The sequence below is a fragment of the Thioalkalivibrio sp. ALE23 genome, assembly GCF_000378545.1.
In the GTDB taxonomy this organism is placed as follows: Bacteria; Pseudomonadota; Gammaproteobacteria; order Ectothiorhodospirales; family Ectothiorhodospiraceae; genus Thioalkalivibrio.
This window is the reverse complement of the sequence record NZ_KB900033.1, coordinates 114592-170879: the sequence shown is the minus strand read 5'-3', so window position 1 is coordinate 170879 and position 56288 is coordinate 114592. Positions and strand designations below refer to the sequence as shown.

The following is a 56288-nucleotide window of genomic DNA, read 5'->3' as shown; positions in this document are numbered from 1 at the left end:
GACGATGGGACGCTGGAAGTCGTCGTCTCCGAACCCGACGGCGCGCAGCATGGCGCGATTGGGTGTGCGGCGTGGCCCTTCGGTGACCACGCGCGAGCGGCGGTTGTCCTGGCTCATGGTGTCCTCAGTGTGTCCGGGTCTGGTTTTCGCGACTGTAACGCCCGTTCATGAAACGGTCGAAGAACTTGCCCAGGTCCGGGTGATCGATCTGTTCGCCCGAGGTGTCGCTTTCCAGATGACGCTCGGCCACATAGGTGCTGTGGGTGTAGCCATCCACCAGCACGTGGTACCACGGCTGGTCCTTGGGCGGCCGGCTCTTCGCGACCGTCTCGTACCATTCGTCCGAGCCGTTGTAGACCGGGTCGACATCCACGATGACGCCGCGGTAATCATACTTGAGGTGATGGACGATCTCGCCCACCGAAAAACGGGTGCCGCTGGCCATGGTGCAATCTCTCTGCTCGCAGGGGTGAAAACGAAAGAATAGACCGGGCGAGCCCGGGGCGCGTCACGCCGTCTCAGGGTTCGTCCGGTTCCTGTCCGGATCCGCTCGGGGTCGCCTCCCGCCGCGGGCCGTACTGCTTGAAGGCCTCCCGCACGCGCTGCATTTCCGCGGCATCCAGCAGGGCGGGGCCACCGATGGACAGGCTCAGCACGTACTGTTGCGCCAGCAGTTCGACCTCCTCGGTGAGCCACAGCGCGCGTGCGAGGTCCGGGCCGGTGGCGATCATCCCGTGATTCGCCAGCAGACAGGCGTAGCGGTCCTCCAGTGCGGCAAGCGCATGTCGCGAGAGTTCCGGTGTCCCGAAGGTGGCATACGGGGCACAGCGGATGGAATCGCCGCCGGCGGCCGCGATCATGTAATGCAGCGGCGGGATGTCGCGCTGCTGGATCGCGACCACGCTGGCGTAGACCGAATGCACGTGCACCACTGCATGGATGTCTTCGCGTTGCTGCAGGATCGCGCGGTGGAAGTGCCATTCGCTGGAAGGCTTCTGGTGCGCCGGCCAGTGTCCGTCGGCATCCATGTACACCAGATCCTCCGGCGCCAGGTCCTCGTAGGCCACGCCGGAAGGGGTGATCAGCAGGCCGTCGCCACAGCGGACGCTGACATTGCCCGAGGTCCCCTGATTGAGTCCGCGCCGGTTGGTCTCCAGCGCCGTGTCGATCACCGCCTCGCGCAACTGTTGCTCGTTCATGCGCCTGCCTTCGTCCGGAATCGTCCCGCGCATTCTGCCTGACGGCCGCGCTCGGGGCATCCGGCCGCAAGGGTTCCGGGGAGTTCGTCCCGGACAAGCACCCGTCCGTTCGCGGCCATGGCCGCTCCCACACCTGCTCCCGCATCTGCAGGAGCCTGCTTGCAGGCGAACAGCGCCGGAGTCGCCGAAAAGGCCAGCGCGAGCGCCAGCAGCAGGATCATGGTGGTGGCCACGCGCCCGATGACCGGCCAGCGATGGAGCTGGCGTTCCGTCAGGGTCCACCAGTGGGCCAGCCGGGCCATGCCGGGCAGGGTGCGCGGGGCGCTTCGGTCGGGTTCGGGGGGCCGCGCCGCGACCCGGCCGATCCCGGGCCATCGGGATCGCTGCCACCATGCCCCGCCTGCCAGGATCCCGGCGAGCAACAGCGGCCAGACGCCGTCCCCGATGGCCGATGCAGTGAGGGCGTATTCGCGCAGGGAGGTATCCGCTAACCACCAGGGCAACAGCAGCCCCGCAACGAGGGTCAGCAACCAGGGTGTCATGCCCCTGATGCCAACGGCGGCGCCGGTCGTCGGCTTCAAGTCGGACTCCGGGGTGTCGCTGGCCGTGTGCCGCAGGAAATGCAGCATCAGCAGGGCGGTGGCGGTGCCGGTCAGCCCCGCCAGCCAGCCGGGCATTCCGTTTGTAAGGGCGGCCTTGGCCAGGGCGCCGCCGGAGAGCGGGGCGGCCGCGAGCGCGGCCCCGGCCAGCGCCAGACCGAGCAGTATCGTCCTCCGGGTGAAGCGATCCGCCGCCGTCGCCAGCAGCCCGGTCCCGAGGAACAGCGCCCCCTTGGCCAGGCCGTGATGAGCGAGCATCACCGCCAGGCCCGCCCAGACCGCCGCCGGTGGCGCTCCCGGCGACGTCCCGGCCGCGCCCATGCCGAGCAGGGCGACCACCAGGCCCATCTGACTGACGCTGGACCAGGCGAGGATGGTCTTGGGTTCGGACTGGCGCAGACCCGCGGCCACGGCATAAAAGGTGCCCGTGAGGCCCAGCGCGGTCAGGATCAGGTCGCCGTGCCCGGGGATCTCAAGACCGCCTTCCAGCAGTCGCCATGCCCCCAGGGCGCCGACCTTGATCATTACCCCGCTCAGCACCGCGCTGGCCGGCACCGGGGCCACCGCGTGGGCCCGGGGCAGCCAGGCATGCAGCCCCGGCGCGCCGAGCTTCAGGCCGAAGCCGATCGCGAACAGCAGGGCGGCGGCCGGTTCCATCTCCGCACCCAGCCCGGCGAGATCCGGCGAATGGCCAGGACCGGCGAGCATGGTGGTCCAGGCCACCGCCGTGAACAGCGCGACCTCGCCGATCAGCATCAGTCCGAGGTAGAGCCGCCCGGCCCTCAGGGCGGTCGCGGACCCGGCGTGGGTGACCAGACCGTAGGCCGCGAAGGTCATCAGCGCGAAGCCGGCATAAAAGGTGAGCAGATCCGCCGCCAGCACCAGCAGCAGGTAGCCGGCCAGGGTCAGCAGCCAGAACACGGCAAACCGCAGCGGGTGTGTCAGCGGGTGTCGATGGGCGTACGCCCCGGCGAGCAGCCACAACAGGGCGCCGGGCAACAGAAAGGCGCGGGCCGTGCCATCCAGCGCCAGACGGGCCTGATCCAGCAGCCCGGGCAGCACGATCCCGGCATCGGGGTCGGGGCCTGCCAGGGCCAGCAAGAGCGCCGGCAGGGCCGCCAGCGGCAGCAGGATGGTGGCCCGGCGACGCAGGGCGGGGAGCGCGAGCGCGGTCAGGGCCAGCCATGGCGCCAGCACGGCCAGCAGCAGTGCGAGCTGCGTGGCGTTCATCCGGCCAGCCCCCCGGCCGCAAAGGCCGAGCGCAGCGCCGTGGCGAACAGGCCGCTTGCGATCGCCGCCAGGGCCAGCAGCAGTGCGGCCCGGGGCATGGCGAGCGGAATGGGCAGCGGTGGCCCCTGCGCGGGCGCCGCGGCCGCGTCATCGCTTCCCAACCGCAACGGATCCCGCAGGATGCGCCACAGGTATCCGGCGGTGATGAACGTCCCGAGCACGATCACCGCCGCCCAGGGCCAGGCGCGCGCGGCCAGCGCCGACTCCAGCAGCCACCACTTGGCGACGAAGCCTCCGCTTGGCGGCAGACCCACCAGACTCGCCGCCGCCAGCGCGATCGCGATCCAGGCCAGCAGGCTGCCACCGGCCATCGGCGGGCCGATGCGGCGCAGATGGTCGCTGCCCCATTGCCACGCCAGGCAGCCCGCCGCCAGGAACAGGCTGCCCTTGGCCAGGCCGTGGGCCAGCAACAGCATCAGCATGCCCGCATGGGCCTGGCCGGGCAGGGCCCCGGCGGCCGCCAGCGGGAACACCAGCAGGCCGAAGCCCAGCTGCGAGACGGTCGAATACGCGATCACCATCTTCAGGTGGCGCTGGAGCATGGCCAGCACACCGCCCCAGATGACCGCCGCCGCCCCCAGCAGGCCCAGCAGCTGTGCCGGCAGCCCCGGAAGCATCCCGCCAAACGGGCCGAACCACAGACGCACCAGCAGATAGAACGCCGCGGTCACCACCACAGCGGAAAGCACCGCACTGACCGCCGCATGGGCCCGGCCATGGGCCGGGGGCAGCCAGAAGTGCAGCGGGAAGATCGCCCCCTTCAGCAACAGACCCAGAGTGATCATCACCGCGGCCGCCAGGGTGACGGGTTCCTCCGCGGCCCGGCCGGTCAGCAGGGCGATGTCCAGTGCGCCGTACTGGCCGTAGAGCAGAGCGACACCCAGAAGATACAGCGTGGAACCCAGCAGCGTTGCGAGGAAGTAGCGCCATGCCGCGGCCAGCGCCGGCCCGCCGGCGGCGGCGATCAGCGCCACCGCGGCGAGGGCCACCATCTCCAGGATCACGTAGAGATTGAACAGATCGGCAGACAGGAACAAGGCATTGAGCCCGCCCCACAGGAACAGCCACAACGGCCAGAAATAACGTCTCTGGCGACTGTCCGGCACCAGACGGCGCTCGGCAAGGCGATAGATCGCCGCGGCCAGCGCGACCATAGTGGTCAGAACAAGCAGGGTCAGGGCGAGGGCATCGATCTGCCAGCCGATTCCCAATGGCGCGGCCCAGCCCCCCAGATCCTGGCGCCAGGGGCCGGTGCGCAGGTTTTCGAGGACCAGAACGGCCAGTACCGGCAACAGCAGCAGCCCGGTCCCCAGCGTCGCCATGCGGCCCCGGCGCGGATGTGCGAACGCGACGGCCGCGGCCATCAGCGGCAGCCCCACCACCACGGCCGTGGCCAGCGTGGTGTTCACGGGTTGCGCGAGTCCCGGTCGTGGCCACTCACCGGCCCGCCACGGCGCTCCAGCAGGCGGACCATCAGCCCCAGTGCCACCGCCGTGGTCGACACCGTCACCACGATGCCCGTCAGCACCATGGCGTGGGGCACGGGGTCCAGCACCTCGGCGGCATGCGCCAGCGCCACCAGGAGCAGGAAGACCGCGGTGGTCAGGACATTCAGCGCGAGGATCTTGCGCATCAGCTGCGCACAGACGAACAGCCCGTGCAGGCCGATGATCAGCAGCGCGACGGCCAGCAGCAGATACAGGATCATGCCGGCCTCCGGGTGTCCCAGTCGGCCGGGGGTTCACCGCCCAGATACAGCGCAAACAGCAGCAGCGCGATCGACAGCCCCGCGGCCAGCTCCAGCAGCAGGATCAGCGGCCCGGCCAGCTCGACCGGGTACTCGAAGAACCCGTGACCCCCGACCATCACCGCGAAGGCCACCCCCAGCATCGCGGTCATCCCCAGCGCGAGCGCCCAGCGCCACGGGCCGTAGACATCACCCGACAGCCAGGGGCGGGCGCCGGCCAGCAGCATCAGCACGCCACCGGCGCCCATCACCGCACCTGCCGGGAAGGCACCCCCGGGCGCATGACTGCCGCGCCACAGCAGATAGGCCGAAACCAGCACGAAGGCCGGGAACAGCACGCGGCCCAGAGCGGGCAGGGCGGGCGACACCAGTTCGGGCGAAGAAGGCCAGGGAGTAGGACCCAGCGACCACAGCACGACCACGCCCAGCAGCAGAATGGCAATCTCCAGCAGGGTGTCGAAGGCGCGAAAATTGAGCAGGACCGCGGTGACCGAGTTTTCCACCCCGGAGCGCCCGAGTTCCGCGGCCACCGGTTCGCCCAGTCCCGGGGCCGGGAGCAGCCACGCCGCCCCGCCCAGACCGGCCAGCAACAACAGGCCTATCGGCAGCCAGAACGCCCGGTCGCGCCCGCGCAGACACACATCCGACGCGCGCCCCGACTCCCAGTCCAGCCGCCCCAGCGCGGACAGCAGTAGCGCACCGGTAATGCCAGCGCCGATCGCCGCCTCGGCCAGAGCGATGTCCGGCGCCTCCAGACGCACCCACGCCAGCGCCATCAGCAGCCCGAACACCATGAAACTGACCACCGCGCGGAACAGTCCAGCCGCGTGGATCGCCTGCCAGGCGGTCCACAGCAGGGCCGTGGCCAGAACCCCGTCGAATGCCAGACCCAGGGCGCCCATTCACAGCCCCCACGGGCGGATTCCACGGCGCAGGGCGGCGCGCGCGATCAGGCCCGCCCCCACCGCCGTGGCGACCAGCATCAGCAGCCACACCAGCAGCAGTTTCAGGGTCACTGCAAGACTCCCCGAATATACCCCCAGCCCCAGGCAGATCATGCCCAGGCCGATGTTGTCGGCCTTGGGCTGGGCATGCAGGCGGGTATACACATCCGGGAAACGCAGCAGCCCCAGCGTGCCCAGCAGCAGGAACAGCACACCGCCCACCGTCAGGATTCCCCCGATCACGCCCGTCAGGCTCACGGCCGGTCCCCCCCGTCGCTGGAACGGGCGCGGCCGGACCAGGCTCGGTTCACGAACGTGACCACCGCCAGCGCCGACAGCAGCGCGAACACCAGCGCCAGATCCACCAGGGCCTCGCGCTGCGTCAGCACCGCCATCAGCAGCGCGATGGCAATGGCCGAGGTCGCGAACATCTCCGCGGCCAGCATGCGGTCGGCGGCCGTTGGCCCGCGCAGCACCCGCATCAGCCCCACCACGATGTTGAGCATCAGCAGGATCACCAGGAACGGGAACAGATCAGTCATTGGGCGATTCCGGCTGAAACATGTTCATCACATGCCCCTCCAGACGCTCCAGGGTGTCCTGAGTACGGCCGGGACGGGCCAGCACGTGCAGCGTAATCGCCTGTTCCGAGATGCGCACGCACAGGGTCCCGGGCATCAGATTGACCAGATTGGCGAACATCAGGCGCGGGGTCCCCGCCGGCAGCGCCCAGGGATAATCCAGCAGGGCCGGTTCCAGCGGGCAACGCGGATGCACCGCGCGCCAGGCCACATCCAGCGCGCTGCGCAGCGAAAAGAACAGAAACACCGGCACGAAGGTGATAATCCCGCGGATACGCCAGCCACCCGTCCATCCCGGCGCGAAGGGATTGAACCACGCTGCCGCCAGGATCGCCGGCAGGCCCCACCACCAGGCGCCCGGGTCGCCTTCGGTCAGGATCCACCAGATCCCGGCGTAGGCCGCCACGCGCAGCATGCGACCCGACCAGCGCGTCCGGGCCACACCCGCGCGGTTTCCCCGCAGTTCGCCGCCGGATCCGTCCATGCTTCATCCCCGCACCACAGTCGCCAGTGCCCGACAGTTTCCCCCACCCGGGCCGCATCGTGCCAGCGGGCGGAGACCATCATGCCCTGGTGGCCCGGTCGTGGCGGGGTGGAATCGGGGTCGATATCGTGGTGCTCGGGCGGATGCAGGGCGTGGGGTTCGCGCTGCGGGACAAGACCAGCGAGTCAACCTGGAATTGACCCATTGGAACCACACCAACGCCGATACCCTTCGTCCCCGCTACGGCGGTTTTTTTGGGCTCGGAACATCGTCCGTGTCCGCGATGGCGTTGGTAACCCGCAGAGCGACCGTTGGTACACGCTCCTGTACACGACTCGCGAAGTGGTACAAATCCGGGTACACAAACGAAAAAGGCCAACCCGAAGGCTGGCCTGAGTCGTTATTTTATCTGGCTCCCCGGGACGGGCTCGAACCGCCGACCTAGTGATTAACAGTCACCCGCTCTACCGACTGAGCTACCGGGGAATTAGCCGCGTATCGTATAGCCCGATCCGGGGTCCGTCAAGCGTTTCGGGAGGCGAACTCGCGCAGGCGTTCCAGTGCCTTGTCCAGCATCTCCAGGCTGGTGGCGAAGGACACGCGCAGATGCCCCGGGGCGCCGAACGCGCTGCCCGGAACCAGGGCCACGCCGGCCTCGTCCAGCAGCCGCTCGCCCAGAGCTACGTCGCTGTCGACCCCGGCACGTTCCATCAGGCCGGTGACCCGCGGGAAGCAGTAGAAGGTACCGTCGGGCATGCGGCATTCGATGCCGTCGATGGCGTTGAGGCCGCCCACCACGTGCCGCGCGCGCTGGGCGAACGCCGAGCACATCTGGCGTACGCAGGTCTGGTCGCCGTTGAGGGCGGCTTCGGCGGCCGCCTGGGCGATGGAGGTCGGGTTGGAGGTGCTCTGCGACTGGATCTTCTTCATCGCGCCGATCAGGTCGGCCGGCCCCCCGGCGTAGCCGATGCGCCAGCCGGTCATGGCGTAGGCCTTGGACACTCCGTTGAGCACTACGCTGCGTTCGACGAGATCCGGCGCGGCATTGACGATGTTGACGAACTCGGTCTCGCCGAAGCGGATGTGTTCGTACATGTCGTCGGTGGCGATGACGATCTGCGGATGGCGCCGCAGGACCTCGGCCAGAGCCTCCAGTTCACCGCGTGAGTAGGCCGCGCCGGTGGGGTTGGAGGGGCTGTTGAGGAAGATCAGCCGGGTGCGTTCGCTGATGGCCTCTTCGAGGGCCTCGGGGCGGAGCTTGAAGCCCTGTTCCTGCGAGGCGCTCACGATGACGGGCCGTGCGCCGGCCAGCATCGCGATGTCGGGGTAGGAGACCCAGTAGGGGGCCGGCACGATCACTTCGTCACCCGGATTGAGCAGGGCCTGGCACAGGTTGAAGATGCTCTGCTTGCCGCCGGAGGAGACCAGGATTTGCCCGGGAGTGAACGTGAGCTCGTTATCACGTTCAAACTTGCGGATGATGGCGTCCTTCAGACCGGCCGTGCCGTCGACCGCGGTGTACTTGGTCTCACCGCGGGCAAGCGCATCAATCGCCGCCTGCTTGATATGCTCCGGCGTATCGAAGTCCGGCTCGCCGGCCCCCAGCCCCACGATGTCGCGGCCTTCGGCACGCAGCCGGGCGGCCAGGGCCGTCACGGCCAGGGTGGGGGAGGGCTGGATGCTCTGCACGCGGTCGGATAGCTGGATTTCCAAGGGACTGCCTCGATGTGGATGGGGTCGAGCAGGCGGAGTGGCCGGCCGGCTCGCGGCCCGAAATGATACTGAAATCAGACGCGGAGGATAAGCGGTTGGCGGAACATGAAGACGGAACGTTCCGGGTGGTGTCGAAATACCAGCCGGCGGGGGACCAGCCCCAGGCCATTCGCGAACTGACCCGGGGCATCGAGGACGGCCTGGCGCACCAGGTCCTGCTGGGTGTGACGGGTTCGGGCAAGACCTTCACCATCGCCAACGTGGTGGAGAACCTGCAGCGCCCGACGATCGTGCTGGCGCCCAACAAAACACTGGCCGCGCAGCTCTACGGCGAGTTCAAGGAGTTCTTCCCCAATAACGCGGTGGAGTATTTCGTTTCGTATTACGACTACTACCAGCCGGAGGCCTATGTCCCGTCCTCGGATACGTATATCGAGAAGGACGCGTCGATCAACGACCATATCGAGCAGATGCGCCTTTCGGCCACGCGTGCACTGCTGGAGCGGCGCGATGCGATCATCGTCGCTTCGGTCTCGGCGATCTACGGTCTGGGCGATCCGCGCAAGTATCTGTCGATGGTGCTGCACCTCAAGCGGGGCGAGCGCATCGACCAGCGCGATCTGCTGCGCCGCCTGGCGGAGCTGCAGTACACCCGCAACGATACCGAGCTGCGCCGCGCGACCTACCGGGTGCGCGGCGAGGTGATCGACATCCATCCGGCGGAATCCGAGCGGGAGGCCGTGCGCGTCGAGCTGTTCGACGACGAGATCGAGCGGCTGTCGTATTTCGACCCGCTGACCGGCGAGGTGCTGAACACGGTGCCGCGCCTGACGATCTATCCCAAGACCCACTACGTGACCCCGCGCGAGACCCTGCTGGAGGCGGTGGACCAGATCCGCGACGAGCTGAAGGAACGGCTGGACCTCCTGCGCCAGGAGAACCGCCTGGTGGAGGCGCAGCGGCTGGAGCAGCGCACCCAGTTCGATCTGGAGATGATCCTGGAGATCGGCTACTGCAACGGGATTGAAAACTACTCGCGCTATCTTTCCGGACGTGCGCCGGGCGAACCACCGCCGACGTTTTTCGACTACCTGCCGGAGGATGCGTTGCTGGTGATCGACGAATCCCACGTGTCCGTGCCGCAGGTGGGTGGGATGTTCAAGGGCGACCGTTCGCGCAAGGAGACCCTGGTGGAGTACGGCTTCCGTCTGCCGTCGGCGCTGGACAACCGCCCGCTGCGCTTCGAGGAATTCGAGAAGCTGATGCCGCAGACCATCCACGTCTCGGCCACGCCGGGGCCGTACGAGCGCGAACATGCCGGCGCCATCATCGACCAGGTGGTGCGGCCCACCGGGCTGCTGGACCCGGAACTGGAGGTGCGTCCGGTGGCTTCCCAGGTGGACGACTGCCTGTCCGAGATCCGCGACCGGGTGGAGCGCGACGAACGGACCCTGATCACCACGCTGACCAAGCGCATGGCCGAGGACCTGACCGACTACCTGTCGGAGCACGGCGTGCGGGTGCGCTACCTGCACTCGGACATCGACACGGTCGAGCGCATGGAGATCATCCGCGACCTGCGTCTGGGCGAATTCGACGTGCTGGTGGGGATCAACCTGCTGCGCGAGGGCCTGGACATGCCCGAGGTCTCGCTGGTGGCGATCTTCGACGCCGACAAGGAGGGCTTCCTGCGTTCCGACCGCTCGCTGATCCAGACGATCGGCCGCGCGGCGCGCAACGTGCGCGGCAAGGCCATCCTGTACGCGGACACCATCACCGGCTCGATGCGCCGCGCGATCGACGAGACCGAACGTCGCCGCGCCCGCCAGATCGAGCACAACGAGGCCCACGGGATCACCCCCGAGGGCATCCACAAAAGCGTGGCGGACATCCTCGAGGCCGGGCAGGCCGCGCCCGGCACCCGGCGCAAGTCCGGTGAGCGCAAGGGCGCGGACAAGAAGGTGGCCGAGGAGGCCGCCGACTACGTCGACGCGCCACAGAATGCGGCGCGCGAGATCGAGCGCCTGGAACAGGAGATGTTCCAGAAGGCGCGCGACCTGGAATTCGAGGAGGCGGCGCGTCTGCGCGACCGTATCGAGAAGCTCAAGGCGCTCGCCTTTCTGCCCGAGGCTTCGCTATCCTGACGCGCCTCTGACACCCGTCTGACAAGGGACTGCCCCCTTCATGCGCTACCAGCCCGATCCCCGTCCGCCCGGTCCGGTCATGCTCGACGTGTCCGGCCCCGAACTGAAGGCGGAAGACCGCGAACGCCTGCAGCACCCCGCGACCGGCGGGGTGATCCTGTTCGACCGCAACGTACACGGCCCGGAACAGGTCGAAGCCCTGACCGCAGACATGCGCCGCCTGCGCCCGGAACTGCTGATCGCGGTGGACCAGGAAGGAGGGCGGGTGCAGCGTCTGCGCGAGGGCTTCACCCGCTTCCCGCCGATGCGCAGTCTCGGCCACCTGCACGATCAGGTGCCGGCGCGGGCACGCGAGCTGGCGCGCGGGGCGGGCGAGCTGCTGGCGCTGGAGCTGCAGGCGGTGGGGATCGACTTCAGTTTCGCGCCGGTCCTCGACCGCGATCTCGAGATCAGCGAGGTGATTGGCGATCGGGCGTTCCATCATGATCCCGCGGTGATCGCCGATCTGGGGCTTGCGTTCGTGCGCGGCCTGACGGTGGCCGGCATGGCCTCGGTGGGCAAGCACTTTCCCGGACACGGGGCAGTGGCGGCCGACTCGCATGTCGCGGTGCCGGAGGACCCGCGCCCGCTGGCCGAGATCGAGGCCAGCGACATCGAGGCGTTCCGGCCGCTGGCCGGCCACCTTGAGGGCATGATGCCGGCCCACGTGGTGTACCTCGAGGTCGACGCCCGCCCGGCCGGATTCTCGCGCATCTGGCTGCAGGACATCCTGCGCGGCCGGATCGGTTTTCAGGGCGCGATCTTTTCCGACGACCTGGCCATGGCCGGTGCCGAACAGATGGGTTCGCCCGCGGAGCGGGCCGACGCGGCACTGGAGGCCGGCTGCGACATGATCCTGATCTGCAATCGGCCGGAGCAGGCGGACGTCATCCTCGATCACCTCGCCGACCACCGCCAGGACGCCGATACCCGGGCTCGCCTCCGGCGCATGCACGCACGCGCGGTGGCGGACGATGTGCAACATCGCACGGCATTGCAGGCCCAGTTGCACGCCTGGCTGAAGGCGGGCAGTGGCGGGGCATGCCCCCCTTCGCGACCTTGTGCCGCAAGCACCGTTGGCGCCGCGCTTCCGACCCGCCTATAATGCGCCACCGGTTCGACACTGAGCTGCTAATAATATAGTTAACCAATCCCACAATGATGGAGAATCGTCATGGCCGATAAGCTCATGATCGTCATGGTCAACACCGACCCGAACAATCCGTCCGAACTCGGCGCCCCGTTTTTCCAGGCGACCGTGGCCGCCGCCATGGAATACGACGTCGAAGTCGTGATGACCGGCCGGGCCGGTGAACTGGCCAAGAAGGGCGTGGCGGAAAACCTGTTCGTGCAGGAAGGCAGCAGCAAGAGCGTCTACGACTTCATCAAGGATGCCCACGAAGCCGGCGTCGTGATGAAGGTCTGCACCCCGACGCTGGACCTGTGGGGCAACGACCTGATCGACGAAGTGGACGAGACCGTGGGCGGTGCCTACGTGATCTCCGAGGCGATGGACGACGACACCGTCACCTTCACCTACTGAGGCGAAGCGACGGAATCCGTCGAACGACCGGCCGGCCCCTGTGCCGGCCGGTTCTGTTTCGGGGCGGGGCATTCGCCGCGCCGCCAGGCCGGGCTCACAGCCCCGGCCCCAGATGAACCCCGGGGGCCCGCATGAATCCCGAACAGGCACGAGCCACGCTGCGCGACGCCGACTGCCTCTACAGCCGCGACGCGGTGGAAACCGCCATTGACCGCCTGGCCGAACGCACCGCAAGAGAACTGGCGGACGAGAATCCGCTGGTGCTGGGCGTGATGAACGGCGGGGTCGTGCTGCTGGGCGGCCTGCTCACACGCTGGTCCTTCCCGATGCAGGTGGACTACCTGCACGCCACCCGCTATCGCGGGGCCACCCGCGGCGAAGAACAACTGCACTGGCTGTCCCTCCCGCACCAGTCCATGCAGGGACGCACCGTCGTCATCGTCGACGACATCCTCGACGGCGGCATCACCCTGGCCGGTATCCAGAGCTTCTGCCAGGAGCAGGGCGCCCGTCGCGTGGTGACCATCGTGCTGGTGGACAAGGCCAACCCCGAGCGCGACCCCTCGATCACCGTCGACCATGCCGCACTGGAAGCACCGAACCGGTATCTGTTCGGTTACGGCATGGATTATCAGGATTACCTGCGCAACGCGCCCGGCATCTTTGCCGTGGCCGATCACTGAAGGACGCGTGCCATGACCGCACCCCGACTGGCCATCATTGGCGGCACCGGACTGACCCGACTGAAGGACCTGGAGATCACCCACCGCCGGGTCATGCATACGCCGTACGGCGAACCCTCCGGACCCCTGGTGTTCGGGCGGCTGAACGGCATCGAAACGGTCTTTCTCCCGCGCCACGGGGCGCGACACACCATCCCGCCGCACCAGGTGAACTATCGCGCCAACATCTGGGCGCTGCATAACACGGGCGTGGAGACGGCGATCGCGGTGGCCGCGGTCGGCGGCATCAGCGAGTGCATGCAGCCCGGGCGACTCGCGATTCCGGACCAGATCATCGATTACACCTGGTCGCGTGCGAACACTTATTTCGAAGGTGGCCATCTCGATGAAGTGACCCACGTGGACATGACCTGGCCGTACTGTCCCGAAGTGCGCCGGAGGCTCCTGGAGGCGGCCCGTGAACTGGACCTGCAAATCTGCGAGCAGGGGACCTATGGCGCCACCCAGGGTCCGCGCCTGGAAACCGCCGCGGAGATCGATCGCATGGAGCGCGACGGCTGCGACCTGGTGGGCATGACCGGCATGCCGGAAACGGCCCTGGCGCGGGAGCTGGGCCTGAGCTATGCAGCGTGTGCGGTGATTGCCAACCGTGCCGCAGGGCGCAGCGGCGGCGAGATCACGATGGACGAAATCGGCCGTAATCTGGAAACCGGCATGGAGCAGGTCAAGCAGCTCCTGGCCCGGGTCATTGCAACCCTGAAGTGAGTGGAAGTGAGTGAAGGAGAGGCCTGCAATCCAGGGCCTTTCCAGGTCCATTACCTAATTTAACATAATATCCATTATGCGACGTCATGGATCATCTCCCATCGTCAGCGTATCCGGATATTCATCGTGCTGTTGGGTCCCTGGCTGCGTGAGCGTGTCACGTTGCCGTTCTTCTTCAGCATGATCTCGAGCACCCCGTTGCCGTGGGTCTGGACCACTCGGCAGTCGACGGAATCGCCCTTGAATTCAATGGTCAGCGGGACTTCGCCTTCGAACTCCATCTGATGCAGCTCGCCGTCTTCCATGACCGCGCACTCGATGGAATATCCGGTGCTTTCCGGACCCTGCGCACTCAGCGCGATCCGGGTATCGGTTGTTGTGCCCATGGCACTGACGCCCCCAGTTATCAGCAACGTTGCGGCCGCCAATCCGGCCTTCCACCCGCCAGCGCCTCCATTCCGCGGGACCCGTAACACCCGGCATCGATTCATGAACCACCACCCCTTGCGGGAAGGAAAAATCCGACCCCGAGAAACCGGGGCCGGACAAGTCCGTTCTTCGATCAGTTCTGGAAGACGTTGGCCATGTTACCGCCACCCGCCTGGTTGACCGTCGACACGTTGCTATGACCGACCTGCTGAACGGTCGCGTGGTTGCTGGCAATGCTGCCCCAGCCGCCCAGCGTCTGGGTCACGTAGGAGCGATGGCCCAAGCCGGTCTGCTTCACGTTGGCCCGGTCGTTGTAGCCGGTCTGTTCGATATCGGAGAAATTCTTGGTTCCGTTCTGCGACACCTTGGCCCGGTTACCCAAGCCGCTCTGGTAGGTGTCCGCACGGTTCCATTCTCCGTGCTGGGAGATGTCCGACTGATTGAAGCGCCCGGACTGCTCGACGTTGGCCTTGTTGAGGTTGCCACGCTGAGTCACTTCCGAATGGTTCTTCTGGCCGGACTGCGAGACATCGGCGCGGTTATAGTTGCCACGCTGATCCACTTCGGAAGACAGACGGTAACCGTCCTGTTCGACGTCCGCACGGTTCTTGACACCCTCCTGACGGACATCGCTGGAGTTGCGGATACCGGTCTGCTCCTGGGTGGCACGGTTGCCCCAGCCTTTCTGGAAGGCGCTGGCACTGTTCTTCATGCCTTCCTGGTCAATGTCGGACATGTTGGAATATCCGATCTGAGAAACGTCGGCATTGTTGAACATGCCCGCCTGGTCAATCGTGGAATCGTTGTTGGCCGCCATGGCGGAACCGGAAAACAGAGCGCCCATCGCGATCGCAATCATGGAATATTTGAATTTCATAACGACTACCCCCTGAGGGTTGAGTTTGGAACACGCAGTTGAGTCATCGGGTCTCCCCTCGCCGGAAGGAATCCCCTGAAGGTGGAACCGTTTCTTTCCGCCTTCACCCTGGATTCTGCACGCCCCTATAACCCCCGGGAATCAGCCGGATGGATGATTGTCGAGGTGAACTTTTTAGTACTTTCTTCATGCACCTGAATCAAAAAAGCGGACCCCCCGTAAGAGGCCCGCCCTGCTCTCGATCCAACCTTCTTTTACCCGACCCTTCTTTTACATTATGGGAACCTGGTGCGAGCGGTAAGCCTGAAACACGGGGTGCTCCATGTCCGTCGGATCATCAACATTCCACAGGCCCTTGTCCACGCCCTGAGTAATCAGATGGAGGACCGCGGACTCGATGGCCGACATCACAGCCAGCTGTACCGGCTCGTTGCGGGTATACCCGATTTCGGCGTCCAGCAATCGGCGAAAATCAATGAACCGGAAAACCCCGGCACGGATCTCCTGAGAGTAGATTGTCTTGCTGGCATTGACATTCAGGAGGACATCACCGGTGGCTACGTCCACGGCCCGCAGGTTGACCGTGACCTGATCCGACTTGAACTCACCGGACGCCCCCACACCGTAATATTCAAGACCGGCACCCCCGGTGCGCAGGTTGGAATCGTAGGCAATGATCCCGCCCTCGAACACGATTCGCGCGGCACGCAGGTTATCGAGGCTGTCTTCCTGGCCGATCCGTTCCAGATTGGCGCGAATGATGCGCCGTTCGGTCAGCAGGTTCTGCAGACCTTCGCGCTCCAGAGGCCGAAACCAGCCCGATTCGGCCAGGGCCGCACTGAGCATGGCACTACCACCCTGAGTCACCGCCGTGGAAAACGTGCTCGCCGGTGCCGGCCGGTACTGGCCGGTCTGGTCGCGGAAGTCATAGACAGCCGCGTCCACGGGAGCCGCTGGTCGGGGCAATTCCAGGAGATCGAAGTAGGTTCCGGCCCGGGGCATCAGGGTCGCCTCGGTCCCCTCCAGGTTGCCTGGCTGCGCAGCAAACGAGGCACACCCCGAGAGGATCAGGGCTGCGCCCAGCATGACGCCGATACGCGAAAGCTGTTTCATGACCATCTCCTTGTCGCTTCGTGGTCAGAACTGGCCATTGACCTGACCCAGATTCACGGTCGTCGTCTCGCCGGTGCGGCGGTCGAGGATGGTCATCACGAACCCGCCCTGGCCGGTACTGTCAATGCGGATCCTCAGGGTGGAACTTTCAATCAGGCTGGAACGCCCCTCCTCACCCTCGACGGCATCGGAAATGGCATCGTTGACCAGCGAATTACGCAGGTCCTGGAGAAAGAAATCCGTCTCGGAGAACGACCCGAAATCGGGTGCATTCGGATCGGTGTAAGTGTCCTGAGCCTGCGCCTTGTTCAGCAGGAAGCTGCCGTTCAGCGGATCGCCGCCGAAACTCGGGCTGCGGGGCTCGTAGATCAGTTGTTGAGCCTGTACGGCTCCGGCGCAGGCGAGCAGCAGACCGCCGGCGAAAATCGTCGTGACACGCATGATGGTCCTCCTCCCGGGTCAGTGCTGGATGACCTGGACTCGCGCATGCCCGCGGGCATGCTGGTGAACCTGCACCGGAGACGCGCTGCCGTTTCCGCGCTGGTCGACATGCAGATGTCCGCCGACACCGGTCTGGCGGAGAAAGGCCTGCTTGCCATAGCCGGCCTGATCCAGACCGGCCTGATGGCCGACGCCGTACTGCACAATGGTGCCCTCGTGGCTGCCCCCCAGCTGGCGTACTCGGGCGTCGTTGCCGGCCCCGGACTGCACGACGGTGGCGTGGTTGTTGCGGCCGCGCTGATCGATCATGGCCAGGGATCCCTGGCTGCCGCTCTGTGTCAGACTGCTGGCAGGGGCAAGTTCGTCCACGGCGTGGAGATCGGCCGCCATCGCCGGTGACGCGAATAACGCCGCCGCCAGGGCCAGGGGAATCAGGATACGTTCGGGCTTCATGGCACACTCCTTCTCGAAGTGAATGGACTCGGTATCGAGTGTGGTGCCATGCGGGGCGCGGGCCCATCCGCCGAAGGCATGGAGCGGCGGATGGACTTTCTCCCACTTGTTCAGCCCGCGGAAGTAGCAGGTCTTTCATACCCCCCGCCGGGGGTCAGAATTCCTCGTCGGCCAGGTCGCTGCCGTCGCGGAACAGCCGTTCGAGCTCCCGCTGCACCAGCGCAGTTTCCACCTGCTCGGCGGCGGAGTCGGCAATGTCCATGATCTCCGACGGGCGTGGCGGGAGCGTCGCCGCGAACAGCACCTCGCTGCCCCGGGTCGTCACCCAGATCTGACTACCGAAGCGTGCCGACGGTCGTTCCACGATGGTGAGATCGGTACTCTGCAAAACGCCGCTTTCCAGCCGCAGCTGAGCGAAACGACGAAAGAACGTCTTGCCCATCATGGTAATGGTGCGGTCCACCACCACCGCCCCCAGCCCGGGCTCGCCGGCCGGGCGCGGAGGGCGGGATGGAAGAATGGCTCCCTCGTTGGCCTCCGCCTCCGGCTCGCCTTCCAGGTCCGTGGGGGCATCGACCTCCACCGGGGAGGATTCCCCGGCCCCGACCGAAGCCCAGGGGACCAGGCACACAATCCCGGCCACCACCAAGCCCGCAAGAACGCCCGGCGAAGAACGGACCGGGGGAATCATGCGTGCATCGCCTGACAGGTTTCGGTCAGGTTGACCGGCGGCACACCCAGATTCTCCCTCGCCCAGGCAATCGCCTGGGTGCGGTTCCTGACTTCGATTTTTCGAAACACGTTATAAAGGTGTGATTTTACGGTATGTTCCGAGATAAAGAGCTGCTTTGAAATCTCCAGGTTGGTGGCTCCCGACCCCAGCATCAGGAGGATCTGGACCTCCCTTTGTGTCAGGCCACAAGAGGGACGGAAGACGTTGATCCGGCGACGGCGGTACGTCCGGATCAGCCGCGTCATCAGGTGCCGGGACATCCACCAGTCGGCATGCAACAGGGACTGAATGCCCTTGCAGATCAACTCCGCCCGGTCGGTTCGGTAAAAGACACCCTGCAGGTAGAGCCGATCCAGCAAATCGACGGCCTCGTTCTCGTCCCGGACGTTGAAGGCCGCCATGGTCAGATCGTCATTGTGCACCAGGGCCTGCTCCACAAAGGCGATGTCATCCATCGTCAATGCGGTTGCGTCAAACAGGATCAGGGCCGAATCCAGCAGCTGTTCGGTCCAGCGCGGAGCCCGGGGCTCCACCCCCGTAACCGGCATCCCGGTCTGCTCGGATACGTAATCGAAAAACAGTTGTGCCTGTGGCGTGATCGGGGTGATAAAAACGATGGAACGCTCGGCATCGACGTCACTCATCGCGGTCAGCTCCTTGGCCGCAGAACGGCCGCTTTTCCGGAAAACTCCTGCCCGCCACCCTGCGCCGCTCGCCCGCGGGTAGTAGAAATCTGGTAAGTCGGCGCGCGAACGGGTTACGAAGGTCATTCGAAAATTATCGAAAATGAATGAATGACTACGAAAACGTCCGCATGGTGCGGGTACAGGTCCTTTATGCGCCGCTCTTCCGGCGTGGTCAAGCCCCTGGAGTGAAAGCGTGATGCCGGTCCGCTTCAGTCGCGGGTGGCGATGTCGATGCCCTCGCCCATGACCTCCACGAGGAAGTCGATCTGCTCCTCGGTGATCACGTAGGGGGGCATGAGATAGGAGACGTTGCCCAGCGGGCGCAGCAGCGCCCCGCGGGTCAGACCGTGGCGATAGATACCGAGGCCCCGCCGCTCCTGCCACGGATACGGGGTCCGGCTGGCCTTGTCCTGCACCAGCTCGACCGCGGCGATCATGCCGTGCTGGCGCACGTCGGCCACGTGCGGGTGATCATTCAGCGGCTCCAGGCGCCGCGCAATGTGCGCGGCCAGCTCGCGATTGCGCTCCAGCACCGGTTCGGACTCGAAGATGTCCAGCGTCGCCAGCGCGGCCCGGCAGGCCAGCGGGTTCCCGGTGTAGGAATGCGAGTGCAGGAACATGTTGAGCTTTTCGTAATCGTCGTAGAACGCCTGATAGACCGTATCCGTGGTCAGCAGCGCGGCCATCGGCAGATAACCGCCGGTCAGGCCCTTCGACAGGCACAGGAAGTCGGGCGTGATCGGCCCCTGCTCGCAGGCGAACAGGGTCCCGGTACGGCCGAATCCCACCGCGATCTCGTCGGCGATCAGGTGCACGCCATGACGGTCACAGGCCTCGCACAGCAGGCGCAGGTATTCCGGGTCGAACATGCGCATGTGACCGGCGCACTGCACCAGCGGCTCGATGATGACCGCGGCGACCTCGTGGGCGTGGCGTTCCAGGGCCTGTTCCATGTGCGCGAACTGACGGCGGGCCACGTCGGCACAGTCCTCGCCCGGCTCGCGGTGGAAGCAGTCGGGCCCCGGGACATTGATCACGTCCAGCATCAGCGGCTCGTAGGTATGCCGGTACAGCGGCACGTCACTGACCGACAGTGCGCCGATGGTCTCTCCGTGATAGGCGTTGGAGACCCCGATGAAGCGGGTCTTCTGCGGCTGGCCGACATTGCGCCAGTAGTGGAAGCTCATCTTGAGCGCGGCTTCCACGCCGGCCGAGCCGTTGTCGGCCAGGAACACCCGGTCGAGCCCTGCCGGCGTGATGTCGATCAGGCGTTCACTCAGCTCCACCACCGGCTCATGGGTGCAGCCGGCCAGGATCACGTGCTCCAGCCGGTCGACCTGATCCTTGAGCGCGTCGTTGATGCGCGGATTGGCGTGGCCGAACAGGTTCACCCACCAGGAGCTGATCGCGTCGAGGTAACGGTTGCCGTCGAAGTCGTACAGCCATACGCCCTCGCCCCGCTCGATCGGCAGCAGGGGCAGCGTGCCCTCCTCCCCGTAATCCTTCATCTGGGTACAGGGATGCCACAGGGCCCGCAGGTCGCGCCGGCGTACGTCTTCGTTGCTCATAGGTCAGATCCCGTGGCCGGCCTTCATCGCCTCGAATTCGTCCTCGAAGAAGAACTTCTCCTCGCCGAAAGCCGGTTTCAGCTGATTCAGCCAGGTGGCGTTCTCGTCGTAACGGGCAAAGAACGGACGCTGCACCCAGTCCGGGTTGCGGCCCTGGATGAAGCGCAGCACGAAGACCTTCTCCCCGCGGATCTCGGTCACGCCCTGGATCTCCACCTTGCCCGGATCGGCGCTCATGGATGGCCCGCGCGCGGTGCGAGCCAGCCCCGAGACCTGCTGCATGGCCTCGCGATAGACCTCCCAGGCGCGCGCCAGGGGCACCTCGAAGTAGCGCCGCGCGCCGGTGTCGCGTTCCACGAACATGTAGTACGGGATGATCCCCAGCCGCACCTGTTCGCGCCACAGATCGGCCCAGGCCTGCGGATCGTCGTTGATGTGGCGCAGCAGCGGGCCCTGGGCGCGGATCTCGGCGCCGGTGTCACGCACCCGGCGGATCGCCTCGCGGGCGATCGGCGTGCGCAGCTCGTTGGGATGGTTGTAATGCGCCATCAGCGCCACGTGCTTGCCGCCTTCGATCAGCTGTTCCAGCAGCCGCAGCAGGTCATCGGCATCGCTTTCGGTCACGAAACGGTAGGGCCAGAAGGACAGCGCCTTGGTTCCGATGCGTACCGTCTGGACATGCTCCAGCCCGGGGTCCAGCAGGGCTTCGAGATAGCCGCGCAGGTTCCTGGTTTTCATGACCATCGGATCGCCGCCGGTCATCAGCAGATCGGAGATCGCCGGGTGCTGGCGCAAGTACTGGTGCAGCAGATCGGCATCGGTAGAAGCGATACGCAGTTCCTTGTCCCCCACGAACTGGGCCCAGCGGAAGCAGAAGGTGCAGTACGAATGGCAGGTCTGCCCCTGACTGGGGAAGAACAGCACCGTCTCGCGATACTTGTGCTGCAGGCCGTTCATGACCTCGCCGTCATCCTCGTTGGGCCGGTTCAGTTCCATCTGGCCAGCCGGATGCGGGTTCAGTTCGTCCCGCAGCTCCTTCGCCAGGGCCGCGATCTCCTTGCGCTCGGCCCCGCGGCGATGCAGCGCAGCCATCCGCTCGTAGGCTTCCGGGGACAGCATCTCCCGCTGCGGGAAGGTCAGCTGGAAAATCGGGTCGTCCGGGATATTGTCCCAGTCGATCAACTCGTCGATCACGTACTCGTTGATCCGGAATGGCAGCACGCTGGACACCACGCGCATGTCGAAACGCATGGCCTCGGGGACACGCTCGAGGGCCTCGATCCGGTCCAGATTGCGATCGTTGTAGACCTTGAAGTCACGTGGCTCGATCGAGCCCATCTCCGGGTCCCGGTAGAACTTGAGAACGGAATTCATCCGTGCCTCCTGTCGACGGTCGATGCGCCCGCTCCGCCCCTCCGGGCCGTCGCGATCGTGGGAATTACGGTTACTTCGGGACCGAGGCGGTCACACGGCGGGCCTTCGGGGCGAGGGCTGCCGCCTCGGTGGTGAGCGGCGTCAGGGAAACAGCGACGCGTACGTTATCAAGCACCTTGCGGGCGGACAAGAGATTTCGCGTGACTCTCAGGTTACCACCCCTGCGGCAGTGTGGGTTACCCTCGCCGAACCTGAAAGGAGGGCGTCATGCACCCGGAATTCCCCCATGAGGACATCATCCACCTCAACCATGCCGCGGTCGGACCGTGGCCCCGGCGCACCGCCGAAGCGGTCGAGGCCTTCGCCCGCGAGAACCTGCATCACGGCTCGCGGGGTTATGGACGCTGGCTGGAAACCATCAGCGCCACTCGGGAGCTGGCGCGGCAACTGATCGGTGCCCCCGAAGCGGAAGACGTGGCCTTCGTGAAGAACACCTCGGAGGCGCTGTCCATGGTGGCCTTCGGTCTGCCCTGGCGATCGGGGCAGAACATCGTGATTCCCGAGGGGGAGTTTCCCTCCAACCGCGTGGTATGGCACGCCGCTGCCGAACGTTACGACCTCGAAGTCCGGGAGGTCGCCATCGGCGAGGAGCCCGAGCTGGATCTGCTAAGGGCCTGCGACCATGCCACGGCCCTGGTGTCCGCGAGTGCGGTGCGCTATGACTCGGGCCTGCGCATGGACGTGCAGTTCCTCGGTAACGAGCTGCACGGGCGCGGCATTATGTTCTGCGTGGACGCCATCCAGCATCTGGGCGCCCTGCCCTTTGACGCGCCGGGATGCCGTGCCGATTTCGTGATGGCCGACGCGCACAAGTGGATGCTCGCGCCGGAGGGCACCGGTCTGTTCTACGTCAATCCCGAGGTCCGTGATCGCCTGGAGCTGAACGAATACGGCTGGCACATGCTCGAGCACGCCGGGGACTTCGACAATCCCGCGCTGACGCCCTCGCCCGGCGCCCGGCGTTTCGAGCCCGGCAGCCCCAACATGCTGGGCATCCAGGCGCTCCACGGCAGTCTGTCGCTGTTGCTGGAAACCGGCATGGACCGGGTGGACGAAGAGATCCGGGAGCACTGGCTGCATCTCGAGGATCGCCTGCGCGGGCTGGGCTGCGAAATCCTCAGTGCCCGCCACCGCCGCGCCGGCATCCTGACCTTCCGGCCCTCCGCGGGGCTGCTGGGGGACACCCCCCTGGAGACCGTTTACCACCGGCTGCAGGCGGATGGCATCCTGTGCGCCATGCGCGGCGGCGGGATCCGTTTCTCCCCGCATTTCTACCACGAGACCGCGGACCTGGACCGCGCGGTGGAGGGACTGCGCGAGGCCCTGCCGGTCCGGTAAGGCCGTTCAGAAGGTGTGAGTCTTGCGATCCGAATTGAGCATGCCGCCCAGGTGATCCTCGATGCGGCGGCGGGTCTGCCCCTTGTCGGAGGTGTTGAACTGGACTCCGATACCGCGCAGGCGGTTGCCCTGGGCCCGTGGCGGGGTGATCCACACCACCGTACAGGGCGTTGGCAGGCGATCGCCGTCGTCCAGCAGGGACAGCAGCAGGAAGACCTGATCGCCCAGCTTGTACGACTTGTCGGTAGGAATGAACAGCCCGCCGTTGCTCACAAAGGGCATGTACGCCGCATACAGCGCGGGTTTTTCCTTGATTGCCAAGGTCAGCATCCCTTGCCCGGCCATGAGCCCTCCCCGATTTCCACAGTGGTTTTTGCAGCGGCGCTCAGTATGCCCCGGAGCGCCCCCGGGATGCCAGCCGCCCCGCATTCGTCTGCGGCAGCATGGCCGCCGCCATGTCTTCCAGCCGGAGCTGCGGGTTCAGCTGCGCACGCGCCCGGCGCTGCCAGCGCCGCGATTCCTGGACCAGCGAGGCCAGTCCCCGCGCCCCGCGCTCGCGGGCGAAGGCCTGCAGCCGGTCCTGCGGGAACTGCGCGCCGAATCGATCCACCTCGCCACTCGCCAGCCAGCGCTGGGCCGACAGCAGCAGGGCCTGCCAGCGCGGCAGCAGGGTCTCCAGGTTGCAGCGCGCCAGCTGCGTGACCGCCGAATGCAGCTCGCGAGCCTGCAAGAGTTCCGCGAGGGCCTCACGTTCCTGTCGCCAGGCGGCGTGACGCTCGGGATCCGCCAGGAGTTCGGCCGCAACCACCGGGCGCCCGAGGCTGGCCGCCCAGGCCTCGTCCACCGCCGCAGGCTCCGACGCGCCGGCGGCCAGCCAGTCACGTGCGGCTTCGAGATCCGGAGCCGGAAGATGCAGATCCTGGCAGCGGCTGCGAATGGTGGCCGGCAGGGCCGAGGGTCGCGCGCTCTCGAGAACGATCAGCCCGCCCGCCGGGGGCTCTTCCAGGGTCTTGAGCAGCGCATTCGCCGCACTCGCGTTCATGGCATCCGCCGGATGCAGCCGCAGCACGCGCCAGTCACCGGAGCCGCTGAGAGCCAGGAATTCACCGGCTTCGCGCACGGCATCCACCGGGATTTCCTTGCCCGACTCCGGCGGCATCACGTCGTGCAGCTCCGGATGCACGCCCCCGACAAAACTGCGGCACCCGCCACATTCCCCGCAGGCCGGCTGCGTGCCCGCAGCCCGTTCGCAGAACAGGCGCTGGAGCAGGGCCGTAACCAGCAGGCCCTTGCCCACACCCTCGGCGCCGGTGACCAGCAGGCCACCGGGCAGATGCCCGGCCGCCGCACGCTGCACCAGCGTCTCCCAGGGCTGCGCGAGCCACGGCGGCACCGCGCCCGGCTCGTTCACGTGGACGCCTCCAGCAGACCGCGGCAGCGCAGCCCCTCGAGCATCCGCTGTGCCACGGTGGCGGCATCCGCCGAGGCATCCACCACCAGGTAGCGCTGCGGTTCTGCATCGGCCCGGCGCCGGTAAGCCGCGCGGGCACGTTCGAAAAATTCCTCTGCCTCGCGCTCGATGCGGTCCCGACGTCCCCGCTGCACGGCCCGCTGCAGTCCGGTTGCCGGGTCGATGTCGAGCAGGATCACCAGATCCGGGCGCAGATCGCCCTGCACCCAGTCCTCCAGTGCCGCAACCCGAGTGTCGCCCAGACCGCGCCCGCCGCCCTGGTAGGCAAAGCTCGCATCGGTAAAACGGTCGCTGACCACCCACTGTCCCGCATCCAGGGCCGGGCGGATCACTTCGGCGAGATGCTGCGCGCGCGCCGCGAACATCAGCAACAGCTCCGCTTCAGGGATCATCTCCGGCAGGTCCGGATCCAGCAACAGGCCGCGCAGGCGTTCGCCCAGCCCGGTGCCCCCGGGCTCGCGGGTCGCGCACACCCGCTGGCCGGCCGCCTCCAGTGCCTCGACCAGGGTTCCCATCTGGGTGGTCTTGCCGGCCCCTTCGATGCCCTCGAGGGTCAGGAATTGCCCCGTCATCAACGTCCCCTTCGGCCGTAGCGGCTCGCGTCGCCATCCAGCTGATAGCGAATCACGGCCTCGCGATGTTCGCGATAGGTCTCGGAAAAATGGTGGCTTCCATCATTGCGCGAGACAAAAAAGAACTCCCGGGTGTCCGCCGGCCGCGCGGCCGCTTCGATGGCGGCCCGGCCCGGCAGTGCGATGGGCGTCGGCGGAAGCCCTGGCCGGGTATAGGTGTTGTACGGATGATCCCGCTCCAGCTCCGCGCCCGTCAGTCGTTGCACGCCGGTCTCCTGCACATACAGCAGCGTGGGATCGGTCTGCAGCCGCATCCCCTCGCGCAGGCGATTCACGAACACGGCCGCCACCCGATCACGCTCGTCGCCGCGCCCGGTCTCGCGTTCCACGATCGAGGCCAGGATCAGCAGCTCGTACGGATCCTCCAGCGGCAGATCCTCGGAACGCCCCGCCCAGGCCGCATCCAGCGTGGCCCGCATTGCCTCGTGGCCACGCCGCAGGACGTCCAGCGAGTCGGTCCCGGAGCCGAAGAAATAGGTATCCGGCAGGAACCAGCCTTCGGGATGCTCGATGTCGTCGAGGCCCAGAACATCCGGCAGATTATGGACCCCTACCGACTCCGCCGGCGGGTCCAGTTCATCATGCCCGCGCACCGCAGCGAGTGCCTGGCGCACGGTCCAGCCTTCCGGCAGTGTCAGACGGTGCCGGACCACGTCGCCACGTGCCATGGCCTGGACCAGTTCCGCCGGGGTCATCCCGGCATCCACCGCGTACTCGCCGGCCTGGAGCCGGCCCGCCACACCCTGTCGCCGCGCATACACCTCGACCACCCGCGCCGACTCCACCCAGCCGCGGCGTTCGAACTCCCGGCTGAGGCTGCGCAACCCGGTACCCGGCTGCAGCTCGAAGCGCTGCGACTCCTCCAGTGCCAGTGGCCGTTCCAGCTGGCCCCGATACCAGTCGGCCAGCCACAGCGCCGCGGCCACGATCGCAACGAGCGTCAGCACGCCCGTCACCGCCATGATCTTCCTAATCCGCTTCATGCAGTGCCCTCCTGAGCGCCTGCAGGGCCGCAGGCTCGGTCCTCGCCGCCCCGCCCCCGATCAACACGCCCGCGGCCAGCCCCAGCCGCGCGTTGCTTACATACAGTCCGTCGGCGGCCTCCAGACGCTCGTACGTCGGCCAGGCGACCTCGGTGCTGACGCCGAATGCCTCGGCGTTTTCCAGCACCCAGGCACGCCGCGTGCCGGCGATTCCGGCCTCGTCGACCGGCGGTGTCACGAGGTGAGTCCCCTCGCGCAACCACAGGTTCCCCTGCGTGGCACAGGTAATCCGGCCGACCGCGTCCTCCAGGATCGCCTCGTCCTCGCCCTCGCGCCAGTGCATGCGCGCCAGCACGTTTTCCAGGCGTCCCAGGTGCTTGATCCCGCCGAGGGCCGGATTGACGCTGGCCGGTATCGCCGAAAACCCGATGCGCAGCGGCGTCGCCTCCGCCGGGTCCGGACGCGACAGCTCCGGCCCGGCACTGACCAGCCGGGTGACCGCCGGCTGCTCCGGAGGCGCATAGCCCCGCGGGCCGCGGCCCCGGGTCAGCGTCAGACGCACCAGCCGTTCCCCGGGCCCCGCCGCCGCCTCGATTTCCCCGCGCAACCGTTCCGGGTCCTGTGCGGGAAAGCCGAGGCGCTGCAGCCCCAGCTCCAGGCGCGCCCGATGCCGGGGCCACAGGCAGGCATGCCCCCGGCGAACCAGCACCGTCTCGAACAGCCCGTCGCCCAGCAGCAGGCCGCGGTCGTCGGCCGTCACCTCCGACCCGGAGCCAACATTCGCCGGACTCACCCCGCGCGCTCCACGTCGGCACCCAGTGCATCCAGCAGCCCGCGCGCCTTGTGCCGCGTCTCTTCCAGCTCCTGATCGGGGTCCGAATCGGCGACGATCCCGGCACCGGCGCGAAACCGCAGTTCCCGATCCCGAACCACCAGGGTACGGATCAGGATATTGGTATCCATGCGACCATGATCACTGACATAACCACAGGATCCGGTGTAGGCGCCGCGCGGCACACGGCCTTCCAGTTCCTGAATCACCTGCATGGAGCGGATCTTGGGGCATCCGGTGATCGTCCCGCCCGGGAAGGTCGCGCGCAGCAGTTCTTCCGCGCGCGTCCCCGGCCGCAGCCGGGCCGTGATGCTGGAGACGATGTGATGGACCCGGCGGTAGCTCTCGATGGTCATCAGCTCGGCGACCCGCACGCTGCCAGTGCGTGCCACACGACCCAGATCGTTGCGTTCCAGGTCCACCAGCATGACGTGCTCGGCGCGCTCCTTGAGGTTGACCTCGAGTTCGCCATACAGCTCACGATCGGCCCGCGCATCCGGATCGCGCCTGCGGGTTCCGGCGATCGGCCGGGTTTCCGCCACACCGTCCTGCGCCGATACCAGACGTTCCGGCGAGGAGCTGATCACCTCCGCTCCCGGCAGCCGCAGCCAGGCCGCGAACGGCGCAGCGTTGGCACCCCGCAGGCGCCGATAGAGCTCGCCGGAATCCAGGGGCTGGTTCGCACACGCGTGCCATTCGCGTGACAGATTGGCCTGGAAGGTATCCCCGGCGCGGATGTACTCCAGCGCCTCGCGCACCGCCGCGCGGTAATAATCGGGATCGTCCTCCTCGATCTGCAGCGCCGGCAGGTGGCCGCCACTCGGGCCCGCCGCGGCATCCGCCGCCACCACCGCCAGATCGGCCTCCAGCTGCTCGCGTCGCGCGCGATCATCCCCGGCATCCACCCACCAGGTGACCCCTTCGTGATGATCGCGGATCAGCGCGGCGGGAAACCGCGTCGCAACGGCCGTCGGCAACCACGGATCCGGTGCGCAGTGTCCCAGCGCCGGTTCCAGGTACCAGGCGAATTCGTAGCCCACATACAGGAACCAGCCCCCGAAGAACGGCAGGTGGGCATGTTCGGGGGCCGGCGTGTACGCCGTCGGCGGAGACCCCAGATCGACATCGGCCGCCGACAGCAATGCGTCGCCATCGCCGGCGTCCAGCGTGCGCCCGGGGAACGCAAACAGGATGGAAAAGCGCGCCGGCGCCTGCCCGATCAGGGCCGACTCCAGCAGATGCGGATAACGCTGGGGGAAACGCCCTGCGAGGACCGCCAGATCGATCCCCGAGGGCAGCCTTTCGACGGCCATGCCCGCGCGAGGCCGGCGTCAGATGGCGCGGAACACCAGGGTTCCGTTGGTGCCGCCGAATCCGAAGGAGTTGGACAGGGCCACGCGGGTGTTCATGTCACGGGCCTCGTTGGCGACATAATCCAGATCGCAGCCTTCGCCCGGGTTGTCCAGGTTGATGGTTGGCGGCGAGACTTGATCACGCAGGGCCAGCGCGGTAAACACACCCTCGATCCCGCCCGCGGCACCCAGCAGGTGTCCGGTCATGGACTTGGTCGAATTGACCAGAAGGTTCTTCGCATGATCGCCGAAGGTCCGCTTGAGCCCCTCGGTCTCGGCCAGATCCCCGGCCGGGGTGGAGGTCCCGTGGGCGTTCACGTACCCCACTTCCTCCGCCTCAACGCCCGCGTCCTTCATCGCCCGCACCATGCACTTGGATGCCCCGCTGCCGTCCTCGACCGGCTGGGTCATGTGGTGGGCATCGGAATTCCAGGCAAACCCGGCGATTTCGCAGTAGATGTTCGCACCGCGGGCCTTCGCGTGCTCGTACTCCTCAAGGACCATGACCCCGGCCCCGTCACTGAGTACGAAACCGTCCCGGTCGGCGTCCCATGGCCGCGAGGCGCGGGCGGGGTCGTCGTTGCGGGTCGACAGCGCGCGCGCCGCGGCAAAGCCGCCAATGCCCAGCGGCGTTGTGGCCATCTCGGCCCCGCCTGCAACCATCGCATCGACATCGCCATAGGCGATCATGCGCGCGGCGTCCCCGATATTGTGGGTTCCGGTGGCACATGCGGAGACGATGGAGATGTTCGGCCCCTCCAGTCCCCGCATGATGGAGAGATTGCCCGCCACCATGTTGATGATGGCGCTGGGCACGAAGAACGGGGAGATCTTGCGGGCCCCGCCCTTCAGGTAGGCCCCGTAGGAACGCTCGATGTAGGGCAGCCCCCCGATGCCGGAACCGATCGCGACCCCGATCCGCTCCGGATCGGAACTGTCCGCGGACAGCCCGGAATCATCCAGGGCCTGGAGCCCCGCCGCCAGACCATAGATGACAAACGTGTCCATCTTCTTCTGGTCCTTGACCGGGACATAGTCATTGGCATTGAAGTCCCGCACCGCGCCGGAAATCTTGACCGGCATGTCCGAGGCATCGAACACGTCGATGGGCGTGATCCCGCTCTTCCCGGCCTTGATGCTGGACCAGGCCTGGTCGATGGTGGATCCGACCGGGGACACGATGCCGAGGCCGGTGACCACAACACGTCGCTTAGCCAATGATGTTCTCCCTCGAAAGACGGCTGCACGCAGACGACGAAAGGGGGGGCGCCCGGCGCGGGCGCACACCCCTTCGCCGCGACCATGGACCGGATCAGTCCTTGGCGTGCTCGTTGATGTAGTCGATCGCCTGCTGCACGGTGGTGATCTTTTCGGCCTGCTCGTCGGGGATTTCCGTTTCGAATTCCTCCTCGAGCGCCATCACGAGTTCGACGGTGTCAAGCGAGTCCGCGCCCAGATCGTCGACGAAAGCGGCGGCGTTCGTGACATCCTCTTCCTTGACTCCCAGCTGCTCGACAACGATTTTCTTGACGCGTTCTTCAATGCTGCTCATGGTTGAAACATCCCCTTGGATATGAGGCGGGTCCGGTAAAGGTCCGCCATTCTATTGAAAAGCACCGCCGTGATCCACAACCCCGGCGGAGGGCTCCGCGTAACGGGCCCGCGGCTCAGTGCATGAACATGCCGCCATTGACGTGCAGGGTCTCGCCGGTAATGTACCCGGCCTCGTCGGACGCCAGAAAGCCTACCGCCGCGGCCACTTCCTCGGCGTCACCCAGCCGGCCCAGCGGGATCTCGCCCAGCAGCCGTTCGCGCGTCGCCTCGTCCAGCTCGCGCGTCATGTCGGTGTCGATGAACCCGGGGGCCACCGTGTTGACGGTGATGTTGCGGGCACCCACCTCGCGCGCCAGGGAGCGGGCGAAGCCGGCCAGCCCGGCCTTGGCCGCGGCGTAGTTGGTCTGTCCGGCATTCCCGGCCGTCCCGACCACCGAGCCGATCAGGACCACCCGCCCGCGGCGGGCCTTCATCATGCCCTTGATCACTTTCTGCGTGAGCCGGGCGGCCGCGGTGAGGTTGGTGTCGATCACCGCATCCCAGTCCTCGTCCTTCAGGCGCATGAACAGGTTGTCGCGGGTGATGCCGGCGTTGTTCACCAGTACCTCGATGGCGCCCTCGGTCGCCTGAATGTCCTCCAGCGCGGTCCTGACCGATTCGGCATCGGTGACGTCCATGGCGACCCCGCGGCCACCCCAGGGGGCCAGGGCCTCCGAGATCCGGCCGGCGCCGGCGTCACTGGTGGCGGTGCCCACCACCTGCATGCCCTGTTCCGCCAGACGGCGGGCGATGGCCGCGCCAATGCCGCGGCTCGCCCCGGTCACGAGAGCGATTCGTTGGTTTTCCGACATCAACGGTTTCCTTGCTGTTGGGAAATGGGCGGTCAGCCGGCGGTCAGCCGGTCACGAACGCTTTCCAGGGTGGCCCGATCGGCCACGTCCGGATGATCAATCGAACGGTCGATGCGTTTCGCCAGCCCGGTCAGCACCCGACCGGGACCACATTCCACCTGCACGCCGGCGCCCGCATCGCGCAGCCCCTGCACGGTTTCCACCCAGCGCACCGGGCGGTACAGCTGCTCCGCCAGACGGGCCTTCAGGCTGTCCACGTCGCTCGCCGGTGCGGCAGTCGCGTTCTGCCACACGGGGATCTCCGGGGCACGGAATTCGGTATTGTCCAGCACCGCCTGCAGACGTTCGGCCGCCGGGCGCATCAACGCACAGTGGGAGGGGACCGACACCGGCAGCTTCAGCGCCCGTTTGGCGCCCGCATCGCGAGCCGCCGACACCGCGCGGTCCACGGCCCCGGCCGTGCCGGCGATCACCACCTGTCCCGGTGCATTGAAGTTCACCGCCTCCAGAGTGTCGCCGTCCGCCTGTGCCTCGCACAGGGCGATCACGTCGGCATCCTCCAGGCCGAGGATCGCGGCCATGGCTCCCTCCCCTGCGGGCACGGCGTCCTGCATGGCCCGGGCGCGCTCGGCGACCAGACTCACCGCATCCCGAAACCGCAGGGCCCCGGCCGCGACCAGGGCGCTGTACTCGCCCAGGCTGTGGCCGGCCACCGCCATGGGCTCCGGCACCCCCTGTTCACGCAGCATCCGCCAGCAGGCCACGCCGGCCGCCAGCATCACGGGCTGAGTCCAGCGGGTCTCGTCAAGCTGTTCCGCCGGTCCGTGCTGAACCAGGCTCCACAGGTCGGCATCCAGGCAGTCCGAGGCTTCCTGGAAGGTATCGCGCACCACGGCGAAATCATCACCGACATCGGCGAGCATGCCCACCGACTGGGACCCCTGTCCCGGAAAAACCGCTGCCCAGGAAACTGTCATGGTTCGTGTCCGAAATTCACTGGATGAGAAAGCGGGCGTAGTTTAGGCGCTGACGCCGCCCCCGGCAAACCCCGCAACGCGACCGGCACCGTATCCGTAAAACGAAAAACAGGGGGTTTCCCTTGAGTTCCGTCCACGCATCCGCATAATGTCGCAACCCTGATTCATTACGCGAGGAACTGCATGGCGAAGGAAGACGAAATCGAGCTCGAAGGAACGGTCGTCGAGACGCTCCCCAACACCACCTTCCGGGTGGAGCTCGAGAACGGGCACACGATCACCGCGCACATCTCCGGGAAGATGCGCAAGCACTATATCCGGATCCTGCGCGGCGACAAGGTCATCGTGCAGATGACGCCCTACGACCTGAGCAAGGGTCGCATCGTCTACCGCAACAAGTAAGCGCGCCACAGTCTCCCCGGCATGCAAAAGGCCGGCGCCCCGAGGGGTGCCGGCCTTTTTCATGAGGGACACCACAGGCTCGTGGTGTCCCGTTCGTGGTCGGATCAGGAAGAGACGGCGGGTTCGTGGATATCCATCTCGAGACCGTCCTCGCCCAGGCGCACGGTCACTTCGCCACCCTGCGCCAGCTTGCCGAACAGGAGTTCGTCCGCCAGCGGCTTCTTGATGTGCTCCTGAATGGTCCGCCCCATCGGCCGCGCACCCATCTGGGCGTCGTAGCCGTGTTCGGCCAGCCAGGCGCGCGCCTCGGATTCCACCGTCAGGGTCACCTTCTTCTCGTCCAGCTGGGCCTGGAGCTGGGTGAGGAACTTGTCGACCACGTTCAGGATGGTCGCCTCGTCCAGCGGGCCGAACTGGATGGTGGCATCCAGACGGTTGCGGAATTCCGGGGTGAAGGTCCGCTTGATGACCTCCATCGCGTCAGTGGAGTGATCCTTGCGGGTAAAGCCCACCGACGGCCGCGAAGCCGCTTCGGCACCGGCGTTGGTGGTCATCACCAGGATCACGTTGCGGAAATCCACTTCCCGCCCGTTCGCGTCGGTCAGCGTGCCGTGGTCCATCACCTGCAGCAGCACGTTGAACACGTCCGGGTGCGCCTTTTCGATCTCGTCCAGCAGCAGCACCGAATGCGGATGCTTGAGGATGGCGTCCGTCAGCAGGCCGCCCTCGTCGTAGCCGACATAACCCGGCGGCGCACCGATCAGCCGCGAGACCGTGTGGCGCTCCATGTATTCGGACATGTCGAAGCGGGCCAGATGGATGCCCATCTGCTGGGCCAGCTGGCGTGTGACCTCGGTCTTGCCAACCCCGGTCGGGCCGGCGAACAGGAAGGAACCGATGGGCTTGTCCTGGTCGCCCAGGCCGGAACGCGACATCTTGATGGCCGTGCTCAGGGTGCCGATCGCCTCGTCCTGGCCGAACACCGTCATCTTCAGGTTGCGTTCCAGGTTGCGCAGGGTCTCCTTGTCGGTGCTGGACACCGATTTCGGCGGGATGCGCGCGATCTTGGCCACGATGTTCTCGATGTCCTGCACGCCGATGGTCTTCTTGCGCTGACTCGCCGGCTGCAGCTGACGGCTGGCCCCGGCCTCGTCGATCAGGTCGATCGCCTTGTCCGGCAGGAAGCGGTCGGTGATGTAGCGGTCCGACAGCTCGGCCGCGGCCTGCAGGGCCGGCTTGGTGAAGCGTACGTTGTGGTGCGCCTCGAAGCGCGACTTGAGCCCGCGCAGGATCTGGTAGGTCTCGTCCACCGTGGGCTCCGGGACTTCGATCTTCTGGAAGCGCCGCGCCAGCGCACGATCCTTCTCGAAGATGCCGCGATATTCCTGATAGGTGGTCGAGCCGATGCACTTGAGCTCGCCCGACGCGAGCATCGGCTTGATCAGGTTGGACGCGTCCATGACCCCGCCGGAGGCGGCACCGGCCCCGATGATGGTGTGGATCTCGTCGATGAACAGGACCGCGGCGGGTTCCTTCTTCAGCTGGGCCAGCACGCCCTTCAGGCGCTTCTCGAAGTCGCCGCGATACTTGGTCCCGGCCACCAGGGCCCCCAGGTCCAGGGCGTAGACGGTGGCCTCCTCGATCGCCTCGGGCACCTGACCATCCACCACGCGCCGCGCCAGCCCCTCGGCGATCGCGGTCTTGCCGACCCCGGCCTCGCCGACCAGCAGCGGGTTGTTCTTGCGCCGGCGGCAGAGGATCTGGATGGTGCGTTCGATCTCGTGGTCGCGCCCGATCAGTGGGTCAATCTCGTCCTTGCGCGCCTTGTCGTTGAGATTGGTCGCGTACAGCTGCAGCGCGTTGGTCTTTTCTTCGGCGACCGTCTCGCCCTGCTGCTCGGCGGAATCCTCGGACTGCTCCTGATGGATCTGCCCCAGCTCGTCCTCGCCGACCTTGGAGATCCCGTGGGAGATGAAGTTGACCACGTCCAGGCGGGAGATGCTCTGCTGCCCGAGCACGTACAGCGCCTGACTGTCCTGTTCGCCGAACAGCGCCACCAGTACGTTGGCGCCCGAGACCTCCTTGCGTCCGCTGGACTGCACGTGGAACACCGCGCGCTGCAGAACCCGCTGGAAGCCCAGGGTGGGCTGGGTCTCGCGCGTGTCGTTCGGCGGGATCCGCGGGGTGTTCTCGTCGATGTAGGCCTCCAGTTCGTCGCGGATCCGGTCAAGATCCGCACCGCAGGCCCGCAGCACGGTAGCCGCACTGGGGTTCTGGGCCAGGGCCATCAGCAGGTGCTCCACGGTCACGAACTCGTGGCGTTTCTCGCGGGCCTCCTTGAAGACCAGGTTCAGACTGAATTCGAGTTCCTTGTCGAGCATGGGGGTCAGGCCTCCTCCATCGAGCATAGCAGTGGGTGCTGATGGCTCCGGGCGTATTCATTCACCTGGGCCACCTTGGTCTCGGCGACATCTCGAGTGTAGATGCCGCACACGCCCTTGCCCCGGGTATGCACCTGCAGCATCACCCGGGTGGCCTTCTCGCGATCCATGCCGAAGAAGGTCTCCAGGACCTCCACCACGAATTCCATCGGCGTGTAGTCGTCGTTGTTCAGCACAACCTTGTACTGCCGTGGTGGCTTGAGTTCCGGCCTCGATTCGTCGACCGCAACGGAATCGTCGTGATCGGGTTGGCGGGGCTTGTCGTCACTCATTTCTCGGTCCAGCTCGCACTCGTGGCGCCCTCGGGCACCGCGTGTTCATTTCTGTAGAGTCCTGACATCATCAAACGGTTCCCGGCGCTTGCCAAGTGTCCGCACGGCACGGGAGGCCTGCCCCTGCGGGAGGCCCTGCCCCTGTGGGAGGCCAGCCCCTTGGCCGATCGGCCATGCCTGATCGCGCAGAGGGCTGCGCTCCCACAGGGGCTGGCCTCCCGCCACAGGCGGGCGGGCCTCCCGCAGGCTGCATCTCCACTGGCTGCCCGCGCCCGGGGCGTTCAGCCATCCATGTGGCGGATCATCGCCTCGCCGAAGGCGGAGCAGGCGATCGGTTCCACCCCGTCCATCAGCCGCGCAAAGTCATACGTCACCTCGCCGGCAGCGATCGCGCCCTCCATGCCGCGCACCACGAGATCCGCCGCCTCGGTCCAGCCCAGGTGGCGCAGCATCATTTCGGCCGACAGCACCAGCGAGCCCGGATTGACCTTGTCCCGGCCGGCATACTTGGGCGCGGTACCGTGCGTGGCCTCAAACATCGCGGTGGTGTCCGAGATGTTGGCCCCGGGGGCGATACCGATCCCGCCGACCTGGGCGGCCAGGGCGTCGGAGATGTAGTCCCCGTTCAGGTTCAGGGTGGCGATCACCGAGTAATCCTCCGGGCGCAGCAGGATCTGCTGCAGGAAGGCATCGGCGATGACGTCCTTGATCACGATCTCGCGACCGGTCTTCGGGTTCCTGAACACCTGCCACGGGCCACCGTCGAGGTCCTCGGCACCGAATTCCTCGCGCGCCAGCTCATAGCCCCAGGCCTTGAAGGAGCCCTCGGTGAATTTCATGATGTTGCCCTTGTGCACCAGGGTCACCGACGGGCGGTCATTGTCGATCGCGTACTGGATGGCCTTGCGCACCAGCCGCTTCGTGCCCTCGCTGGAAACCGGCTTCACGCCGATCCCCGCGGTATCCGGGAAGCGGATCTCGCGCACGCCCATCTCGTCCTGCAGGAAGTCGATGAGCTTTTTCGCCTCGGGCGTGCCGGATTCGAACTCGATGCCGGCATAGATATCCTCCGAGTTCTCGCGGAAGATCACCATGTCGGTCTTTTCCGGTTCTTTCAGCGGGCTGGGCGTACCCTTGTAGTAGCGCACCGGACGCAGACAGACATACAGATCCAGCTTCTGCCGCAGCGCCACGTTCAGCGAACGGAAGCCGCCGCCCACCGGAGTGGTCAGCGGGCCCTTGATCGAAACCTTGTATTCGCGCACCGCATCCAGCGTCTCATCGGGCAGACCGGAGTCATCGTCGTAGACCTGCGTGGCCTTCTCGCCGGCATAGACTTCCATCCACTCGATCGCCTTCCGGCCGCCATAGGCCTTCTCCACCGCCGCATCCGTCACCCGGCGCATCACCGGGGTGATGTCCACGCCGATGCCGTCCCCCTCGATATAGGGGATCACCGGGTGGTCGGGCACCACCAGGCCGCCGTCCTTGCCCACCTCGATGGGTTGGCCTTTCTCCGGGATGCGAATGTGCTGGTACGCCATGAAGACTCCTTTTGCAGCGCCGTGTCATTGGGATTTGGATGCCGCCGATTATACATGGCCTCCGTGGCCTTCGCCGCCGGGCGGCGGGTATCATTGCGTCATGAATGAACGCCTGCGCTGCCATATCACCGTCGCCGCGGTCATCGAGGATCGAGGCCGCTTCCTGTTTGTGGAGGAAGAGGATGCGGGCCTGCGCGTTCTCAATCAGCCCGCGGGCCATCTCGACCCGGACGAGGACCTGATCGCCGCGGTGCGGCGCGAGGTCCGCGAAGAGACGGCCCTCGAATTCACCCCGCAGCACTCGCTGGGCTGCGACCTGCTGCGTCTGGCCGAAGGCGCGGTCATCCTGCGCGTGGCCTTCACCGGCACGGTGTCGGCACCGGCGCAGCCGATCCGCCGCGACCCCGCAATCCTCGCCACCCACTGGCTGGAAGCCGCCACCGCGCTGAACGATCACCCCCTGCGCAGCCCGCTGGTGGCCCGCAGCCTGCGACGCTGGGAATCGGGTCTGCGCCTGCCGCTGGAATCCGCCGGCGAACTCGTCGACAACGTGCGGCCCGCCCCCGCACCCCCCGAGGACTGAGCCGCATGGCCACCCGCGAGCGAATCATCGTCGGGCTCTCCGGCGGCGTGGACTCGGCCGTCGCCGCCCTGCGCCTGGTGGAAGCCGGCCACCGCGTGGAGGGCCTGTTCATGAAGAACTGGGAAGACGACGACACCGACGGCCAGTGCGCGGCCGAGGACGACTACGCGATGGCCCGCGAGGTCGCGGCCACGCTGGAGATCCCGCTGCACAAGGCGAACTTCGCCGAGGATTACCGCCAGCGGGTCTTCAACCACTTTCTCCACGAGTACCGCGCCGGCCGCACCCCCAACCCGGACATCCTCTGCAACCGCGAGATCAAGTTCCGTTCTTTCCTCGAGCAGGCGCAGGCCCTGGGCGCCGACGCCATCGCCACCGGACACTACGCCCGCGCCTGGCACGGCCCCGACCACAGCGAACTGCGACTCGCCAAGGACGCCAACAAGGACCAGACCTATTTCCTGCACGCCCTGGATCAGACGCAGCTGCGTCCGGCCCGCTTCCCGCTGGGCGACCTGCCCAAGGAACGGGTGCGCGAGCTGGCATACGAGCACGGCCTGCCCAATCACGCGCGCAAGGATTCCACCGGCATCTGTTTCATTGGCGAGCGCCCGTTCCGCGAGTTCCTCGCCCGTTATCTCGAGGGTAGCGAGGGCGACATCTGCACGCCGGACGGTCGGGCAATCGCGCGGCATCACGGACTGATGTTCTACACCCTCGGCCAGCGCCAGGGGCTGGGCATCGGCGGGGTCGATGGCGCGGCCGACGCCCCGTGGTACGTGGTCGACAAGGACCTCGCGGGCAACCGCCTGATCGTGGCGCAGGATTCGGCCCATCCGCTGCTGATGAGCCCGGAGCTGACGACCGAACCCGTGCACTGGATCCACCGTCGCCCGACCCACGGGGAAACCCTGCAGGCGCGTCTGCGTCATCGCCAGCCGCTGCAGGACTGTCGGGTCCACCCGGAGGCGGACGGACGCGCACGCGTGGTCTTCGATCAGCCGCAACGTGCGGCCACGCCCGGCCAGTCCATCGTGTTCTATCGCGACGGCACCTGCCTGGGGGGCGGCGTGATCGCCACACGCCACACCCTGTCCGCGGACACCCCGGCGGCCGCCGGGGCATGAGTCCGGAGGGCGGTTTCCGGTATAGTGCCTCTCCTGATACCCAGACCCGGACGGACACGGCTTGGAGCGCAGCGACCACAACCGCACCCTGGCACTGGCGGCCATCTTTCAGGCCGCGAGCCTGGTCAAGGACCTGGCCTGGCGAGGCTCCTGCGACGAATACGAGCTGGAGGTCCTGATCGGAAGCCTGTTCGCCTTCGACTCGACCACGCCCGAGGAGATCTATCGCGGCGAAGTCAGCCTGCGTACCGGGCTGGAACGCGTACGGACCCAGCTGGAAAGCGGCGGCAAGCCGCCGGACATGGAGATCACCCGCTATGCGGTGGGGCTGATCTTTCTCGAGCGCAAGCTGCAGAAGCGCGGCGACATGATGCAGCAGCTGGCCGACGGCCTGCAGGGCGCCCAGCGTCAGGTGGACTACTTCACCCTGACTCACGAGAGCGTAATCTCGCGGCTGGGCGAGATCTACAAGGAGACCATCTCCGAGCTCGGCCCCCGCATCATCGTCCAGGGCGAACAGAACAATCTATCCAACCCGGATACCGCGGCCCGTATTCGCGCGCTGCTGCTGGCCGGCATCCGCGGCGCCGTGCTCTGGCGCCAGGCCGGCGGCTCGCGCTGGAAGCTCCTGTTCGGGCGCAAGCGCCTGATGAACGAGGCCGACCACATTCTTCAACGTCTCAACACCTGAATCGGATGGACGCATCATGAGCGACGCTATGCCCCGGAACACCCGCACCCTGTCCGCCGGCGGACACGAGTGCCAGTACGTCCCGATCGCCGACGACCCGCGCGCGCAGACCCTGCCCTTCGCGCTCAAGGTGCTGCTGGAAAACCTGATGCGCCACGAAGACGGGCGCACCATCACCCGCGACGACATCGAGGGGCTGCTCGACTGGGACCCGGCCGCGGAACCCGCGCGCGAAATCGCGTTCCGCCCGGCGCGCGTGCTGCTGCAGGATTTCACCGGGGTCCCGGCGGTGGTCGATCTGGCCGCGATGCGTGACGCCATGGAAGACCTCGGCGGCGACCCGGCGAAGATTGCGCCGCTGCAGCCGGCGGAACTGGTGATCGACCATTCGGTGCAGGTCGACGCCTACGGCAATCCGGATGCGATGAACCTGAACGCCGAGCTCGAGTACTCGCGCAACCGCGAACGCTACAGCTTCCTCAAGTGGGGCCAGCAGGCGTTCGAGACCTTCAAGGTCGTGCCCCCGGATACCGGCATCGTGCACCAGGTCAACCTGGAATACCTGGCACGCACCGTGTTCCTCGAGGACCGCGCCGACGGCAGCTGCATGGCCTATCCCGACACCCTCGTCGGCACCGACTCGCACACCACCATGATCAACGGCCTGGGCGTGCTGGGCTGGGGCGTGGGCGGGATCGAGGCCGAGGCCGCCATGCTCGGCCAGCCGATCTCCATGCTGATCCCGCAGGTGGTCGGCTTCCGCCTGACCGGCAAGCTGGCCGAGGGCGCGACCGCCACCGACCTGGTGCTGGTGATCGTCGAGCAGCTGCGCAAGCACGGCGTGGTCGGCAAGTTCGTCGAGTTCTTCGGCGACGGCCTGGCCGATCTGCCGCTGGCCGACCGCGCCACCATCGCCAACATGGCCCCGGAATACGGCGCGACCTGCGGGATCTTCCCGATCGACGACGAAACCCTGGAGTACCTGCGCCTGACCGGCCGCGAAGAAGGCCACGTCCGGTTCATCGAGTCCTATGCCCGCGAACAGGGCCTGTGGCGCGACGACAGCGCCCCGGTGGCGCGCTACAGTGACCTGCTGGAACTCGACCTGTCCTCGGTGGAACCCAGTCTGGCGGGCCCCAAACGGCCCCAGGACCGCATCCCGCTGGGCCGCGCCGGAGCCATGATCAGCCAGCACCTGGATACCCTGCTGAAGGAACGCGCCTCGGGGGCCGACGAACCGGCCGAAGCCGAGCGCTTTGCGGCCGAGGGCGGTCATACCGCGGTGGGCGTGGAGCATCAGGCGGAGGAACCGCACCACACCGCCATCGAGATGAACGGCGAGACCTTCACCCTGGACCACGGCGACTTGGTGATCGCGGCGATCACCTCCTGCACCAACACCTCCAATCCGTCGGTGATGCTGGGTGCGGGCCTGGTCGCCCGCAAGGCGCGCGAGCGGGGTCTGAAGGTCAAGCCGTGGGTCAAGACCTCGCTCGCCCCCGGGTCGCGCGTGGTCACCGATTATCTGCAGAATGCCGGCCTGCTGGAGGACCTGGAAGACCTGGGCTTCCACGTAGTGGGCTACGGCTGCACCACCTGCATCGGCAATTCCGGCCCGTTGCCCGAGGCGATCAGCGAGGCCATCATCAAGGATGACCTGGTGGTCTCCTCGGTGCTCTCGGGCAACCGGAATTTCGAGGGCCGCATCCATTCCGAGGTGCAGATGAACTTCCTCGCCTCGCCCCCGCTGGTGGTCGCCTATGCCCTGGCGGGCCGCACCAACCTGGACCTCTACAACGATCCGCTGGGCGAGGATGACGCCGGCAACCCGGTCTATCTCAAGGACATCTGGCCCGGTTCGCAGGAAATCCGTGAGCAGGTGGACCGTCACGTCGGCGCCGGCAGCTTTACCAGTGCCTATGGCGACCTGTATACGGGCGAGGACCGCTGGCGCAACCTCGAGGCCCCCGCGGGCGACCGTTTCGAGTGGCAGGAAGACTCCACCTACGTGCGCAAGCCGCCCTACTTCGACGGCATGGGCATGACGCCGGCCGAGACCCCGGATATCGAAGGCGCACGGGTCCTGGCCCTGCTGGGGGATTCCGTGACCACCGACCATATTTCGCCGGCCGGCTCCATCGCGCCCGACAGCCCCGCTGCCCGTTACCTCGAAGAACAGGGCGTCAAGCCCGCCGACTTCAACTCCTACGGTTCGCGGCGCGGCAACCACGAGGTGATGATGCGCGGCACCTTCGCCAACGTGCGCCTGCGCAACCTGCTGGCGCCCGGCACCCAGGGCGGCGTCACCCGGCACCTGCCGGATGGCGAACCGATGTCGATCTACGACGCGTCCATGCGTTATCAGGCCGAGGGCACCCCGCTGGTGGTGATCGCCGGCAAGGAATACGGCACCGGTTCCTCGCGCGACTGGGCGGCCAAGGGCACCCTGCTGCTGGGCGTGCGGGCGGTGATCGTGGAGAGCTTCGAACGCATCCACCGCTCCAACCTGGTCGGCATGGGCGTGCTGCCTCTGCAATTCCACGACGGCGAAAACGCCCAATCGCTGGGCCTGACCGGCGAGGAAACCTATACCATCAGCGGCATCCGGGGTGGCGAGGCGAAGGAAGCGACGGTGACCGCCACCGCCGATGACGGCGCACGCAAGGAATTCCGCGTGCGCGTGCGGCTGGATACCCCGCAGGAGATCGACTACTACCGTCACGGTGGAATATTGCCGTACGTCCTGCGTCAACTGGCGGGCAAAGGCTGAACCGCTATCATGACGCAAACCGTCCCCACTGCGGAACTGCGTGCCGGAATGACGCTGGCCGCCCCGGTGCACGACCGTTCCGGTCGCCTGCTGATCCCCGCGGGCATGACCCTGCAGGACAAGCATCTGCGGGTCCTGCAGGCCTGGGGCGTCAGCGAGGTGCGGATCCAGGACGGGGACCCGCCGGCCACCGACCCCGACCCGGATGCGGTCGAGGGTACGCAGCCGACCGCCGGCGAAGAGGATCCGGATGCCGCCGAGGCGCGCCTTGGCGCCACTGCGGACGAAGCGCTCGCGGAACGCTTCCAGCACTGCGACATCGAGCGCTTTCCGATGGACGGGATCTACCGCATCGCGCGACGGGCGATGATCGATGAACTGCGGCAGTCCACGCGCGGGGGGTCACAATGACGCCGCGGCTGGAAGATTTCCTGCAGGCGGATGACGCGCTGTGCAGCTTCTCCGGTGCATTCAATGCCATCGTCGAACGCATCAACGATCCGACCTCGAGCGTCGCCGACATCACCGAGGCGATCGAACTGGACCCCACGGTCGCGGCCAAGACCCTGCGCCTGGCCAATTCGTCGTTGTACGGGTTCCCGCAGGAGATCGAGACCCTGCATCGGGCAGTGGCCATCATCGGCCTGCAGCAGATCCGGCAGATCGTACTGTCCACCGTGGTGATCGAACATTTCCGCGGCCTGCCGGTGATCGGCGTGGACATGAGTTCGTTCTGGCGACACAGTCTGGCGACTGCGATCATCGCCCGCGGGCTCGCCCGTTTCCGACGCGAGGCCAATGTGGACCGGCTGTACCTGTTCGGGCTGCTGCACGACATCGGCCGCCTGGTCCTGTTCCTGCGCCTCGGCCGCGATACCGAGGAGCTGATCAACCTGCGCGAACGCGACGGTGAGCTGTTGTTCGTCACGGAACAGCGTTATCTCGGATTCGACCATGCGACCATCGGCGCCGGTCTGCTGGAGCAATGGGGCATGACGCCCGCCCACGTGGAAGCCACCCGCTATCACCACGACCCGCTGGCCGCCCCCTCCTTCCCGGTCGAGGCCGGGATCGTGCATGTCGCCGATGCAATCGCCAACGCCCTGCGCCTGGGTTCCTCCGGGGAGCGCATGGTGCCGCCGATCCACGCCGAAGCCTTCGAACGGATCGGACTGGAGATGGCTGCCTGTGAAGAAATCGCCGATACGGCACGCGAACAGCTCGAGCAGCTGGCCCGAATCCTCCTGGACTGACCCCGCCATGAGCCCTTCGTACCGGACCCCGGAAGACTTCGAGCAGCTGCAGGAGCGGATCCGCTACCTGGAGCAGAGTCTCGAGGACAATGCCTACGTGATGGACGTACTGTCCTCGACCACGGCGATCTTCGGTGACACCGAGGGCAACCGCTGCCCCGACGTCATCGTTCGCAATACCCTGGAGGCCGTGCGCCGCCTGCTGGCCCTGCCGGAGTCGGCCATCTATCTGCTCGACGGCGACGCCTCGTTCAATCTGGCACAGCACGACGCGGAAGACGACAGCCCCGGTGACCTGCCCGACCGGGTGGAACAGCTGATCCGGCAGGGCACCTTCTCCTGGGCCCTGCATGAAAACCACCCGGTATTCCTGCCCGCCGGCGAAGATGGCGGGATGGTGCTGCTGCATGTCATTTCCACCCGTACCCGGGTGCGCGGGATGTTCGCCGCCCGGCCGGGCCGGGACGAAGCCCCGCGCCACGAGCTGGTCATGTCCGCCCTGACCCTGGTGCTGTTCAACGCGGCCTACGCGCTCGAATCGGCGGATCTCTATCACCTGATGGAACGGCGCCAGCAGGCCCTGCAACGCATCACCGAACGGCAATCACGCGAGCTCCTGCATCACATGTCGCACGACTCGCTGACCAACCTGCCCAACCGCATGCTGTTCAGTGACCGTCTCGCCCGGGCCATGGAACGTCACGCCAACGGCTCCAGCCATGTCGCGCTGATCCTGCTCGATCTGGACAATTTCAAGCGTCTGAACGACGCGCTGGGTCATCGCGCGGGGGACGAACTGATCCGCAAGGTGGCCACCGATCTTTCCGCCCTGCTGGAGACCCCCCGCGGATCGACGGGTGGCCAGGGCGCCAGCCCGACGCTCTCGCGGCTGGGTGGCGACGAATTCGGCATCCTGGTGGAGGGGATCCAGGGGCTGGAGGGTGTCGTCCGGCTGGTGACCGAAATCGTGCGGACCACGGCGGTGGAACGGACGGTGGCCGACCATCCGGTGCTGACCTCCTGCTCGGCCGGGATCGCGGTGTTCCCCTACGACGGCGACGAACCCGACACCCTGCTCAGCAACGCCGACGCCGCGATGTACGATGCCAAGGAACGCGGCCGCAACGGCTTCCGCTTCTACACCCAGGACCTCAATTCGCGAACCTTCCGGCACTTCCGCCTGGAAACCGACCTTGGCGGCGCCATCGAGGATGACCAGCTGCGGCTGCACTATCAGCCCAAGATCGAGCTGGCGACCGGCCGTGTCGTGGGTGCCGAGGCCCTGATCCGCTGGGACCACCCGCGTCTGGGGATGCTGCCCCCCGGTCAGTTCATGGAAATCGCGGAAGACATGACCCTGATCGAACAGATCGGAGAATGGGTTCTGCAACAGGCCTGCCGCGATCTCGCCTCCCTGCCCGGAACCGCGCAGGCGCTTCCGCATATCGCCATCAACGTCTCCGCGCGCCAGCTGCGCCAGCCCAATCTTGCGGAGGAATTCTTCGCGATCACCGAGGAACACGGGATCCCCGCCGACCGCATCGAGCTGGAGCTCACCGAGAGCGTGATCATGGATGACGCCGACACCGCCGCGTGCGTGTTCCAGCGCCTGCGCGAAGTCGGCATGTCACTGGCAGTGGACGACTTCGGTACCGGACATGCATCGCTGACCCAGCTCAAGCAGCTTCCGGCCGACACCCTCAAGATCGACCGCTCCTTCGTGATGGATCTGGAGAAGAGCCACGAGGACGCCAAGATCGTGCGTGCGATCGTGGTCATGGCGCGCAGCCTGGACATGCAGCTGGTGGCCGAAGGGGTGGAAACCGACGCGCAGATCCACTTGCTGCGGGAATTCGGCTGCGATTACGCCCAGGGGTTTCGCTATTCCCGGCCGGTCGCCTTCGACGAATTGCGGGAGATGATCGTCAACGACGTGCGCATGCTGCCCGAGACCGAATGACGCGAACACCGAACCGCGCCGAACGGCCGGTTCAGGCGCCGCCGTCCGCTCCTCCGGTCAGACGCAGCGGATCCAGCAGGCCGCGCAGGCGATCGCGGTCCATGCCGGTGTGCTCCGCCGCCACTTCGATGATCGGCCGGCCCGAGGCGTAGGCCTCCTTGGCGATGCGGGCCCCCGCCTCGTAACCGATCTCGGCGTTGAGCGCGGTCACCAGGATCGGGTTGCGATCCAGGGCCGCGCGCATCACCTCCTCGTTGACGCTGAAGCCCGCCACCGCGCGCTCGCCCAGATGGTCGGCGGCGCGCGCCAGCAGGCCCGTCATCTGCAACAGGTTGTCGGCGATCAGCGGCAGGCCCACGTTGAGCTGAAAATTGCCCGCGGCCCCGGCGGCGGTGACCGCCGCATCCAGCCCGATGACCTGGCGCGCCGCCATCAGCACCGCTTCGGGAATGACCGGATTCACCTTGCCGGGCATGATCGAACTGCCCGGCTGCAGCGCCGGCAGGGCGATCTCGCCGAGTCCCGCGAGCGGGCCCGAATTCATCCAGCGCAGGTCCTCGGCGATCTTGATCAGCGCAGTGGCCACGGTCCGCAGCTGCCCCGAATACTCCACTGCGGTGTCCTGGCTGGCCAGTGCGGCGAAGCCGTTCGGCTCGCGCCGGAATGCCAGCCCGGTGCGTTCGGACAGGCGCTCCGCCACCCGCTCGCCGAACCCTTCCGGGGCATTGACCCCGGTACCCACCGCGGTCGCGCCGATCGCCAGCCGCCCCAGCCGGTCGCGGGTCGCCTCGAGGCGCTCCACCGCCTGCTCCAGCTGAGTACGCCAGCCGGACATCTCCTGATCCAGGCGTACCGGCATGGCATCCATCAGATGAGTACGACCGGTCTTGACCAGGGTCTTTGCCCCCGCCTCGCGCCGTGCGATGGTCGCGATCAGGCGCCGCATCGCCGGCAGAAGCTCGTGTTCCAGCTGGTTGAGCGCGGCCACGTGCAGCGCCGTGGGGATCACATCGTTCGAGCTCTGCGAGCGGTTCACGTGATCATTGGGATGAACCGCCCCGGCGGCGCCGGTCGAGGCCAGATGCGCCAGCACCTCGTTCATGTTCATGTTGCTGCTGGTGCCCGAGCCCGTCTGGTACACGTCCACCGGGAAGGCATCGGCATGCTCGCCCAGCGCCACCGCCTCGGCCGCCTGCACGATGGCCTGCGCGGTCTCTCCGTCCAGCTGGCCCAGACCGTGATTGGCCTCGGCACAGGCCGCCTTGACCTGCGCCAGGGCACGGATGAAGGCCGCCGGCAGCGGGCGCCCGGCGATGGCGAAGTTGTCGATGGCACGCTGGGTCTGCGCGCCCCACAGGGCATGTTCGGGCACCTCCACGGTGCCGAGGCTGTCGTGTTCCTGGCGATGGCCTGATCGGGTCATTCCTGGCTCCGGCGGTCGACTTGATCGTTGTATTATACTGCGCCGCACAAGCAAGCCCCATCACAAGGCCGACCATGTCCCTGAACGCCCTCACCGCCATCGCCCCGGTCGATGGCCGTTATGCCCGTCACACCCGCGACCTTGCTCCCTGGTTCAGCGAGCAGGGCCTGATGCAGGCCCGCGTGCGCGTCGAGATCGCCTGGCTCAAGGCGCTGGCCGCCGAGCCCGCGATCGCCGAGGTCCCGGCCATGTCCGCCGAAGGCACCGCCGCACTGGAGCGCATCGCATCCGAATTCGACAACGCCGCCGGCGAACGCGTGAAGGCCATCGAGGGGACCACCAATCATGACGTCAAGGCGATCGAGTACTACATCAAGGAGCAGATGCAGGACCATCCCGAACTCGCCGCGCGCATGGAGTTCGTGCATTTCGCCTGCACCTCCGAGGACATCAACAACCTCGCCTACGGCGTGATGGTGCGCGAGGCGCGCAAAGAGGTGATGCTGCCGGCGCTGGACGGCATCGTGGATACACTGCGCCAGTTGAGCGGAGAATTCGCCGACCAGCCGATGCTCTCGCGCACCCACGGCCAGCCCGCCTCGCCCAGCACCATGGGCAAGGAGATCGCCAACGTCGTGCATCGCCTGCAGGCCCAGCGCGAGCAGCTGGCCGGCGTGGTCTGCCGCGGCAAGATCAACGGCGCGGTGGGCAACTTTAATGCCCACGTGGTGGCCTACCCCGAGGTCGACTGGCCGGCACTGGCGCGGCGCGTGGTCAGTGACCTGGGCCTCGAGCCCAGTTCGCACACCACCCAGATCGAGCCGCACGACTACCTCGCCGAGATGTTCCATGCCTTCATGCGCGCCAACACCATCCTGCTGGATGCCTCGCGCGACATCTGGGGCTACATCTCGCTGGGCTATTTCAAGCAGAAGGTCGTGGCCGGCGAAGTCGGCTCCTCGACCATGCCGCACAAGGTCAACCCGATCGACTTCGAGAACGCCGAGGGCAACCTCGGCCTGGCCAACGCAGTGTTCGATCACCTCGCCGGCAAACTGCCGGTCTCGCGCTTCCAGCGCGACCTCACCGACTCCACCGTGCTGCGCAACATCGGCATGGGTTTCGCGTGGTCGCTGATCGCGTGGAAGGCGTTCGCCCGCGGGCTGGGCAAGCTGGAGATCGAAACCGCACGCCTGGACGAGGACCTGGATGCCAACTGGGAAGTCCTCGGCGAGGCGGTGCAGACGGTGATGCGCCGCTACGGCATCGATTCGCCCTACGAAAAGCTCAAGGACTTCACCCGCGGCCGCCGGATCACCCCCGAGGCCCTGCACGAGTTCATCGACGAGCAGGACATCCCCGAAGAGGCCCGCGCGCGCCTGCGCGAGCTGACCCCCGGGCGTTACACCGGTCTGGCGGACCGCCTGGCCCGCGACGTCTGAGTCGACCGTGGCAGCGCCCGACGCGGATATCCCGCTGACCCTGCTGGGCGGACTCACGCCGGCCGCGTTCCTGCGGGATTACTGGCAGCAGAAGCCCCTGCTGATCCGCGGCGCGATCTCCGGGTTCGAGAATCCCATCGAACCCGACGATCTCGCCGGCCTGGCGACCGATCCCGAGGCCGGCAGCCGTCTGGTCCTCGGCCATCGCGAGCGCAACGACTGGGACGTGGAATACGGCCCGTTCGAGCCGGAGCGCCTGGCCCGGCTGCCGGAACGCGACTGGACCCTGCTGGTCAGCGACGTCGAGCGCTTCTGGCCGGATGGCCCGGAGTTTCTCGCGCAGTTCGACTTCATCCCGCGCTGGCGCCGCGATGACCTGATGATCTCGTATGCCCCGCCCGGCGGCTCGGTCGGCCCGCACGTGGATCAGTACGACGTCTTCCTGTTTCAGGCGGCGGGCCGGCGACGCTGGCAGATTCAGGATCCGCCCGGGAGTCCGGAATGCTTCGAGGACCTGCCGCTGGCGATCCTGCGCGAATTCCGGCCCACCGACTCCTGGGAGCTGGAGCCCGGAGACATGCTCTACCTGCCGCCGGGCGTCCCGCATTACGGTGAATCCCTGGACCGCGAGTGCATGACCTGGTCCGTCGGCTTCCGTGCCCCGGCCATCCTCGACGTGCTGACCGGGTTCCTGGAAGAACGCGCGAACGTGATCGGGGATCAGGCCCGCTTCGAGGATCCGGGGCGCCCCGCCGACCAGTGGCCGGGGGAGCTGCCGGCCGGCGACCGGCGCGAATTGCGCGACGCGCTGCGGGCCCTGCTGGCGGCGGACGATGCCGACCTGGACGCGTATCTCGGCCGCTTCCTGACCCGTCCCACGTCAGGCACCGGGCTCGCTGCCCCGGACGAGGACGCTCCGCCCCCGGCCCCGCAGCCGGGTGTGCGTTACCGCATCCATCCGGGCATCCGTCGGGCCTGGTTCCACGGTCCGGACGGCCCGGTGCTGTGCATCGCCGGGCATGATCACCCCACGCCGGCGCTGGAACCGCAACAGCTGGAGATCTTTTGTACCGTGGAGAGCCTCGCCGCGGCAGACTGGGAAGCCGGCTTTCCGTCGATCCATCAGGTGCTGGAGGATGGCCTGCGCGAGGGGTGGCTGGAGCCCGACGACTGAGGAAAACACGCAGCGGCGCTGCCGCCCGGGGCCAGCCCTGCGGCGGCCTTCAGCCGGCCGGGGCCACCGCCTCGCCCTGCGCCGCCGGACAGGCGGCCGCCGCCCGTTCGATCAGTTCGGGGCCGGCATCGGGACGATGGGCCCCTTCGGTCAGGATCCGCCGCCACTGCCGGGCCCCGGGTTCGCCGTGGAACAGCCCCAGTACGTGGCGGGTCAGCCGCGCCAGCGGCACGCCCTCGCGCCGCATCCCTTCGGCCATGTCCTGCAGCTCGCGGACCACCTCGGCACGCTCGGGCCGCCAGGCCTCACCGAAATACAGCCGGTCGACCTCCGCCAGACTCCAGGGATGATGATAGGCATGGCGGCCGAACATGACCCCGTCCAGGGTGGTCAGAAGTTCGCGCGCGGCGGCCACGTCATCCAGCCCCCCGTTCAGCACGATCACACACCCCGGGAATTCGGCCTTCAGCCGGTGTACCCGCGCGTAGTCCAGCGGCGGGACGTCGCGGTTGTCCTTCGGACTCAGCCCCTGCAGCCACGCCTTGCGTGCATGCACGATGAAATGCCGGCAACCGGCATCCGCCACGGTACGTACGAAGGCATGCAGATCCGCATCCGAATCCTGCTCGTCGATACCGATGCGATGCTTGACCGTCACCGGGATGTCGACCGCCGCCTGCATGGCTTCCACCGCGCGCGCAACCCGCTCGGGTGTCGCCATCAGACTGGCGCCGAAATCACCCGACTGTACCCGGTCCGACGGACAGCCCACGTTGAGATTGATCTCGTCATAGCCGAAGTCCTCGCCAATGCGCGCGGCCTCCGCCAGCGTGTCGGGCTCGGATCCCCCCAGCTGCAGCGCCAGCGGATGCTCGACCTCCGCGTAGCCGAGGAGGTGCGCACGATCGCCCCGCACCACCGCGTTGGCATGCAGCATTTCGGTGTAGAGCAGCGCATGCCGCGTCAGAAGCCGGTGGAAGCGTCGGCACCAGCGATCCGTCCAGTCCATCATCGGCGCGACGGAAAAGCGCTCCGGCCCTCCAGCGAGCGAGGATGTGCAGGCCGTCGGCGAACCGGATTGCGGCGCGCACACGATGGGATTGGCAGAAGGCGGATCGGACATTCCGGGCTGAACCATAAATGGGCCGCCCATGGTGTCCCGGCGCGCCCCCGACGTCCAGCAACGCCCGACTCTGCCTGTGCCAATGCGACACGGGTCAGCCTGACCCGCTGTGTCCGACCGACTCGACCGCCCGCACCCGAACGCTTCGGCGTCTTTTGCCTGCATGCGGGCCTGCGCATGTACAATCCGATGCGAATTCAGTCACGGAATCGCCGGATGACGCCTCCCGCAACCCCGCAGTCCAACGATTTCCAGCAGAACGTTTCGCGCATGGTGGAACGCGCAATGCGCTACCTCGAGATCCCGGACGGGGCACGCGAGGCGCTGCAAACCTGCGATTCGGTCATCCAGGTGTCCTTCCCCATCCAGTTCCGGGACCGCGTGGAGGTCTTTCATGGCTGGCGAGCCGTGCATTCCGCGCACCGACTTCCGGTCAAGGGCGGCATGCGTTTCGCACCCAACATGGACCAGGCCCACGCCGAGGCTCTGGCGGCACTGATGTCCTACAAGTGCGCAATCATCGACATCCCGTTCGGCGGTTCCAAGGGCGGTCTGCGCATCGACCCGCGCCAGTACAATGAATGGGAACTGGAACGCATCACCCGCCGGTTCGCCCACGAACTGATCCAGCGCGACTACATCTCGCCGGCGCAGAACGTCCCGGCCCCCGACGTCGGCACTTCCCAGCGGGAAATGGCCTGGATTGCGGACACCTATCGCCAGCACCGCCCGGACGACATCAACCACGTCGCCGCGGTCACCGGCAAACCGGTGGACCTGGGCGGCATGCGCGGCCGTCTGGAAGCCACCGGCCGAGGGGTGCAGTACGCCCTGCAGGCCTTCTTCCGTTCGAAGGCGGCCGTCGCGGAGGCGGGCCTCGGGGGCGGCCTGAGTCAGCAGCGGGTCATCGTCCAGGGCTTCGGCAACGTGGGCTATCACCTCGCCCATTTCCTGCAGCAGGACGACAACGTCCGCATCGTCGGGATCATCAAGAGCGACGGCGGCATCTACTCCGAACAGGGCCTGGATGTCGACGCGGTACATGACTACATGAACCGCACCGGCACCCTGGAAGGCTACCCGGGCGTGCGTTTCGAACGCGACGGCAACCGCCTGATGGAAGAAGACTGCGACGTGCTGGTCCCGGCCGCGCTGGAAGGCGCGATCCACGAGGACAACGCGCCGCGCATCCGCGCCCGCCTGGTGGTCGAGGCCGCCAACGGCCCCTGCACCTTCGAGGGCGACCGCATCCTGCAGCAGCGCGGAATCACGGTGCTGCCCGACGTGTTCGTCAATGCCGGCGGCGTGGTGGTCTCCTATTTCGAATGGGTGCGTAACATCCAGCACATCCGCTTCGGCCGCATGGAGCGCCGCTACGACCAGGCCCAGGGCCAGCACATCGTCAGCGCCATCGAGATGATGACCAACCAGGATGTGCCCGAGTGGCTGCGCGAATCCATCGTGCGCGGTGCCGAGGAGATCGATCTGGTGCGCTCGGGCCTGGACGACACCATGCGCGAGGCCTTCAGCGAGATGCAGGAAGTGCGCGAGGTGGAAAGCAATGGCGAGGTCCTCGACTACCGTACCGCGGCATACCTGATCGCGCTGCGCAAGATCATCCGCGCCCGTCCCGACCTGAAGGTCATCTGACCCGACCGAAACGGGCCTCCAGGGCCGCGAACACCGCCCGCAGGCCCATCGCCTCGCCACCCTTCGGCCGGCCCGGGCGTGCGCGGGTGTTGAAGGCCATGATGTCGAAATGCAGCCAGGGCGTTTCGGCCGGCACGAAATCCTGCAGGAACAGCGCCGCGGTGATCGCCCCGGCCTGCCCGCCCGAACTGGCGTTAACCACGTCGGCCACATCGCTCTCCAGCATGTGCCGATACGGCGCATGCAACGGCAGCCGCCAGACCGGATCGTCCCACGCGCGCGCCGGCTCGTCCAGGGCGGCCGCCCAGGCGTCGTCGCTGGCGAAGAACGCGGCGATCTCGTGCCCCACGGCCACTCGCGCCGCACCGGTCAGGGTCGCAAAATCCACCACCAGGGCCGGCTCCAGTTCACCCGCACGGTCCAGCAGATCGGCCAGCACCAGGCGGCCCTCGGCATCGGTATTGTCGATTTCCACGGTACGCCCGCTGCGCGTGGTCAGGACATCGCCGGGACGGAAGGAACGCGAGCCCACGGCGTTCTCTACCGCTCCGACCAGGACCGTCAGGCGCACTGCAAGCCCGGCCCGCATGATCAGGCCGGCCAGCCCCAGCGCCGTGGCCGCACCGCCCATGTCCTTCTTCATCTGCCGCATGGCACTGTCGGGCTTGATGTTCAGACCGCCCGAATCGAAACAGACTCCCTTGCCCACCAGTACCACCGGCGGGGCATCCTCCGGCCCCCAGGTCAGCTCGATCACCCGCGGGTGGTGTTCACTGGCGCGCCCCACGGCATGGATGCACGGCCAGTCCCGGGCCACCTCGTCGGGATCCGCCACCACCCTGGCGGTTCCGCCGTGACGTTCGGCCAGACCCTCGGCCTCCGCCGCCAGTTCGTCCGGCATCAGATCGGCCGGGGCCGTATTGATCAGATCCCGGGTGTGGCCGACCGCCGCCACCATGGACGTGACACGCTCCCGATCCACCCCGTCCGGCCAGATCAGCCGCACCGGCGTGTCGTCGGTCGGTGGCTCGCTGCGATACCGGCGAAAGCGATACCTGCCCAGCCCCCAGCCGACCGCCGCCCGTTCGATTGCCTCCGCTGTCAGGCCCGCCTCATGCAGGCGATAATTCCCCCCCGGCAGGGACTCCGCCGCCGCAGCCAGCATCCACAGGGGCTGGCCCACGTCGTAGCCGACCAGGGCCGCTTCCAGCTCGCCCTGGTCCCCGGCGATCTGCAGGATACCCCCGGCCTCGCCGGTAAAGCCGGTCGCTTGCGCCCAGCGCGCATAGCGTGCGGGCCGCCCCTCCAGCGCGGCATGCAGCGACTCCGGCGTCACGGGTATCAGTTCAACGGCGGCGGACGACTCATCAACAAAAACGGATTCCACTGGGGGCTTCCTCATCTGCACGGCAAAGCCCCCATAATAACGCCACCTGCGGCCGGGACGCCCGGCCCCCACCGACCGACAGGGAACGTGCCATGACGCCAGCACTGGAAATCCGCGGGCTGCGCAAGACCTACAACAACGGCTTCGAAGCCCTCAAGGGAATCGACCTCGAGGTCTCCCCCGGCAGCTTTTTCGCCCTGCTCGGGCCCAATGGCGCCGGCAAGTCGACCACCATCGGCATCATCACCTCGCTGGTGAACAAGACGGCCGGGGAAGTCCGGGTGTTCGGCCACGACCTCGACCGGGATCCCCGGGGCGTCAAGCGCTCGATCGGCCTGGTCCCGCAGGAGTTCAATTTCAACCAGTTCGAACCGGTGGGCGAGATCGTCGTCAACCAGGCCGGCTACTACGGCATTCCCCGCCGCGAGGCCTGGGACCGCGCCGGCTACTATCTCAACGAACTGGGCCTGTGGGACAAGCGCGAGAACATGGCCCGCATGCTCTCCGGCGGCATGAAACGCCGCCTGATGATCGCCCGCGCCCTGGTGCACGAACCGCGGCTGCTGATCCTCGACGAACCCACCGCCGGGGTCGACATCGAGTTGCGGCGCTCCATGTGGGACTTCCTGCAGAAGATCAACGATGACGGCCGCAGCATCATCCTGACCACCCACTATCTCGAGGAAGCCGAATCGCTCTGCCGCAACATCGCGATCATCGATGACGGCCGCATCATCGAGAACACCACGATGAAGCAGCTCCTGGCCAAGCTCGAGACCGAGACCATGGTCCTGGACCTGGTGGAACCCCCGCTGGCGGTTCCTGAGGGCGGCCCGATCCCGCTGCGACGCATCGACGAGCTGACCCTGGAGGCCGACATACACTCCAACCAGAACCTGAATGATCTCTTCCAGATTCTTGATAATCAGGGGATCCGGGTCCAGAGCATGCGGAACAAGGCGAATCGACTGGAAGAGCTCTTTGTCCGCATGACCCAGAACGAGACCACCCGCAGCCCGCTGACACCCGGCGGCGACGGAGCCACCGAGCAGCAGGAGGGCCAGGCATGACCCGCGCGGATCTCCGGTTGTGGGGCACCGCCCTGCGCACCATCGCAATCAAGGAAATACTGCGCTTTGCCAGAATCTGGGTGCAGACCGTCCTGCCCCCGGTCGTCACCACCGCGCTGTACTTCATCATCTTTGGCGGCCTGATCGGCGAACGCATCGGCGAAATGGAAGGCTTTCGCTACATGGACTTCATCGTTCCCGGGCTGATCATGCTGGCGGTAATCACCAACAGCTATTCCAACGTCGTATCATCATTCTTCGGTTCAAAGTTTCAGCGTCATATCGAGGAACTACTGGTCTCGCCGATCCCCAACAGCGTCATCATCCTGGGGTTCATATTCGGCGGGGTCGCACGCGGGCTCACCGTGGGCGTGGCCGTTCTGATCGTCTCGCTGTTCTTTTCGCCCCTGAGCGTGCACAACCCGATCGTGATGCTGCTGGTCGTCCTTTTGACTTCCATCCTGTTCGCACTGGCCGGACTGATCAATGGAGTATTCGCACGAACTTTCGACGATATCGCACTGATTCCCACGTTCGTTCTTACCCCGCTGACTTACCTCGGAGGCGTTTTCTATTCCATCAGCCTGCTGCCCGATTTCTGGCAGGGCGCGTCCATGCTGAACCCGATCTTTTACATGGTGGATGCCTTTCGTTACGGGAGCCTTGGAACCAGTGACTTTCCAGTGATCGCATCCTTTGCCATCATCGCGATGTTCATCATTGTGCTCTATGGTCTGGCACTGTGGCTTCTGAATCGGGGAACGGGCATCCGCTCATGAAGGCATTCAAGCGACAGCACCGCGAGAATCGGCGCATCCGCGGGGGTGGTTCACATCGCGGCCAAACGTGGTATAAATCGGCAACGCCCAACGGAACCACGTCCATGAACGGTCAGCGCAGGATCACGTCTTCGGTCATCGTGGGAACCGCCGGCCTCGCCCTCGCAGTGGGTTCCGGCCTGGTCCTCGCCTCCAAGCCACAGGAAACGGAAAAGTCCCTGCAGATCGCGCCCCTCTCCAGCGCGGATCCCGGATCGACGGACAACGGCTCCGGGGCTCGGGGCATGGAGACCCGTGCCGACTGGAGCCAGGCCTCGGTGGCCGAACCGGTGCCCGCGGTGGGCGGCTCGGTCCCGCCGGGCGACACTCACACGGTAGCATTCGCATTCGAACCCTACCAGGATGCCGGAGAGCCGCCGACGGCCAGCGAGCCGACGACCGGGGCCACTTCGTACGAAACCTTTGACCTGGATGACGACGAGCCCTCCGCAACGGCCGAACTCGGCCACTCGGACTGGAATTCGCACACCCTGGATCGCAACGAGCGCCTCTCCGGGCTGTGGGAACAGGAATGGGATCTGCCGCTGGCCACGCTTTATCGCCTGCTGGACGACGACGAAAATGCCGACATCCTGAACCGTGTCCGCCCGGGCCAGGAGATCGAGTGGCAGGTAGACGACGAAGGCTACCTGACCCGCATGCGGCTGTGGACCGACAGCGCCTCGGGCTACGAATGGGTCCGGGAGGAGGACGGCTGGGACTTTGACCGCCATGAGGTCGAGAATGCCCGCGAGACCTCGCACCTGATCATCAGCGCGGAGATCGACGGCTCGATCTCCGCGGCCCTGTCCCGCCAGACCGAACTCTCCTCGCGGGCGGCAGCGGCGATCGCCGTGCTGATGGATCGCCACTTGCCGGTGCGCCTGAACGCACGCGCCGGCGATGAATTCACCCTGCTGGTGGAGCAGGAAACCGTCGTCGGCGAGGACACGCCGCAGAATCTGCGACTGCTGGCGTTCGAATACAACGGCGAGCGGATACAGGAGGAAGCCGCGCGCAACGTCAACGGGCGCTTCTATCGCCCGGATGGCGAAAGCCTGCTGCCGCCGTTCGACCGCCGTCCCTTCTCCGGCAACTACCGCATCAGCTCGGGCTTCGATCCGCAGCGACGGCATCCGGTCACCGGCCGGGTCGCGCCGCACCACGGTACGGACTTCGCCATGCCGGTGGGGACCCCCATTAAGGCACCGGCGGATGGTCGGGTCACGCGCGTCGAGCACGACCGGTATGCCGGTCGCTTCATCGTGATCGAACACGGACAGGGCTACTCCACGCGCTATCTCCATCTGGACCGTGCCCTGGTCAGCCCGGGGGATGATGTCGAGCGGGGGGATCGCATCGCCCTGTCGGGCAACACCGGACGCAGTACCGGTCCGCACCTGCACTACGAGGTGCACGTGAAGGGGCGGCCGAAGGATCCGATGCGGGTAGCGTTGCCCGAAAGCGACTCGCTGGAAGGCGAAGACCTCGAGCAGTTCCGCGAGATTGGCAAAGTCCTGTTCGCGCAGCTGGAGAACGGGCAGCGCGGCGAACAGGTCGCTCTGCGGCCGTTCAGCGAACTCGCCGCGCAGTAGGAACCGGCCCGCCGCCCCGCCGTTGCCCGAAGCACTGGCCTTTGCGCGTCTCGAATGGAGGGATGGACAGCCCGTCTCTCCCGAGTTCGGCGACGGTTATTTCGGCTC

At 66.8% G+C, this 56288-nt stretch carries 57 protein-coding genes and 1 tRNA gene (2 of these 58 only partly in view); 21 read left to right on the top strand and 37 right to left on the bottom strand.

Annotated elements, in window-relative coordinates; all coding sequences use genetic code 11:
* The 12 genes from ilvD to F573_RS0107510 form a co-directional block, all read right to left on the bottom strand.
* Positions 1-117 carry the 5' portion of a dihydroxy-acid dehydratase gene (gene ilvD / locus F573_RS0107570; protein ID WP_019022071.1) on the bottom strand. The gene continues 1569 nt to the left of window position 1, outside the view, so the window shows 117 of its 1686 coding nt (coding positions 1-117); the start codon lies at positions 115-117; the stop codon falls past the left edge of the window.
* A 7-nt stretch (positions 118-124) separates the two neighbouring features.
* Entirely contained in the window at positions 125-445 is a 321-nt protein-coding gene (gene hspQ / locus F573_RS0107565; RefSeq protein WP_018869428.1) for a heat shock protein HspQ, read from the bottom strand.
* A gap of 73 nt (positions 446-518) precedes the next feature.
* Positions 519-1199 carry a class II aldolase/adducin family protein gene (locus tag F573_RS0107560; RefSeq protein WP_019589991.1) on the bottom strand — a complete coding sequence of 227 codons (681 nt, stop codon included), beginning with the start codon at positions 1197-1199 and terminating at the stop codon, positions 519-521.
* Positions 1196-3028, bottom strand: coding sequence for a complex I subunit 5 family protein (locus F573_RS0107555; RefSeq protein ID WP_019022069.1), 1833 nt, complete (start codon positions 3026-3028; stop codon positions 1196-1198). Before F573_RS0107555 ends, F573_RS0107560 begins: the two co-directional genes overlap by 4 nt.
* Positions 3025-4497, bottom strand: a complete 1473-nt coding sequence (locus tag F573_RS0107550; protein ID WP_019022068.1) for a complex I subunit 5 family protein — start codon at positions 4495-4497, stop codon at positions 3025-3027. Before F573_RS0107550 ends, F573_RS0107555 begins: the two co-directional genes overlap by 4 nt.
* Positions 4494-4796 (bottom strand): NADH-quinone oxidoreductase subunit K, encoded by a 303-nt coding sequence (locus F573_RS0107545; RefSeq protein ID WP_019022067.1) that lies wholly within the window; start codon positions 4794-4796, stop codon positions 4494-4496. The genes F573_RS0107550 and F573_RS0107545 overlap by 4 nt, the downstream gene beginning before the upstream one ends.
* Positions 4793-5737: a hydrogenase subunit MbhD domain-containing protein gene (locus tag F573_RS0107540; RefSeq protein ID WP_019022066.1), complete on the bottom strand. Its 945-nt coding sequence runs from the start codon at positions 5735-5737 to the stop codon at positions 4793-4795. Before F573_RS0107540 ends, F573_RS0107545 begins: the two co-directional genes overlap by 4 nt.
* Complete coding sequence (gene mnhG, locus F573_RS0107535; protein ID WP_019022065.1) at positions 5738-6037, bottom strand: monovalent cation/H(+) antiporter subunit G; 300 nt, start codon at positions 6035-6037, stop codon at positions 5738-5740.
* Positions 6034-6321, bottom strand: a complete 288-nt coding sequence (locus F573_RS0107530; RefSeq protein WP_019022064.1) for a monovalent cation/H+ antiporter complex subunit F — start codon at positions 6319-6321, stop codon at positions 6034-6036. The genes mnhG and F573_RS0107530 overlap by 4 nt, the downstream gene beginning before the upstream one ends.
* Positions 6314-6844, bottom strand: coding sequence for a Na+/H+ antiporter subunit E (locus F573_RS0107525; protein ID WP_019022063.1), 531 nt, complete (start codon positions 6842-6844; stop codon positions 6314-6316). The genes F573_RS0107530 and F573_RS0107525 overlap by 8 nt, the downstream gene beginning before the upstream one ends.
* Positions 6845-7254: 410 nt before the next feature.
* Positions 7255-7330 (bottom strand) — tRNA-Asn (locus F573_RS0107515).
* A gap of 36 nt (positions 7331-7366) precedes the next feature.
* Positions 7367-8557: a pyridoxal phosphate-dependent aminotransferase gene (locus tag F573_RS0107510; RefSeq protein ID WP_019022061.1), complete on the bottom strand. Its 1191-nt coding sequence runs from the start codon at positions 8555-8557 to the stop codon at positions 7367-7369.
* A 62-nt stretch (positions 8558-8619) separates the two neighbouring features.
* Between F573_RS0107510 and uvrB the strand changes: the two genes are divergently transcribed.
* The 5 genes from uvrB (at position 8620) to F573_RS0107485 (ending at position 13731) form a co-directional block, all read left to right on the top strand.
* On the top strand, positions 8620-10701 hold the full coding sequence (uvrB, locus tag F573_RS0107505; protein WP_051075377.1) for an excinuclease ABC subunit UvrB: 2082 nt from the start codon (positions 8620-8622) through the stop codon (positions 10699-10701).
* Positions 10702-10741: 40 nt separating this feature from the next.
* Entirely contained in the window at positions 10742-11845 is a 1104-nt protein-coding gene (gene nagZ, locus F573_RS0107500) for a beta-N-acetylhexosaminidase (RefSeq protein ID WP_019022059.1), read from the top strand.
* A 69-nt stretch (positions 11846-11914) separates the two neighbouring features.
* The gene (locus F573_RS0107495; RefSeq protein ID WP_018869416.1) at positions 11915-12283 is read left to right on the top strand and encodes a DsrE/DsrF/DrsH-like family protein; all 369 of its coding nucleotides are present in this window, start codon (positions 11915-11917) and stop codon (positions 12281-12283) included.
* Between the two features lie 131 nt (positions 12284-12414).
* Positions 12415-12966 (top strand): hypoxanthine-guanine phosphoribosyltransferase, encoded by a 552-nt coding sequence (locus tag F573_RS0107490; protein WP_018869415.1) that lies wholly within the window; start codon positions 12415-12417, stop codon positions 12964-12966.
* A 12-nt stretch (positions 12967-12978) separates the two neighbouring features.
* Positions 12979-13731, top strand: coding sequence for an S-methyl-5'-thioinosine phosphorylase (locus tag F573_RS0107485; RefSeq protein ID WP_019022058.1), 753 nt, complete (start codon positions 12979-12981; stop codon positions 13729-13731).
* 104 nt (positions 13732-13835) lie between these two features.
* Here the strand turns inward: F573_RS0107485 and F573_RS0107480 are convergent, their stop codons facing one another.
* The 9 genes from F573_RS0107480 to F573_RS0107440 form a co-directional block, all read right to left on the bottom strand.
* Positions 13836-14117, bottom strand: coding sequence for a hypothetical protein (locus F573_RS0107480; protein ID WP_019022057.1), 282 nt, complete (start codon positions 14115-14117; stop codon positions 13836-13838).
* A gap of 176 nt (positions 14118-14293) precedes the next feature.
* Complete coding sequence (locus tag F573_RS0107475) at positions 14294-15019, bottom strand: hypothetical protein (protein WP_231384398.1); 726 nt, start codon at positions 15017-15019, stop codon at positions 14294-14296.
* 288 nt (positions 15020-15307) lie between these two features.
* The gene (locus tag F573_RS0107470; RefSeq protein ID WP_018869411.1) at positions 15308-16150 is read right to left on the bottom strand and encodes a CsgG/HfaB family protein; all 843 of its coding nucleotides are present in this window, start codon (positions 16148-16150) and stop codon (positions 15308-15310) included.
* Positions 16151-16174: 24 nt separating this feature from the next.
* Positions 16175-16591, bottom strand: coding sequence for a curli assembly protein CsgF (locus F573_RS0107465; protein ID WP_018869410.1), 417 nt, complete (start codon positions 16589-16591; stop codon positions 16175-16177).
* A gap of 18 nt (positions 16592-16609) precedes the next feature.
* A complete protein-coding gene (locus F573_RS0107460; protein WP_018869409.1) occupies positions 16610-17044 on the bottom strand; it encodes a hypothetical protein in 435 nt (144 codons plus the stop codon).
* Between the two features lie 154 nt (positions 17045-17198).
* The gene (locus tag F573_RS0107455) at positions 17199-17735 is read right to left on the bottom strand and encodes a CsgE family curli-type amyloid fiber assembly protein (protein WP_019022055.1); all 537 of its coding nucleotides are present in this window, start codon (positions 17733-17735) and stop codon (positions 17199-17201) included.
* Positions 17732-18421: a LuxR C-terminal-related transcriptional regulator gene (locus F573_RS0107450; RefSeq protein ID WP_019022054.1), complete on the bottom strand. Its 690-nt coding sequence runs from the start codon at positions 18419-18421 to the stop codon at positions 17732-17734. Before F573_RS0107450 ends, F573_RS0107455 begins: the two co-directional genes overlap by 4 nt.
* A 251-nt stretch (positions 18422-18672) precedes the next feature.
* Positions 18673-20031, bottom strand: coding sequence for an adenosylmethionine--8-amino-7-oxononanoate transaminase (locus F573_RS0107445; protein ID WP_019022053.1), 1359 nt, complete (start codon positions 20029-20031; stop codon positions 18673-18675).
* 3 nt (positions 20032-20034) lie between these two features.
* On the bottom strand, positions 20035-21405 hold the full coding sequence (locus F573_RS0107440; protein ID WP_019022052.1) for a KamA family radical SAM protein: 1371 nt from the start codon (positions 21403-21405) through the stop codon (positions 20035-20037).
* Positions 21406-21672: 267 nt separating this feature from the next.
* Here F573_RS0107440 and F573_RS0107435 point away from each other — a divergent pair, with 267 nt between their 5' ends.
* Positions 21673-22803, top strand: a complete 1131-nt coding sequence (locus F573_RS0107435) for an aminotransferase class V-fold PLP-dependent enzyme (RefSeq protein WP_019022051.1) — start codon at positions 21673-21675, stop codon at positions 22801-22803.
* Between the two features lie 6 nt (positions 22804-22809).
* On the opposite strand, the gene F573_RS0107430 is transcribed toward F573_RS0107435, so the two are convergent.
* From F573_RS0107430 to fabD, 10 genes are all read right to left on the bottom strand, one after another.
* On the bottom strand, positions 22810-23148 hold the full coding sequence (locus F573_RS0107430; RefSeq protein ID WP_018869403.1) for a PilZ domain-containing protein: 339 nt from the start codon (positions 23146-23148) through the stop codon (positions 22810-22812).
* Positions 23149-23188: 40 nt separating this feature from the next.
* Positions 23189-24214: a DNA polymerase III subunit delta' gene (locus F573_RS0107425; RefSeq protein ID WP_019022050.1), complete on the bottom strand. Its 1026-nt coding sequence runs from the start codon at positions 24212-24214 to the stop codon at positions 23189-23191.
* Positions 24211-24846, bottom strand: a complete 636-nt coding sequence (tmk, locus tag F573_RS0107420) for a dTMP kinase (RefSeq protein WP_019022049.1) — start codon at positions 24844-24846, stop codon at positions 24211-24213. The genes F573_RS0107425 and tmk overlap by 4 nt, the downstream gene beginning before the upstream one ends.
* The gene (gene mltG / locus F573_RS0107415; protein WP_026300849.1) at positions 24846-25889 is read right to left on the bottom strand and encodes an endolytic transglycosylase MltG; all 1044 of its coding nucleotides are present in this window, start codon (positions 25887-25889) and stop codon (positions 24846-24848) included. Before mltG ends, tmk begins: the two co-directional genes overlap by 1 nt.
* Positions 25876-26682 (bottom strand): aminotransferase class IV, encoded by an 807-nt coding sequence (locus tag F573_RS0107410; RefSeq protein ID WP_019022047.1) that lies wholly within the window; start codon positions 26680-26682, stop codon positions 25876-25878. The genes mltG and F573_RS0107410 overlap by 14 nt, the downstream gene beginning before the upstream one ends.
* The gene (locus tag F573_RS0107405; RefSeq protein WP_019022046.1) at positions 26679-28034 is read right to left on the bottom strand and encodes an aminodeoxychorismate synthase component I; all 1356 of its coding nucleotides are present in this window, start codon (positions 28032-28034) and stop codon (positions 26679-26681) included. Before F573_RS0107405 ends, F573_RS0107410 begins: the two co-directional genes overlap by 4 nt.
* An 18-nt stretch (positions 28035-28052) precedes the next feature.
* Complete coding sequence (gene fabF, locus F573_RS0107400; RefSeq protein WP_019022045.1) at positions 28053-29273, bottom strand: beta-ketoacyl-ACP synthase II; 1221 nt, start codon at positions 29271-29273, stop codon at positions 28053-28055.
* A gap of 112 nt (positions 29274-29385) precedes the next feature.
* Complete coding sequence (acpP, locus tag F573_RS0107395) at positions 29386-29625, bottom strand: acyl carrier protein (RefSeq protein ID WP_018869396.1); 240 nt, start codon at positions 29623-29625, stop codon at positions 29386-29388.
* Positions 29626-29740: 115 nt separating this feature from the next.
* Entirely contained in the window at positions 29741-30478 is a 738-nt protein-coding gene (fabG, locus tag F573_RS0107390; RefSeq protein ID WP_018869395.1) for a 3-oxoacyl-ACP reductase FabG, read from the bottom strand.
* 32 nt (positions 30479-30510) lie between these two features.
* Complete coding sequence (gene fabD / locus F573_RS0107385; protein WP_081619211.1) at positions 30511-31455, bottom strand: ACP S-malonyltransferase; 945 nt, start codon at positions 31453-31455, stop codon at positions 30511-30513.
* Between the two features lie 183 nt (positions 31456-31638).
* On the opposite strand from fabD, the gene infA reads away from it, so the two are divergent.
* Entirely contained in the window at positions 31639-31857 is a 219-nt protein-coding gene (gene infA / locus F573_RS0107380) for a translation initiation factor IF-1 (protein WP_018861401.1), read from the top strand.
* Between the two features lie 104 nt (positions 31858-31961).
* Here the strand turns inward: infA and clpA are convergent, their stop codons facing one another.
* The 3 genes from clpA to icd form a co-directional block, all read right to left on the bottom strand.
* Entirely contained in the window at positions 31962-34238 is a 2277-nt protein-coding gene (gene clpA / locus F573_RS0107375) for an ATP-dependent Clp protease ATP-binding subunit ClpA (protein WP_019022043.1), read from the bottom strand.
* Between the two features lie 5 nt (positions 34239-34243).
* A complete protein-coding gene (gene clpS, locus F573_RS0107370) occupies positions 34244-34570 on the bottom strand; it encodes an ATP-dependent Clp protease adapter ClpS (protein ID WP_018869392.1) in 327 nt (108 codons plus the stop codon).
* A 281-nt stretch (positions 34571-34851) separates the two neighbouring features.
* A complete protein-coding gene (icd, locus tag F573_RS0107365) occupies positions 34852-36114 on the bottom strand; it encodes an NADP-dependent isocitrate dehydrogenase (protein ID WP_019022042.1) in 1263 nt (420 codons plus the stop codon).
* A gap of 100 nt (positions 36115-36214) precedes the next feature.
* Between icd and F573_RS0107360 the strand changes: the two genes are divergently transcribed.
* The 7 genes from F573_RS0107360 to F573_RS0107330 all read left to right on the top strand — a co-directional run bounded on the left by F573_RS0107360 (position 36215) and on the right by F573_RS0107330 (position 44498).
* Complete coding sequence (locus F573_RS0107360) at positions 36215-36697, top strand: NUDIX domain-containing protein (protein ID WP_019022041.1); 483 nt, start codon at positions 36215-36217, stop codon at positions 36695-36697.
* Positions 36698-36702: 5 nt separating this feature from the next.
* Positions 36703-37824, top strand: a complete 1122-nt coding sequence (mnmA, locus tag F573_RS0107355; protein WP_019022040.1) for a tRNA 2-thiouridine(34) synthase MnmA — start codon at positions 36703-36705, stop codon at positions 37822-37824.
* 61 nt (positions 37825-37885) lie between these two features.
* Positions 37886-38515: a high frequency lysogenization protein HflD gene (hflD, locus tag F573_RS0107350; RefSeq protein ID WP_019022039.1), complete on the top strand. Its 630-nt coding sequence runs from the start codon at positions 37886-37888 to the stop codon at positions 38513-38515.
* A gap of 16 nt (positions 38516-38531) precedes the next feature.
* Positions 38532-41285, top strand: a complete 2754-nt coding sequence (acnA, locus tag F573_RS0107345) for an aconitate hydratase AcnA (protein ID WP_026300847.1) — start codon at positions 38532-38534, stop codon at positions 41283-41285.
* 48 nt (positions 41286-41333) lie between these two features.
* A complete protein-coding gene (locus F573_RS0107340) occupies positions 41334-41696 on the top strand; it encodes a hypothetical protein (protein ID WP_019022037.1) in 363 nt (120 codons plus the stop codon).
* Positions 41693-42538 carry an HDOD domain-containing protein gene (locus F573_RS0107335; protein WP_019022036.1) on the top strand — a complete coding sequence of 282 codons (846 nt, stop codon included), beginning with the start codon at positions 41693-41695 and terminating at the stop codon, positions 42536-42538. The genes F573_RS0107340 and F573_RS0107335 overlap by 4 nt, the downstream gene beginning before the upstream one ends.
* A gap of 7 nt (positions 42539-42545) precedes the next feature.
* Complete coding sequence (locus tag F573_RS0107330) at positions 42546-44498, top strand: bifunctional diguanylate cyclase/phosphodiesterase (RefSeq protein WP_019022035.1); 1953 nt, start codon at positions 42546-42548, stop codon at positions 44496-44498.
* Positions 44499-44529: 31 nt separating this feature from the next.
* Here F573_RS0107330 and F573_RS0107325 read toward each other — a convergent pair whose 3' ends face one another.
* Entirely contained in the window at positions 44530-45921 is a 1392-nt protein-coding gene (locus F573_RS0107325; protein WP_019022034.1) for a lyase family protein, read from the bottom strand.
* Positions 45922-45995: 74 nt separating this feature from the next.
* On the opposite strand from F573_RS0107325, the gene purB reads away from it, so the two are divergent.
* Together purB and F573_RS0107315 are read left to right on the top strand one after the other, a co-directional pair.
* Positions 45996-47363, top strand: a complete 1368-nt coding sequence (gene purB, locus F573_RS0107320) for an adenylosuccinate lyase (protein WP_019022033.1) — start codon at positions 45996-45998, stop codon at positions 47361-47363.
* 7 nt (positions 47364-47370) lie between these two features.
* On the top strand, positions 47371-48537 hold the full coding sequence (locus F573_RS0107315; RefSeq protein WP_019022032.1) for a cupin domain-containing protein: 1167 nt from the start codon (positions 47371-47373) through the stop codon (positions 48535-48537).
* 49 nt (positions 48538-48586) lie between these two features.
* Here the strand turns inward: F573_RS0107315 and dusA are convergent, their stop codons facing one another.
* A complete protein-coding gene (dusA, locus tag F573_RS0107310; RefSeq protein WP_369773215.1) occupies positions 48587-49660 on the bottom strand; it encodes a tRNA dihydrouridine(20/20a) synthase DusA in 1074 nt (357 codons plus the stop codon).
* Between the two features lie 216 nt (positions 49661-49876).
* Between dusA and F573_RS0107305 the strand changes: the two genes are divergently transcribed.
* Positions 49877-51310: a Glu/Leu/Phe/Val dehydrogenase gene (locus tag F573_RS0107305; protein WP_019022030.1), complete on the top strand. Its 1434-nt coding sequence runs from the start codon at positions 49877-49879 to the stop codon at positions 51308-51310.
* On the opposite strand, the gene F573_RS0107300 is transcribed toward F573_RS0107305, so the two are convergent.
* Positions 51303-52697 (bottom strand): M17 family metallopeptidase, encoded by a 1395-nt coding sequence (locus tag F573_RS0107300; protein WP_019022029.1) that lies wholly within the window; start codon positions 52695-52697, stop codon positions 51303-51305. The genes F573_RS0107305 and F573_RS0107300 overlap by 8 nt on opposite strands.
* A gap of 92 nt (positions 52698-52789) precedes the next feature.
* Here F573_RS0107300 and F573_RS0107295 point away from each other — a divergent pair, with 92 nt between their 5' ends.
* The 4 genes from F573_RS0107295 to mnmD all read left to right on the top strand — a co-directional run.
* Positions 52790-53767 carry an ABC transporter ATP-binding protein gene (locus F573_RS0107295; protein WP_019022028.1) on the top strand — a complete coding sequence of 326 codons (978 nt, stop codon included), beginning with the start codon at positions 52790-52792 and terminating at the stop codon, positions 53765-53767.
* Positions 53764-54546, top strand: coding sequence for an ABC transporter permease (locus F573_RS0107290; protein WP_018946038.1), 783 nt, complete (start codon positions 53764-53766; stop codon positions 54544-54546). Before F573_RS0107295 ends, F573_RS0107290 begins: the two co-directional genes overlap by 4 nt.
* Before the next feature lie 104 nt (positions 54547-54650).
* Positions 54651-56180: a peptidoglycan DD-metalloendopeptidase family protein gene (locus F573_RS0107285; RefSeq protein WP_019022027.1), complete on the top strand. Its 1530-nt coding sequence runs from the start codon at positions 54651-54653 to the stop codon at positions 56178-56180.
* Positions 56181-56202: 22 nt separating this feature from the next.
* Positions 56203-56288 carry the 5' end (the start) of a tRNA (5-methylaminomethyl-2-thiouridine)(34)-methyltransferase MnmD gene (mnmD, locus tag F573_RS0107280; protein WP_019022026.1) on the top strand. 1750 nt of this gene lie beyond the right edge of the window, so the window shows 86 of its 1836 coding nt (coding positions 1-86); the start codon lies at positions 56203-56205; its stop codon lies beyond the right edge, outside the window.

Excerpts from the sequence above, each read along its gene's own strand:
- infA (WP_018861401.1), top strand. The coding sequence starts at position 31,639 with ATGGCGAAGGAAGACGAAATCGAGCTCGAAGGAACGGTCGTCGAGACG.
- F573_RS0107440 (WP_019022052.1), bottom strand. The coding sequence starts at position 21,405 with ATGAATTCCGTTCTCAAGTTCTACCGGGACCCGGAGATGGGCTCGATC.
- F573_RS0107455 (WP_019022055.1), bottom strand. The coding sequence starts at position 17,735 with ATGATTCCCCCGGTCCGTTCTTCGCCGGGCGTTCTTGCGGGCTTGGTG.
- F573_RS0107495 (WP_018869416.1), top strand. The coding sequence starts at position 11,915 with ATGGCCGATAAGCTCATGATCGTCATGGTCAACACCGACCCGAACAAT.
- dusA (WP_369773215.1), bottom strand. The coding sequence starts at position 49,660 with ATGTCCGATCCGCCTTCTGCCAATCCCATCGTGTGCGCGCCGCAATCC.
- F573_RS0107470 (WP_018869411.1), bottom strand. The coding sequence starts at position 16,150 with ATGAAACAGCTTTCGCGTATCGGCGTCATGCTGGGCGCAGCCCTGATC.
- F573_RS0107490 (WP_018869415.1), top strand. The coding sequence starts at position 12,415 with ATGAATCCCGAACAGGCACGAGCCACGCTGCGCGACGCCGACTGCCTC.
- F573_RS0107405 (WP_019022046.1), bottom strand. The coding sequence starts at position 28,034 with ATGGCCGTCGAAAGGCTGCCCTCGGGGATCGATCTGGCGGTCCTCGCA.
- mnmA (WP_019022040.1), top strand. The coding sequence starts at position 36,703 with ATGGCCACCCGCGAGCGAATCATCGTCGGGCTCTCCGGCGGCGTGGAC.
- F573_RS0107305 (WP_019022030.1), top strand. The coding sequence starts at position 49,877 with ATGACGCCTCCCGCAACCCCGCAGTCCAACGATTTCCAGCAGAACGTT.
- icd (WP_019022042.1), bottom strand. The coding sequence starts at position 36,114 with ATGGCGTACCAGCACATTCGCATCCCGGAGAAAGGCCAACCCATCGAG.
- acnA (WP_026300847.1), top strand. The coding sequence starts at position 38,532 with ATGAGCGACGCTATGCCCCGGAACACCCGCACCCTGTCCGCCGGCGGA.
- F573_RS0107560 (WP_019589991.1), bottom strand. The coding sequence starts at position 1,199 with ATGAACGAGCAACAGTTGCGCGAGGCGGTGATCGACACGGCGCTGGAG.
- F573_RS0107485 (WP_019022058.1), top strand. The coding sequence starts at position 12,979 with ATGACCGCACCCCGACTGGCCATCATTGGCGGCACCGGACTGACCCGA.
- F573_RS0107340 (WP_019022037.1), top strand. The coding sequence starts at position 41,334 with ATGACGCTGGCCGCCCCGGTGCACGACCGTTCCGGTCGCCTGCTGATC.
- F573_RS0107480 (WP_019022057.1), bottom strand. The coding sequence starts at position 14,117 with ATGGGCACAACAACCGATACCCGGATCGCGCTGAGTGCGCAGGGTCCG.
- F573_RS0107325 (WP_019022034.1), bottom strand. The coding sequence starts at position 45,921 with ATGACCCGATCAGGCCATCGCCAGGAACACGACAGCCTCGGCACCGTG.
- F573_RS0107475 (WP_231384398.1), bottom strand. The coding sequence starts at position 15,019 with ATGATTGCGATCGCGATGGGCGCTCTGTTTTCCGGTTCCGCCATGGCG.
- F573_RS0107450 (WP_019022054.1), bottom strand. The coding sequence starts at position 18,421 with ATGAGTGACGTCGATGCCGAGCGTTCCATCGTTTTTATCACCCCGATC.
- purB (WP_019022033.1), top strand. The coding sequence starts at position 45,996 with ATGTCCCTGAACGCCCTCACCGCCATCGCCCCGGTCGATGGCCGTTAT.
- nagZ (WP_019022059.1), top strand. The coding sequence starts at position 10,742 with ATGCGCTACCAGCCCGATCCCCGTCCGCCCGGTCCGGTCATGCTCGAC.
- F573_RS0107295 (WP_019022028.1), top strand. The coding sequence starts at position 52,790 with ATGACGCCAGCACTGGAAATCCGCGGGCTGCGCAAGACCTACAACAAC.
- F573_RS0107525 (WP_019022063.1), bottom strand. The coding sequence starts at position 6,844 with ATGGACGGATCCGGCGGCGAACTGCGGGGAAACCGCGCGGGTGTGGCC.
- uvrB (WP_051075377.1), top strand. The coding sequence starts at position 8,620 with ATGATACTGAAATCAGACGCGGAGGATAAGCGGTTGGCGGAACATGAA.
- clpA (WP_019022043.1), bottom strand. The coding sequence starts at position 34,238 with ATGCTCGACAAGGAACTCGAATTCAGTCTGAACCTGGTCTTCAAGGAG.
- F573_RS0107290 (WP_018946038.1), top strand. The coding sequence starts at position 53,764 with ATGACCCGCGCGGATCTCCGGTTGTGGGGCACCGCCCTGCGCACCATC.
- acpP (WP_018869396.1), bottom strand. The coding sequence starts at position 29,625 with ATGAGCAGCATTGAAGAACGCGTCAAGAAAATCGTTGTCGAGCAGCTG.
- mltG (WP_026300849.1), bottom strand. The coding sequence starts at position 25,889 with ATGAAGCGGATTAGGAAGATCATGGCGGTGACGGGCGTGCTGACGCTC.
- F573_RS0107430 (WP_018869403.1), bottom strand. The coding sequence starts at position 23,148 with ATGGCCGGGCAAGGGATGCTGACCTTGGCAATCAAGGAAAAACCCGCG.
- clpS (WP_018869392.1), bottom strand. The coding sequence starts at position 34,570 with ATGAGTGACGACAAGCCCCGCCAACCCGATCACGACGATTCCGTTGCG.
- F573_RS0107555 (WP_019022069.1), bottom strand. The coding sequence starts at position 3,028 with ATGAACGCCACGCAGCTCGCACTGCTGCTGGCCGTGCTGGCGCCATGG.
- F573_RS0107465 (WP_018869410.1), bottom strand. The coding sequence starts at position 16,591 with ATGCGTGTCACGACGATTTTCGCCGGCGGTCTGCTGCTCGCCTGCGCC.
- F573_RS0107335 (WP_019022036.1), top strand. The coding sequence starts at position 41,693 with ATGACGCCGCGGCTGGAAGATTTCCTGCAGGCGGATGACGCGCTGTGC.
- fabG (WP_018869395.1), bottom strand. The coding sequence starts at position 30,478 with ATGTCGGAAAACCAACGAATCGCTCTCGTGACCGGGGCGAGCCGCGGC.
- F573_RS0107445 (WP_019022053.1), bottom strand. The coding sequence starts at position 20,031 with ATGAGCAACGAAGACGTACGCCGGCGCGACCTGCGGGCCCTGTGGCAT.
- fabD (WP_081619211.1), bottom strand. The coding sequence starts at position 31,455 with ATGACAGTTTCCTGGGCAGCGGTTTTTCCGGGACAGGGGTCCCAGTCG.
- F573_RS0107285 (WP_019022027.1), top strand. The coding sequence starts at position 54,651 with ATGAACGGTCAGCGCAGGATCACGTCTTCGGTCATCGTGGGAACCGCC.
- tmk (WP_019022049.1), bottom strand. The coding sequence starts at position 24,846 with ATGACGGGGCAATTCCTGACCCTCGAGGGCATCGAAGGGGCCGGCAAG.
- F573_RS0107435 (WP_019022051.1), top strand. The coding sequence starts at position 21,673 with ATGCACCCGGAATTCCCCCATGAGGACATCATCCACCTCAACCATGCC.
- F573_RS0107540 (WP_019022066.1), bottom strand. The coding sequence starts at position 5,737 with ATGGGCGCCCTGGGTCTGGCATTCGACGGGGTTCTGGCCACGGCCCTG.
- F573_RS0107330 (WP_019022035.1), top strand. The coding sequence starts at position 42,546 with ATGAGCCCTTCGTACCGGACCCCGGAAGACTTCGAGCAGCTGCAGGAG.
- F573_RS0107460 (WP_018869409.1), bottom strand. The coding sequence starts at position 17,044 with ATGAAGCCCGAACGTATCCTGATTCCCCTGGCCCTGGCGGCGGCGTTA.
- hspQ (WP_018869428.1), bottom strand. The coding sequence starts at position 445 with ATGGCCAGCGGCACCCGTTTTTCGGTGGGCGAGATCGTCCATCACCTC.
- F573_RS0107545 (WP_019022067.1), bottom strand. The coding sequence starts at position 4,796 with ATGATCCTGTATCTGCTGCTGGCCGTCGCGCTGCTGATCATCGGCCTG.
- F573_RS0107360 (WP_019022041.1), top strand. The coding sequence starts at position 36,215 with ATGAATGAACGCCTGCGCTGCCATATCACCGTCGCCGCGGTCATCGAG.
- F573_RS0107530 (WP_019022064.1), bottom strand. The coding sequence starts at position 6,321 with ATGACTGATCTGTTCCCGTTCCTGGTGATCCTGCTGATGCTCAACATC.